The sequence below is a fragment of the Legionella sp. 39-23 genome (genome assembly GCF_001897665.1).
Lineage (GTDB): Bacteria > Pseudomonadota > Gammaproteobacteria > Legionellales > Legionellaceae > Legionella > Legionella steelei.
The window spans coordinates 1-57,671 of the sequence record NZ_MKTO01000002.1 but is presented as its reverse complement, the minus strand read 5'-3'; the positions used below and the strand labels follow the sequence as shown (position 1 = coordinate 57,671).

The window sequence follows — 57,671 nt, the reverse complement described above, 5'->3', positions numbered from 1 at the left end:
CAGCACCGCCTGCAGCAGTACCCACTTCCGTATTAGTACAACCCCCCAGCATAAAAGCTGATAAACCGACAAGAACTAAGGGAGTAATAATTTTTTTCATAGCGAACTCCTTTTTATAATTTTAGGATTCTTGCAGTGATAGAGCAGATATTCATGACAAGAAGATCCTGTTTCTTCATCTTCACTATGATTTTAGTACAAAAAAAATATTTAATGTCAAATAAATGATCATAATTTGTTTTTTGCAGATTCTTTTTAGAGATCAGATTTTGCTCCAACTCTCATTTTCCAGTAGTATTAGGAATATGAATAATAAGAACAGAGGATCGTATGTTTAAAGGAAGCATTGTCGCTTTATTAACACCTATGAAGAATGGTGAGGTTGATGTACCGCGCTTACGAGAACTGGTTGAATTTCATATTGAAATGGGTAGCCATGGCCTTGTTGCCGCCGGTACTACTGGGGAATCAGGTACTTTATCTCACGAAGAAAAATTATTGGTTATTAAAACCGTAATAGATCAAGCAAAAGAGCGGATTCCTGTTATTGCAGGTACGAGTATGAATGCAACACGAGATTGTATTCAACTGACTCAAGAGGCAATGGAATACGGCGCTCATGCCGCATTAATTATGACTCCTGCCTATATCAGACCTACTCAAGAGGGTTTATATTTGCATTACAGTCAAATAGCTCAGGCAGTTGCTATCCCTATTATTCTTTATAATGTGCCCACAAGAACTGCATGTGATATGTTGCCAGAAACAGTAGCTCGACTTGCTAAGATTTCTAATATTGTGGGAATAAAGGATGCTACAGGGCAGATGACGCGGTTGCAGCAAATTTTACGTCTTTCAGAAGGCAGTATTGATGTATTTAGCGGCGACGATTTTACCGCAGCATCTTGGATGTTGGCTGGAGCTAAGGGAAATATTTCAGCAGCAGCAAATGTGGTTGCTAGATTAATGGCTAAATTGTGTGACTCAGCTTTAGACGGTGACCATGCTGCGAGTTTACGTTTAAATGAACAGCTTGCACCCTTATATGATTTATTGTTTATTGAAACGAATCCAATTGCTATCAAATGGGCAGCAAGCAGATTGGGTTTAATGGATAATGAATTAAGAATGCCATTGACTCGTTTGTCTGAAGAGCATCATGAGCCATTGGAAAAGGTTTTGAAGACGTTGGAGTTAATTTAAGTGAAAAAGTTTTGTTTTATTATTTGTGTTGCGCTCGTATTATCAGGATGTAGTCGTTATGCCAGTAATGGTGAGAATCTTTACTTGAGCAGTCGTAATGGTCCTTCATTAGAAGTTCCATCTCCATTAACGAGAGCAAATATTAGTAGTTTTTATGACTTGCCTCAACAGAACCAAGATGCACGTGTGAGTATTTCACCGCCTGTATCATAGGGGATTTATTATGACGCCATCAGAATCAGCTGAGTTGCTCATTGTACAGGAATTATCGCAGCGTATTGTGGAAGCGCAACGCAAGATCAGGATTCTTGATAGTATCAAATGGGATGAATCCATAAAAAGGGAGTTTTTTAAACATAAGGGTAAAAAACTTCCAACGGTTGATAAAGAATATTACGAAAAGAAACCTTTGCCTTTTGATGTTCATGAAAAACAAGAAGAATTTCGTATTATTTTGCGCGATACCCAGAATCAACTAGGGCAATATTCTACCTTAACTCGTTTAATACGTCGCCAGTGTGAAGAATACAGCCGAGCTACACAAATGCTTGCTGTGCGGGGTACTCCTGCATTTTCTGAGTTGGCGATGGAGTTATATGGCAGCCCCAATGATGTGTTTTATGCTGGTGGGCCGCGTATGTCCGAGATGGGGACATTGCTTTTTGATGTGTTAACTGGTCTTAGTGTTCAATTGCAGTCTGAAGCAGATGTAAAACGTCATACCCCGCAACAGGCTCAGGAAATTTTGCAAACACGTTTAGGACATTTTTTTGATAAGCATCCTGGCAAAGTAACGGTGATGGTCAGTGATGAAATGATTGCAGATGCTTCGGCGGGTGCGGACAGCATTAAATTGAGTCAGCAAGCCATGTTTAGTGACCGCGACCTTCGCTATTTGGAAGTACATGAAGGTTGGGTTCATGTCGGTACAACCTTGAACGGTTCGATGCAGCCCAATTGCTTTTTTCTTTCTAAGGGTTCTCCTTCGAGTAGTGTGATTCAAGAAGGTTTGGCCGTGATTACGGAAGTAGTTACTTTTTCTTCATATCCCAGTCGGATGTTAAAGATTACCAATCGTGTCATTGCGTTGGATATGGTGACACAAGGAGCTGACTTTCTGGATATTTATAATTATTTTATGGATTGTGGTTTAAGCGAAGAGGACAGTTATAATCAAACTGTGCGCGTTTTTCGGGGAAGTACGCCAACGGGTGGTCCGTTTACCAAAGATTTATCTTATGCGAAAGGTTTCGTATTGATTTATAATTACATCCGTTTTGCGATCAGTAAAAAGCATGTTGATTCTATCCCTTTATTATTTACTGGGAAATTGGTTTTGGATGATTTGCCTTTACTCACTGAATTAAAAGAACGTGGAATTTTAAGCAACCCGATCTATCTGCCCCCTCCATTCCAAGATTTGGCAGCTTTAAGTGCGTGGATGAGTTTTTCTTTATACTTGAATCAGTTTGATTTGAACGAAATTCAAAAGAATTTTCGTTTTTTGATTGTTTAAAAGATGGCGTGGTTTCCAGGGCTATGACATGTACCTTTAGCCGGGCTGCGTCACAAAACACCGTTCATAAAATCCATTGCACATATCATTTTTGTAGCCTGGGTGTAGCGAAGCGTAACCCGGGTTTTCTATTGCAGGTTACGGCATTCACCTTTACCCAGGCTATGTCCTAGGCTTTACATTCTACAGTGTGCATAGGAACCATTGAGTCTTCTTTTGCCCGTGGTGGTGCAAAGAAACGATGAGCAAGTCCATGACTTGAATGAGATTTTGCTTGTTCTTGTACCACTTTAGCTAATTGAGGGTATTCATCCAATAATGATTTAGCTTGTTCTTTAATGTACGAATCATTGGATTTATTTATCATCGTTAAATAATGGGCTGCTTTTTTTAGCTCGCTCACCTCATTAGAGTTCCCCAATACTTGCATCATAACCAGCATTGCATTAGTACATCCTGAATTAGCAGCTTGGCGCATGGTTTGTTTGTACTGAGAAGAAGTCGGTGGATAAATATGAGCTAAATGGTATAACGCCATAGGGTTATCCTGAGCTAAGGCCATCACTTTAGGTAAGTGTTGGATCACGGCTTGTTTTAAACCAGGATGATTTGGTGATCTATGTAATTTATTTACCAGCTCAGCAAATTCATTACTTGAAGTGGCCATATCCTACCCCCTAACTTTGAATACATTCACCTGTAGGATAAAAGATCTAGGTTAAGACAAGATTAAGGGGGGAGTGCTTTACGCTTTTTTTACATTTTCAAATGCTGCCCATCCAATATGGAATAGCATATGTGACAATATCGCAGCCATAAGTCCATACTGCCAAAATAAGTAACCAAATAGTAATGATTGGTACAAACTAAGCATGATAACGGAGTAAATGAAACGACGACTTGAGGTACATCCGGCAGCAAGATAAGCTGGGATTTGGCTTATTGCAAATATTAGGCCACTGATAAAAATTGAAATCCAGATAATCAAGTTGGGATACTGTTTGGTAAAGAGAAATGCAAAAAAAGTAGCAAGATTTAGTAAGCCCCAGCGCGCAATGATCTCCTCAACTACACCTCCATAAAGAACACAGCCATCAACTCCAAGAACAATGCGAATATTAGCTAAGATGTCCATATTTTTTTGATCGATGATGCGTGCAATAAAGCCATAATAGAGCACTAAAAACACCACTAATCCAACAAAAGCATACAGAACTGTAGGTAATAAAATTGGTATCAATGCCTTTATCCCAGTGGTGCCTTGTAACAGTCCCTCAAGTATTGCGTCATCTAAACCAGTCATTGGTGACAATATCGCACCTGCCAGACTTAGGACAAAGACCATGAGTAACGTTTGCAAAATGGCAAAGCGACTTATGCGTTTTTTTAATGCGTCAGAATTATCAGGTAATAAAAAAAAGATTAAACGTTTTATTGCGATTACTACCCCAGGGATGGATAAGCAGAACAAAAGGGTAATTAAAGGCCAGTTGATTGTCATTTTTCATCCTTAAATAATACTGCGTAGAAAAATCCGTCCATACCTTGTTCACCCGGCAAAATTTGTTGGCCATGACCTGTTGCATGTCCCCAAGTCCAAGGTTCTTTTATTATGGTACAGTCTGGATGAGTCGCAACAAAGTTTGCAATTTGTTGTTCATTTTCCACTGACATTACTGAACATGTGGCATAAACCAGTAAGCCACCTTTTGCCAACAAAGGCCATAAGCAATTCAGCATATCATGTTGTATGTTAGTTATAGTAACAATTTCTTCATTGTTCCGTAATAACTTAATGTCTGAATGACGGCGGATAACTCCTGTTGCTGAACAAGGAGCATCTAACAAAATACGATCAAAGAGTTGGCCATCCCACCATGTGGAAGGAGTTAAAGCATCTCCTTGCACTAAAGTTGCCTGTAAGTTAAGGCGATTCAAGTTTTCTTGAACGCGTTTCAACCGTCTAGCATCAACATCTAAGGCAACGCATGCAGCAAGATTGGGCTCTTGTTCTAAAATATGGCAGGTTTTACCTCCAGGAGCACAACAGGCGTCAAGAAGGCGTAAACCGGGTTTTAAAGACAATAATGAAGCGGCCAATTGTGCGGCACCATCTTGAACAGAGACACTTCCTTCTGCAAAACCAGGTAGCTGGCGTACGTCACAGGGTGTGTTTAAAGTAATTCCTGCAGGTGCCACGGGATGGGTTTCGGCAGCAATTCCTTCACGATTTAAAATCTGTACATATTCCGCAAGCGAATTTTTTTGGATATTTACTCTTAGCGTCATAGGCGGATGCGCATCGTTTGCTTGCGCGATTGACTGCCAATCATTCGGCCAGTCAGCTTGCAGGCGCTCCACCAGCCATTGTGGTTGACCATGAAGAAATAAAGGATTTTTGTGCAAACGTGCCAGAATTTCTTTTTGTTGGCGACAGAAATTGCGTAAAACAGCATTAACTAAGCCTTTGGCCCAAGGTTTTTTGATTTTTTCAAGCAATGCAACCGTTTCTTTGACTACTGCATAATCAGGTTGTTGCATGTAATGTAATTGATAAAGGCCTATAAGTAATGCAACCCAAACCTCGAGTTCTTTCGGTTTTTTTTGCAGCAAACACTCGGCAATGGCTTGCAGGCGAAAATAATGTCGGCAAAAGCCAAAGCATATTTCTTTGGTCATTGGCGATACTTCCGCTGCGGCCGATATCTGTTGGGATAAGGATGATTTTTCGGTCAGTAAATTCGTTAAAATTTTTAAGGCATGCAGTCGTTCGTTTTTGTTCATTAAAACACATACCCTACATGCGCTCGTGATTTGGAAGAATTTAACCAATCGGCGATAGAAATCACTTTGCCACCAGGGAACTGGATTTTTTCTATAAGCAAGCCCTGCTTGCCAGTAGCAATGAGCATGCCATTCTTATCAATGTGTACCAGTGTGCCTGGAGCATGTTGCGCGGGCAATGCAACAATTTGCGCTTGGTGAATACGTACAATTTCTTCTTCAAAGGTCGTATAAGCGATTGGCCAAGGATTGAAGGCGCGAATTTTACAGTCAATTTCTATTGCTGGTTGGTGCCAATTGATGCAGGCATCTTCTTTGTTGATTTTGCGAGCATAGGTTGCTAATTCATCATTTTGAATTTCAGGATGAATGGTATGATTGGCTAATTCCTCTAGCGTTTGCAGTAAGGGCTGCGCGGAGATCTGTGCTAACTTGTCATGTAAACTTTGGGCGGTATCTGATGCAGTAATGGAGCAATTAGCTTTACGCAGCATCGCTCCGGTATCCATACCTACATCCATTTGCATTATAGTTACCCCAGACTCTGTATCACCATGAAGAATTGCCGATTGAATTGGCGAGGCACCGCGCCATCGAGGTAAGAGAGAAGCATGTACATTAATACAGCCTAAGCGTGGAATGTCGAGAACTGCTTTAGGGAGAATTAGACCATAAGCAATAACAATCATGACATCGGGTTTTAATGCAGCAAGTTCAGAAATTGCTTCAGGATTTTTAAAATTTAAGGGCTGATAGACTGGAATTTGATGTGTTAACGCCCATTCCTTTACTGCCGAAGCCTGTAATTTTCGACCACGTCCGGCGGGTCGATCGGGTTGAGTGTAAATAGCTTGAATACGATGTGTTGAATGCAGTAATGCATCAAGACAAGGCAAACCAAATTCTGGGGTTCCAGCAAAAACGATGTTTAATTGATTCATGGTAAGTACTCGAATTCAACCGTTCACTAAGATTTTTTATATCCTATGTGACATTATGACCAAAGAACGTCTGCAAAAGGCATATCTTGAATGAAAACCTATGAAAAATGCAGCAAATTATTTTCGTGCCTGTTGGCGCTTTTTGAATTTTTCTAGTTTTTTACGGGCCATGGCTTTCTTCAACGGAGAAAGTAGATCAACAAACAACTTACCATTCATATGATCAATTTCATGTTGCAAACATTCAGCGAGTAAGCCATCGGCTTGAATTTCAAAGGGGTTTCCATTTCTATCTAAAGCCTTTACGGTTACTTTTTCTGCGCGGATCACAGTATCATAAGCTCCAGGAACAGAAAGGCAGCCTTCTTCAAACTTTTTTTGACCCTCTGAAGCAATAATTTCAGGATTGATAATCACGATTTGATTCTGTTTATCACCCATAATATCAATCACAGACAAACGTAAGCCCACACCTATTTGTGGTGCAGCAAGCCCAACACCATGCGCGTCGTACATGGTCTCAAACATGTCTTCAATTAGAGTTTGCAATTTATCATCAAAATGAACAACAGGTTTTGCAACATCTCTTAGTCGGGCGTCGGGTAAATATAGAATCGTATGAATAGCCATCGTTTATCTGGTTCTCTGCGTAAAAATCATGTTATATTATCCTTTATATATTGTATGGCTGCAAGATAGTATAGGTCACGTGGGATGTAAAAATCTTGATAAACGGTCGAATTTGCGCTGAATACGGCTGTTTTTTGATACGAGGTGACCCTTTAGGCAAGATATTCCAACAAAGGATTGGCTCTAATGAGATTTATTCTCTTTTTAATCTTTTTTTTCTTTTCTACATTGAATTATGCTCTCAGTTTACGATCAGACGCTCCTGCGCGCTATGTTGTGCAACCAGGGGATTCTTTATGGAGCATAGCCAGCCGTTACCTGCATAATCCTTGGGAGTGGAAAGAGCTTTGGCATGTTAATCCCAATATAAAAGATCCCAACCGTTTGTACCCTGGAGCGGTTCTTGTTTTAGCCTATTATGAGAAGAAACCCTACATTAAAGTACTTTCGAATGGCACTATCAAATTATCACCTAATATCCGTCCTATTCCCTTAGAGGAAGCGGTTCCTCCAATTCCTTTAAGTGAAATCAAACCTTTTTTGAATGAGTCGCTTATTTTGGATCAGGATGTTCTTGGTCGAGCACCTTATATAGTGGCGTTAGTAGGAGAGCACATGATGGGCGGCCAAGGAGATGAGGCGTACGTTCAAGGATTGCACCCATCAAGAGAGTTACCTACTGGAGGTGTCCCTGCTTATTCGATTTTTAGAGGGGGAAAAAATTATGAGCATCCCAAAACTAAAGAACTTCTAGGGTATCGAGCCGATTTGGTCGGATATGCTGAGTTGGTTGCGGGAGGAGAGCCTGCCACCATTTTATTAACCAGTATTAATGAAGGCATTAAAGTTCAAGATAGTGTTTTAATTAATAATAGTCCTGAATTTAATTTGTATTTTGAGCCTAAAGCCCCAAGATTTATTGTAAGGGGATTTATTATTGATATGCCTGATGGTATGCCCAATGGAAATGTCCAGGAGGCTGTGGGCGGGGTAGTCGTCATTAGTTTGGGGGCTCGTGATGGATTGGAAGCAGGGGATGTACTGGGCATTTATAGAGCGTCACATACAGTCAGCGACCCTAGAAATAAATTGCACCCTATTAAATTACCTCCCGAGCGTATTGGCGAAATCATGGTGTTCCGTGTATTTAGTAAAACCAGTTTTGCTTTAATCGTTCGCTCAACTCGCGCTGTTTATTTATCAAATCGTGTGGCTAACCCATGAATAATTTATCCTATTATCTCGCACTAAATCGAATGGAACGGGTTGGTCCACGCACCGTTGCAAAATTGCAAAAACGCTGGCCCGATTTACAACAAATGTTCCAACTCTCAGAAATTGAGCTTGAACAAGCAGGTTTATCAAGCGCGTTGGCACAAACCATAGCTGGTTTTGATTTGAATTTGATTCAAGAAGATCTCAATTGGTTGGCGGCAGCTGATGAGCATCATATCCTGACATGGGATTCGCCTGAGTATCCTGCCTTATTGAAGGAAATTACCGATCCTCCAGTTGTGTTGTATGCAAAAGGACAGCTCGCCTGTTTAAAGCAACCGACATTAGCTGTAGTAGGTAGTCGTAATCCGACGATAACTGGCAGTGAAAATGCGCGACAATTTGCGAAGGCCATCGCATCTCATGGAATTACCATAGTGAGTGGTTTGGCTTTAGGTATTGATGCGGAGGCTCATCAAGGATGTTTGGACGCTAGAGGGCAAACAATCGCGGTTTTAGGTACAGGAATTGATCAAATTTATCCGTATCGACATCGTGGGATTTCGCTACAAATTGCACAAAATGGTCTGTTAATTAGCGAATTCCCACTAAAAAGTCCACCAAGCGCTGGACATTTCCCACGAAGAAATCGTATAATAAGTGGTTTATCATTGTGCACTTTGGTTGTTGAGTCGGCAATAAAGAGTGGTTCTTTAATCACAGCACGAATGGCCCTGGAACAAAACCGAGATGTTTTGGCAATCCCAGGCTCCATTCATAATCCCCTGGCTCGAGGTTGTCATTACTTGTTGCAGCAAGGAGCCAAATTAGTCACTTCAGTTGCTGATGTTCTTGAAGAGTTACGGATTGATTCAGAACAGCAAACAGCTGATAAAGCTATTTTACCTCTTGCCAGCGAGAATAAAAACCTAGTAAAGTTCATTGGCTTTGAAATGACAACTGTTGATCAGATCATTTTACGTAGTGGATGCACCGTTGAGCAAGTCACTAGTGAGCTTGCGAAATTAGAATTAAATGGGGCTGTTGTATCTGTGCCCGGTGGCTATATGAGGTGTTAGTATATGAAAGATAACTTATTTGAAATGTTATTGAGTTTATTTGAAAAAAGTCTTACCCAGCTGCAAAAAAGCCATAAAACCGCTGATCAGGATGCAACGGAACTAAACGAAGAAGAGCAGTCGGCTTCAGAAGAACAAGTTTTGTATTTGAAGTTACAACAACAAACATCAACACGAGTATTTACTTATGATGAACAAATGAAACTGACTAAGGCCAGTTATCAATTTATCATACGCATGAAGTTATGGAAAATTCTTAATGAAGAATCGTTTGAAATGGTGATGAATCAATTACAATTTTCTGAATCTCGTATCGTCACTCTTCAAGAGACTAAATGGACAATCAGAAATACTTTAGCCAGTACTTTAAATGAAGAACAATTGGCTTTTCTTGATTTAGTTCTTTATCAATCAGAAGATCAATTGACATTACATTAAAAGATCATCTATTCCTATACTACTAGAAGTTGTCGATATTTCATTTTCAGCACCAAGCCCCCGTATTTTTCTCAATACGGGTATTTTGGTGACTTAAGGATGAAGTGAAAAGGATAAGGTTAACGTTACTATGAGTAAACATTTGGTGATTGTTGAGTCACCCGCCAAAGCGAAGACAATTCAAAAATATTTGGGCAATGATTACGAGGTTGTTGCATCATATGGGCATGTTCGTGATTTGCCAGCACGCAAAGGTTCGGTCAATCCCGATAAACATTTTGCGATGACTTATGCGCCGATTGAAAAAAACTCAAGGCATATCGAAACGATTGCAAAAATGCTCAAAAAGGCAGACTCGTTATTACTGGCTACCGACCCTGATCGCGAAGGTGAGGCTATTTCTTGGCATATTTATGAATTAATGAAAGAAAAAAATCTAACCAAGGATAAAACCATTCATCGGATTTTTTTCAATGAAATTACCAAATCAGCAATTCAGGATGCAATCAATCATCCACGCACGATTTCTATGGATTTGGTGAATGCCCAACAAGCACGACGTGCATTGGATTATTTGGTGGGTTTTAATTTATCGCCTTTATTATGGAAAAAAGTAAGAAGGGGGCTTTCTGCTGGACGAGTACAAAGCCCTGCATTGCGTCTTATTGTGGAGCGCGAAGAAGAAATCGAACGTTTTGTCGCCCAGGAATATTGGAAGATTTTGGCTCAATGTCTGCATACTAACGTGTCCTTTGAAGCACGTTTAACTTATTTCAAAAATGAGAAATTACAACAATTTACAGTAACTAAGGATGAGCAGGCGCAGCAAATCAAAGAACATTTGATTCGTGAGGCGCAAGGTCATTTAGTCGTTACCCAAATTGAGAAAAAACAACGCAAACGTAAGCCTTCCCCCCCGTTTATTACGTCAACTTTGCAACAAGAAGCGGCACGAAAATTAGGTTTTACCGCGCGAAAATCAATGATGGTTGCCCAACAATTGTATGAAGGGATAGATATTGGGACGGGAACAGTTGGTCTTATTTCCTATATGCGTACCGATTCGGTTAATTTATCGACAGAAGCAATAGAAGAAACCCGACAATTTATTACCGAGCGTTATGGTGCAGACAATTGTCCTGCAAGCCCAAGACTTTATAAAACCAAATCCAAAAATGCTCAAGAAGCACATGAGGCGATTCGCCCCACATCGATTAAACGCACGCCAGAAATGGTGCAATCGGCATTAACTGCAGATCAATATAAACTTTACAGCCTCATCTGGAAACGTACGGTAGCCTGTCAAATGGCTGATGCCATACTCGATACGGTTGCTGTTGACTTAAGTTGTGGTGAAGGGAATATATTCCGTGCGAATGGTTCTACAGTGACTTTCCCCGGGTTCCTTTCTGTGTATGAAGAAGGCCGTGATGATACCAAAGATGATGACAGCGAAGGTTCATTACTGCCGATATTGGCTGTAGGTGAAAAGATTAAAGTGCAAGACATCTTAGCCAATCAACACTTTACTGAGCCACCGCCACGATATTCTGAAGCAACTTTGGTGAAGGCGTTGGAAGAATATGATATCGGCCGTCCTTCAACCTATGCATCTATTATTCATACGCTGCAACAACGTGAATACGTGATCGTGGACAAGAAAAGATTCTTTCCCACAGATGTCGGCCGGATCGTGAATCGCTTTTTGACGGGTTATTTTACACGTTATGTAGACTATAAATTCACTGCTGAGCTTGAAGATACACTGGATGCGGTTGCACGCGGCGAAAAAGAATGGATTCCTGTGTTAGAAGAATTTTGGCAGCCTTTTGTGCAGCAAATTCAAACGACAGATCAACAAGTCCAGCGTAAAGATGTAACCACCGAAATTTTGGATGAACAATGTCCAAAATGCGGAAAACCGCTGTCAATAAGACTAGGTAAGCGTGGACGCTTTATTGGATGTACTGGGTATCCTGAATGTGACTATACGCAAGATATGGCTGGTCAGGATAATGAAAAAAATGAGCCTGAAGTGGTTGAGGGAAGAGTTTGTCCGGCATGTTCTAGTGCATTGCATATAAAAACGGGACGTTATGGTCGTTTTATTGGCTGCAGCAATTATCCTCAATGCAAACACATGGAACCCATAGAAAAACCAGCGGATACGGGAGTAGAGTGTCCTAAGTGTCATGAAGCAAAAATTTTGCAGCGTAAGTCAAGAAAAGGAAAAATTTTCTATTCTTGCGGGAATTATCCTAAATGCGATTATGCATTATGGAATGAACCCATTGACCAACCATGCCCAAAATGTAGCTGGCCTATTTTAACGGTGAAAGAAAGCAAAAAATTTGGCCGACAAATTCTTTGTCCTCAAGATGGATGTGGTTATTCTTCCAAGGAAGAAACTGATTAATTCAGTGGCGCAAGATAATCGTCTGTGCACGTTTACGTAAACTCTGGGTGAGGGCTTTGCCTTCACCCAGGCTATAGTTTTTCAGATTAATAAAAATCAATAGTAGTTGTTGTTACGTCTAGCGGTCCTACAGGATAAGAAAAAACAGTGACAGGTTGCACAACAGGGGTCACCACACGTCGAACTACTGGTTGCATGGTAACAACTGGTCTGTAGGTCACTGTGCGTGCGTAGGTAACTGGTGTGAATGCTGGTGATGTGTAGTATACCGTGTTACAACAGCATCCAGCTGTCAATGCAATACTTCCTAACAGAATAATCCATTTCATTATGAAGTCCCCTTAGTGGATTCTTTTACAAAAAGTGTAGATTATTTGAGCAATAATATCCAGAATTGAACAGAATGACAAAAGGCAATTTGGTAATTATCCTATTCTTCCAAACTATTTATTCAACAAAGCCTATTCAGGGGATGAAGTGAAATATTAAGTGATACAAAAATCCCCTCTCCTGTTTCGGGATAGGGGGCAGGAGAGAGGGTAAACTCATTCTTCCTGTTCATTTTGAATCAGTATATACTCATCATCTTATTAGAAAATAACTCAAACAGGATGTAGTGATGTTAGACAGGACCATTGTAGTTGATGAGCAGTTTATAAATCGAATACAACAAGCAGACTTTCCTAAACCCAACAGTACTATGAGTCCGGAAACGGCGGAATTGGATAAGAAAACTGCCATTGAGCTTTTTGACTCGCAAATCAAATCACGTCTTCTTGATTTGATCGCCAGACAGCTTAAGGAAAAAGGGTTGTCTTTTTATACCATAGGCAGTAGTGGACACGAAGGAAATGCTGTTTGGGGACAGGTTTTTCGCCCGGATGATATGGCCTTTTTGCATTATCGTAGTGGCGCCTTTTATTTACAACGGGCTAAGAAAATACAGGGATCCGATGGAGTGAGGGATATTTTGCTGTCTTTGGTTGCCGCAGCAACCGATCCTATTTCAGGAGGACGCCACAAAGTTTTTGGCAGCGTTCCTTTAAATATTCCCCCGCAAACCTCAACCATTGCATCCCATTTACCTAAAGCTCTAGGCGCTGCTTTATCGATTACACGCGCAAAAGAACTCAATACTCATAGCAATTTAAATCCCGATTCGGTGATCATTTGCTCGTTTGGTGATGCATCAACTAACCATGCATCAGCACAAACCACTTTGAATTCTTGCTCATGGATTTCGCAACAAAATTATCCCTTACCACTAGTGTTTATTTGTGAAGACAATGGCATAGGAATTTCTGTGCCTACACCAGCAGGCTGGATAGAGCGTTCAGTCAGTGCGCGTCCGGGTTTGCATTATATTGCGTGTGATGGTTTGAATATCGCTGATACCTATGCCGCAGCACAGGAAGCAGAATATTTGGCGCGTGTAAAAAAACAACCCGTTTTCTTGCATATGCGCTGCGTGCGTTTATTAGGACATGCAGGTTCTGATATTGAAGCACAATATAATACACAAGCTGAAATAGAAGCGAGAGAGGCTCAAGATCCTTTACTGCATACGGCAGGTATTCTTTATCGTGAAGGCTGGATGACTGTCCAAGACATGCTAAGTCTTTATCGAAATAATAAAGATTTAATCGAAGCCAAAGCAGTGGAAGCGATAAGACAACCCAAACTTACAAGTGCTGAAGCAGTGATGTCGTCGTTAATCCCTTCTGTACCCAAAAAACCAGCACTTCCACTGCCTAGTGAGGAGCAACGGGCAAAAGTTTTTGCCAATGCGTTCTCGCAACTAGCGCAAAAACGTAATTTATGCCAGCAAATTAATTTTGCTTTGACTGATTTAATGATGCAATACCCTAATATGTTGGTATTTGGTGAAGATGTGGGTAAAAAAGGAGGCGTTTACCGAGTTACCGCTGACTTACAGGTGCGCTTTGGACAACGCCGAGTATTTGATACCCTCTTGGATGAGACGACCATTTTAGGCACTGCAATTGGCATGGCACATAATGGCTTTATTCCGGTTCCAGAAATTCAGTTTTTGGCTTATTTGCATAATGCAGAAGACCAACTGCGTGGAGAGGCATCGACCTTATCCTTTTTTTCCAGTGGCCAATATCAAAATCCTATGGTGCTACGTATCGCGTCATTGGCTTATCAGAAAGGATTTGGCGGGCATTTCCATAATGACAACTCCATTGCCGTACTGCGTGATTTACCTGGAGTAATTGTCGTATGCCCTTCAAATGGTCCTGATGCTGCAAAAATGTTACGTACGTGCATGCGCATAGCTTATGAGGAAGGACGGGTTGTTGTCTTTTTAGAACCGATTGCTTTGTATATGACTAAAGACTTGCACGAACCTGGGGATAATGGCTGGCTTTTTAATTATCCTGTGCCAGACGCTGTAATTGCACCAGGAGAGGTAGGTGTTTTTGGCGAGGGTGCAACGGTCATCTTAACCTATGCCAATGGTTATTATTTATCACGGCAAGCCGCAAAGGTATTGCAGGAAGAACATAATATTCCTGTCAAAATAGTGGACATACGCTGGCTTAGTCCCTTACCTGTTGATGGGATCTTAAAAGAAATCGCCAAAGCGAAAAACGTGTTAATTGTGGATGAAGGCAGACAAAGTGGTTCGGTCAGTGAAGGTTTGATGACTTTGTTGCTAGAAACCGCATCATCGAGTTTAAAAATCAAACGAATTACCGGTAAAGATTGCTTTATTCCCTTGGGTAATGCTTGGCAGTATTTGTTACCCAGTAAAGAAAGTATTATTGAAGCCGTGATTGCGTTACAGTCAGATAAAAGGGAGAAGGAAAGTGGACGACTTGTTGTTTCTTGATGAGCAGTTGAATGGTGATGAACGCATGATACGCGATAGTGTCGCGCGCTTCGTCAGCAATGATGTAATGCCTTTGATGGCTGAATCTTTTGAACATGCTCAATTTCCACGAGAGCTTATTAAAAAATCCGCAGAAATGGGTTTATTAGGTTTGACCTTACCGGCGGAATACGGTGGTTCTGAAGCATCTTATGTCGCTTACGGTTTAGTGTGCCAGGAGTTAGAACGCGGGGATAGCGGCTTACGCAGTTTTGTTTCCGTACAAAGCTCTTTATGCATGTATCCTATTTTTCGTTATGGTTCTGAAGAGCAGCGCGTGCGCTTTTTACCGGGAATGGCTACAGGTGAGATTATCGGCTGTTTTGGTTTGACTGAGCCTGATTTTGGATCAGATCCCGCAGGGATGAGAACTACGGCGAAGAAAGTGAAGGGTGGTTGGAGTTTGAATGGGGCGAAAATGTGGATCACCAACTCGCCAATCGCAGATATCGCCATTGTTTGGGCAAAAACAGAAGAAGGGGTTCGTGGTTTTATTGTCGATACTAAGTCGGAGGGATTACGTCGCCCCGAAATTAAATTAAAGATGTCATTACGCGCTTCGAACACTGGGGAATTGGTGTTTGATGATGTTTTTGTTCCTGATGAGAATTATCTTCCAGGAAGTGATAAAGGGTTGGGGGCTCCTTTAAGCTGCCTAAGTCAGGCGAGATATGGCATTGCTTGGGGTGCTATGGGTGCGGCGATGGCGTGTTTTGATATTACTCGTGATTATCTGTTAGAGCGTAAGCAATTTAATAAGCCATTGGCTGCGTTTCAGCTTATTCAAAAAGACTTGGCAGATATGTATACTGAAATTATTAAAGCACAATGCCTTAATTTACAGGTAGGACGCATAAAAGATAATCATCGTGAGAATCCCGTGATGATTTCTCTTGCTAAGGGTAACGCATGTCGTGAGGCATTGAATATTGCGCGAAAATGCAGGAATCTATTAGGAGCAAATGGAATCAGTCTTGAGTATCATGTGATTCGCCACATGCTTAATTTAGAATCAGTCTTTACATACGAGGGTACGGACAATGTCCATACGCTGGTACTAGGAAAACATATTACAGGAATTAATGCTTTTGCTTAAACCAAGCACTTAACGGTTAAGCACCCAAATCAATGACTTATTGTAACCTGGAAATGGGATCCAGGTTACTTTGTCCCACAATGTCATTGACATCGGTAGAGTTTAACAGGAGTTCTTTTCTCAGATTGGAACTCATTCTTCATGCATCAGGATTGTGTGAAGAGAAGCCGGTTTATTCAGCAACTTACAGGAGTATCCTATGTTTAAAATGACTTTAAAACGAGCGTTAATATTAAGTTTACCTGTATTCAGTATGAATGTGCACTCAGGGCCAAGCAAAGAATTTTTAGCAAATCAGTGCTATGAACTGTCGCGAGTGCTTATTTCGTTATCTGACTATCAAGAAAAAAAGGTCTGTATTAATAAGCTCCATATGGCTTCCGTGCAAATGAGCACCGCATCCTTTTTAATTATGGAAGACTCTTCTGATTTAGCAAAAGAGATCTTGAATAATGCAGTAGCTGCTTTGCAATACGCAGAATTATTGAGCTGCAAGCAATACATTCAAATTTCACACTCTAAATTTGAAGCGCAAAAGATTAAAACATTATTATAAAAACAGGCCCTCTCCTTGGGTATTGTTGGGGACTTGAGGAGTTCGTGCCAGGAGTTTGCATTGTGCACAAATATTTAAAAAATAGTTTACTCATCCTAATCATTTTTATAATCGGTATTGCCTTAGGCAGCCATTACAACCTTTTTATTCAGAATTTAATGGAGCACATAGAGGGAGAAATAGATCATGGAGCGGGCAAAGAAAAACTCTACTTTTGTCCTACATCCGCAGAAGTTGTAGCGCATCAATACAGCTCAGAAGCTTTCCAAGTCGGTACCTTATATTGGCAAATGGATTATCAAAAATGGAAGGCGCCGGACAATATAGGTTTTATGCAAGCGCTGATTAACCAAAACAATAATCTGGTTTGCTATTATCACTGGTCCAATCCAGAAGACAAAGGCAATTATCTATGGATGACCATACACCTATCACCCTCAGTGAATCAAATAGCAAAACCGTATGGAACGTACTGGGCAAAAGAAGAAAAGCAAGTTTTATGCACTGCAGGAATTAACGCCTGCGCTTTCATTCTCTCAGAAAGTTCCAAGAGAATCATTCCGCAAAATTAAATGAGGTATAGAGAATTGTAGCCTGGGTGCAGAGAAACCCGGGATTTTGATTTTACCCATGTTCCTATCCCCGGGCTCCGCTACGCTGCACCCAGGCTACAAACGATAAAGACAAGTTCATAACCCCTTGTTATTTCTCCCAGACTTCGCTATCATTCCCCACCTAATCGGGGCGTAGCGCAGCCTGGTAGCGTACTAGCATGGGGTGCTAGTGGTCGAAGGTTCAAATCCTTCCGTCCCGACCAGTCTCAGCAAGGGTTATACGGATTAACCTCTCTTCAAAAAATAATTCAATGGGTACTTTAGTGGGTACTTAAGAAATCACAATTGACGCTTAAGCTTTTCCAGATCGCCTTTCACGCGCTGAGTCGCTTCATTGCCTTCTTGTATTGTTTCTTTCGCACGGTCGAATTCCATAAGCCCAATATAGCCAAGCTTCGGCTCGATGAGAATGTCGGGCGGATCCTCGGCCATTCGCGAGTGAGTGATGCGATCCTGCATGATATTAATGGAGCCAGCGATCACATCGAAGAGACCAGGTTCGGGGATTTTTTTATTACGTAGTGAGGAAATAAAAGAATCCACCCTAATATCGAAGTCAGCCTTCAGCTTAGATGCCCACCTAGAAATAGTTGGATCATTCTTTTCGACATATTCCCGTTTCTTGTTGTTGTCTTGATTATCAGTTAACGATTTTTCACAGTGGTGTTGGGAGAAATGTCTGCCAACGAGATCCCCATTTAGGTTTACAGCGATGATATAATCTGCACCCATTGCGCGTGCTATTGAAATAGGTACCGGATTGACTAGGCCGCCATCTAACATAAAATCGTGTTTTAGAACAACAGGTGCAAAGATACCAGGCAAAGAGATGGAGGCTCGTACTGCTTCGAGCAAGGAGCCTTCGCGCAACCAATGCTCTTTACCATTCAATAGAGATGTAGCAACACAAGCAAAAGGCAGATCCAAATCCTCGATATTAAGATTTCCAATGCGTTTCTCTATGGCAACCATCAAGGGTTGTCCCTGAATAAAGCCACCACCAGTCATGCGGACATCTAATAATTTTAGGATGTCCATACGCCTTAGGGTATGAAGAAAGTAATTTATATTGGGCTTGATAGTTTGACTAACCCTAATATAGCGCAAGCAGTGGGTAAGGCATTCTTATCTGATTTAGTGTCTACAGCAGGAAAAATCTATAAAGAAAGCAATGCCAATTATCGCTTAAACCTGCATTGTGATGAATTGTCGGAGATCATTCAGGATTCTTTTGTAAAGATTCTTAATAAGGCGGGTGGTGCAGGGTTTCAAGTAACTGCTTATGCTCAGACTATACAGGATATGGAGGTATCACTTGGATCGAAGGCTAAAGCAGAAGTGACAGAGGGTAACTTTAATACTCTGATTATGCTTAGGGTGAAAAATGAGGAAACGGCTAATTTACTAGTTAAAGTGCTGCCTCATGTGGGTGTGGTTGATCATACTCAGGTATCTATGGTGAATGATACCCCTCATGGTGAAGATGGCGTTTACTTTAATACTACGAATGAAGACAGGGCTCAAACTACCTCTATACCAATGATTGATGTTCATGACATTATTTCTTTGCCTAAGGGCCAGGCTTTTGTTTTGGTGAATGGTGGAGAATTGTATAAATTAAGAGTTCCTTTACCAATAAACAATCAACTGACACTCTGTAATATGAGAAGCATAATGTATGAAGCAAATCAGTTGAAAAAATAATTTATCTAAACAAAAAACACAATATATTGTGTTTTAATTAATAACATAGTACTATATATATTATTTCATTGTTAAGGAAAACATCATGGCTACAAAAAAAATAAATTATTCCATTTCTGAAATTAAATCATTACCCAACAACAAACCTATTATGTACACAATTCAAACCGCAAGTGGGAAAGAAAACTATATAGGCATTGCCAAAAAAGGTCGCGGGCAGGACAGATTAATTGAACATTATGGAAATATTCCAGGAGCGAAAATAAAAATTGAGCAATTTGGATCAATTAAAGATGCTCAGGCCAAAGAAGGTCGAATGATTAAAAAAAATCAACCCAAATATAATAAACAAGGAAAATAGGCTTCTAACCCGAAGGAAACCAATTTTTAACGCAGCTAAACATAACAAAATAGATGAGCATAAAGTTGGTTTCCTGGTTACATTTTATATAAAAATACGGTTTAAACAGCTTTTTGTTTTGTTATGACAGTAAACAATAAATATGGACGCATAGCGGCCTCTAATTCCTTGACTTTCCTATCTAAATCCAATCGATTATTCTCTATTTTTTCACGATTTTTAGAAGAGGACTCTTCTTTTCTCTCCTGAAATGACTTTATATTTGCTGTGATTTGTAAAATTTCACCTATTTTATTATAAACAGTTGATTCGAGAGAAAATAAAAATTGGGATTCGCGATATGCGCGAATAAAATTTTTAAAAATAGTATCCTTGATGGATTGATTTTCTTTGAAATGGATAAAAATAATGCAATAATCGAAGACATCTAAATAAATTTTAAATCTTTTGTCATACAGGTCTAAACGGACTTTTTCTTTTAAGAGTCTGGTATTCCATATGGAAATGCTTAAGGCAACAACAGCAGCAACAACAGCAGGAATAAGAGAGCTATTAAGTATTTTAGTCATCCACATACAACACCTATATACAAATAATTATTTATTTTTATCATTCTACACGTTTTAATCAGTTAATAACGACAATTGCTTATCCAATATTGTTATTAATTTTTTAATTACTAAAAGCGCTATCTTTTTTTGCCTTCCAGTCTTTTTCAATAAGTTTAAATTCCTCTATTTCGTTTTTTAATCTATCTGGTGTTGGAGATTGGCTTTGATACTGATCAGCAGCAAGATGTGCATCAACAAATCCAGAGCAAATTTCAAGTTTGTCACTTACTTTTTTGCCAATATCGATAGGGCAGAAAATCCTACTTACACTCTTATGTTTGATTTGTCGATCAAATCGAACAACTGTTTCATCGAGTAAAGAATGCAAAATAAAAGCTTCATAAGTAGACCTTAGACAATTGAAGCCTTGCCTCACTAAATCCTCTTGAGTTTGGATATCATGTTCTTTTTGTGATTTTTGCAAATATTCCTCTGCTCTAGTTGGTTTCTTGTAATCCAATTCCATTCTTCTTTTATGGTTTAAATCAATCACCCCAATAGTATTCCCGGATCTTTTAACCCAATGGCAATATAAATCTTCTTTCTCTTTTAGCCCTAATCTTTCTGCCTCACTTATTAGATCATACAAAAAAGAAATATCATGAGTAAGAATAATCACTTGCCTATCAATGCTTTCTTTAACTAATCTTTTTGCAATATACGCTTTTCTTTCATGATCCAATGAATTAACAGGATCGTCGAAGATTAGACCGCCAGAAATTTTACAGATTTGAATTTCAGTAAGAAAATCAGCTAAAGCAATTGCTCTTTGTTCACCTTCACTTAATATTTTAGAAGGGAGGTAATTTAAAATATCCTGAGTTTTCGGCAAGCGTGCGTGACTAAAGACAGAGCTGTTGTTTAGCCTATAGCCTCAATGATTTTAGGAGGCAACTTAATGATAAATGGTACAAATAAATTAGACACGGTCAAACAAGCCTTTAGACACTGGCGAGCCACACGAACTAAGCGGGGACAAATTCCTGACAAGTTATGGGAGCAAGTCAAGGGATTATTGGGTGATTATACTCCTTCGAAAATCGGCAGTCATTTAGGGATTAGTCCAATCCAAATCAGGAAAAAATTATTCCCTGTCCAGAATACTGGCTTGCAGTTTGTTGAGGTAAAAGGAAAATCTACGAGGCTTGATTCAGAGTTTCTATCGAATAGTGATGCGCTTTGTAGTGTTGAACTTCATCGTCCCTGTGGCAGTATACTGAAAATCAATGCAGTACCGATGAGTAAGGTATCAAAGCTCATGCTCGATTTTCTGGGGTAATGATGCTTCAAATTACCCCACAACATCGATTGTTATTGGCAGTAGAGCCCGTTGATTTTAGAAAAGGTATCGATGGCTTGAAAGCCCTATGCCGACAAAAGCTACTTGATGACCCATTCAGCGGTACCGTATTTGTTTTTACCAATCGTATGCGAACCTCAGTAAAACTGTTGGTGTATGATGCGAGTGGTTTTTGGCTCTGCCAGAAACGGTTCAGCCGAGGCAAACTGGCTTGGTGGCCCACTAGGGTGAGCCCCTCAGTTCAATTACGTTCCAGTGAATTATTGATTTTGCTTGCTCAAGGCCATCCAATAAAAGCAAGCCTTCCAGACGATTGGCGTTCTATGGTTTATGCGGCCAGTGATGATTCGAACACAGCCTTGGTGGCCTCATAATTCCAGGGAAGCCATGCTTTGGGCTCTTTAACAATTTGGTCTTTGTAAATTTGTAGTGCAACCAAGTATTCAAAGGGGGTGGTTCCTGCTAACTCACAGGTATAAATAATACTCGTGAGTACACCTCCTACCATAGCGCCGTATTCGGTTTTATAAAACAACCAGGTGTTACGTCCTCGGATAGGGATTTTTAACCCTCGTTCCATATCGTTGTTATGGATGGGCGCACCAGGAATTTGTAGAAAACGGGTGAGCTTCTCCCAATGCTTCAGCATGTATTTTATGGCTTTACCCAGGGAATCATTAGGCTCGACTTGTTTGGATGACAGCAGTTTCTCCATGTATGCTCGGGCTTCAAACATCGCAGGTCTGCTGTGCTTTTGATGATAGATTAGACGCTGTTGTTTATCATGCCCAAGTTGTTTTGATTCCTCGTCCTTCTTAAATGGAATTGAAAGCCACTTCATGATGGGCAGGCAATGTTCTGGGTAGAATGCCTGCAACTCATCAAACTTACGAAAGCCATGAGACAAGCAGTTGCACACAATGGTGTCATGGGCCTCAGGGATGTTATGACTTAGTGCATCACACATTTGGATGACCTTGCCATTATTCTTATGGCGCTTATAAAGAAGGCGCTCCATGTTTTCGCCAGAGTGACGTTGGCTGTTATAAAAGAGTGCTATTCTATGGGCGCCGTTTTGTGCCAATATTCCTGTGGTGTACATGCCAGTTCGTTTTTTATCAGGGTTTAGTCTGTTGTGACGAATCGTATCTACAATTCGAAGAACAGTATCATCATTGTGAATTAAAGAGCCATTAGCGGCGAGTATCTCTAATACTGGGAATACTAATAGCGCACAACCAGCTAATTCTTCCATGAGTTGCCATTGGGTAGAGGAAGGAATGGGAAAGCCAATGAGCGATTGAAAGTATTCTTGTCGATGAAAAGGCATGGCCATGTAGTATTTTTGTAAGGCTAACATGGCTTTAAAACTTGGATGATATTTTTCCTGGTGGATATGAGCTGGAATATTGGCTGAAAAGATCTCATTGCATAAAGCACATCGCAGCTTCTCAATCCAATATTTATTAACGGAAGCTAAATTCTGTCCTTTTATATTAATAAGGATGCCGGGATTGATGGAATAAAGCCTGCCACCACAGTGATGTGGGCATAGTTGTCCGGTACTTAGGGACTCTAAGGCAATGGTGTGTTCCTGTGCATTGATGTAGGCGGTATGCGGAAGGCGTCCATGTCCTGTAGGTTCTTTGGGCTCATAGCTCTCATCATTTGAAGGGCTGGTTTCGGATTCTTCTGCATCGGCATTACTCTCTTCTTCCTTTGGGGATTTGTCTTGTTGTTTCGTAGACTTATTTCCTTTGCCAAAGATAAGTCGCTTTAAATTGGATACAGTTATTTTATGCTCGACCAATGCGCGCGGGATCCAAGAGGCCAGGTGAATACACCCAATGACAAAAGGTTTTGTTCCCTCTGGTAAGTTTGATGAGTGCACCAATGCAATGATCTGATCAACGTCTTCTTGTGATTTTTCAATGACAATCGGTAGTTCTTTTGCTGGTGTCATTTAGCAACCCTGCTCCTCTTAAGGGCAGCAAGGGTAGCTAGCAGGCGTAATAAAATCAATAGGTTGGGGCAAAAATAATGACTCAATGCTTTTTTGCCGCAAATCTACGATTATCTAGACTAACAAATTAACCTCGCATCAATATTTTAACATGCTCAAAATAATGAAACGGGTGATCAAAATTGAATCTAATGGTATAATATGTAAAAACACGCACTTAGCCCATACAATGAAAAAATATAAAATATCTAAAACTTTCCACTTTGATGGTTGGAGTACAGTGATACTTGAGAATCAAGATGAGCAGCCCATTATCAAATGGGTTGGATTTGATATAATGATAAAGGATGAAAAAAAACATCCTTTGGTATAACTTTAGACTTTGCTGATGGGAAAGAAGACGAAGCCATGAGGCAGCTTTTTCCGAGAAAAGGCGAGCAAATGTCACGAAGGTTAGGCTATGAATCAGTCATTCTCCAAGAAAACTTATCATCAATATATAGTTACTTAGACGTAGCCCAAACGATAGACCCTCTTCCCCTTAGTGCATTTTTAGAAATAATGGAATTAGAACCTCTTTTCGATTTAAGCAGATTTGTTAGTTTAGATACAATTAAAAAATTATATGAAAATAACGAACATGACAATGCTCTTAGAACAGCCCTTGATGCAGATGCCAAAGGTGATGATAGGGCATTATTATATCTTGCTAATTTATATTATGAGAATGATACCCCAAATTATATTTTGGTGTTACAGCATGTTCCTCATAGCCATCCCGATTTTATAGAAATCAATAAGATAATATATGAATATTTTATGTGCACTCAAAAAACTATCAATACTTTAGAAGAAAGAATGAGCAATGTGGAACACACCTTTCGTGCTGCTGTAAACGCCCAGCTCGAGCAGGTACCATATCTGTTTGATGAGTTATGTGGAAACTCCGGACTTACACCTGAAATAAAAGAAATCAAAGGAAACGTTGATACCTTAATTCAAGTAGCACGTGTTCAAAGACGAATGAAACTGGAAATGGACAATTTAAAATTTCAATTACAAGCCATGGCTCCTAAAGAAATACGAGTTAGCCATGCAGCAGCAGCCTTATTTTCTACGGGTAACATAATGCAGGAAGACTCTAATAAAAAGGCGATAATATCTGCTGCCATGCCACCGTAATCCCTACATTTATAATAAAGATGATTTTTCTGGATAGTTAAAGTTAAAAAAACATAATGTTTGTGCTAAATATGATTTTCATTCTTTGGCTGTTGGATCCATATTAGCCCGAATCAACGATCACTTATTTCGTATCCACCTTTGTTGGCGGGAGAAATACTACTGAATTGATTCAAGAAGAGGGTAAGAATTCGCAGTCTCTGTATTTCACTTTGAAAATTTGGCTGAACTACAATCAAGTGGAAGGTGTGCTCTAGGGAATTCTATGACTAAAATCGAAAAAATAACGGGTGAGTTGGCCAAATCATTGTGTCGAACAATTACAAAGGATCTACCCGAATACTTTGGCTTACCAGAGGCTAATGTGCACTACGAAATCGGTTTGAAAACACGAACGAATTTCGCAGCAAAGGATGGAGATGGCTATATAGGTCTCATTTCTATTGATTTTCCTTATTAATAATGCCAATGTTTACTGGATGGCTGTAAGACCTAAATATATCCTGAGATAACATTCTTCAGAAACATCGCGTTCAACACTACAAAGCGCATCGTTATTCGATAGAAACTCTGAATAAATCCTCGTAGGTTTTCCTTTTACCTCAACAAACTGCAGGCCTGTTGTATTCTGGACAGGAAATAATTTTTTCCTGATTTGGATTGGACTAATCCCTAAATGACTGCCGATTTTCGAAGGAGTATAATCACCCAATAGCCCCTTGACCTGCTCCCATAACTCATCAGGAATTTGCCCCCGCTTTGTTCGTGTGGCTCGCCAGTGTCTAAAGGCTTGTTTGACAGTATCTAGTTTATTGGTGCCATTTATCATTAAGTCGCCTCCTAAAATCATTGAGGCTATAGGCTAAACAACAGCACTGTCTTTAGTTACGCACGCTTGCCGAAAACTCAGGCTTTGTTTTAATTCAGCAAGCATATCCAAGAATGTTGGGATTACTTTACGATATGCACGTTGTGTTAAAGCTCTTTTCATTAAAAGGGAATGAAGTTTATTATCCAAGTGGTGGAGAGTCGGGCAATGTACACTTAGAGCCGAATCATTTAGGTACGTGTATAATTATTAATGAACTCTCAGTTTGTTGCAGCAACGCATATGGGATATGATTTTTATTGGTATCAAATCGTTTTTGGAGATTCATGGATGGAATAATAATTAAATCATTCTCTTTAGCCATCTCCGAAACAGCTTCAATAATATCACCATTAATTTTAATAAACTGGAAGTCCAAGTCTTTTATTTTTTCAAACTTTGAATTGAGTTTATTATGATAATAGTTTGTAGTCATGATAGTTAATGGTAATCCTAAGGCTTTGCTGATATCTACGACAACATCCAAATATTGCTCATTAAATTTAACGCCAATTGCATGAGCACCAATAACAGTGATAACTCGATTGATTCCTTTGATAGGCATTTTTAATAAAGCTGCGGCAACCGGCACAGTGGAAGTCCACATGACATGATCTATATTTGAACTGAAGATACGTCCTCGTTTGTGCTCCTCTAGAGACCAATTCATAATAATAAAAGATGTTTCACTTTCTATCACTTCATTCAAAATAATTTTAGAGATATTCTTTTCTATTTGATTAATTAACTCAATATCTGTATCTGGATCTTTCATTGGACCTGCTCGTAATCTCTCGCGTTTCTCCTGTATTTCACGTTCATTTTCAGCAATATTCAAAATGAATAATTTTCCATTTCCGTAACGTGCAAGTCTTGCAGAAAAGCTAATTACGTTATCTGGAAAATCATTGCGCTCTACTGGGGTGATAATTCTTTTGAAAAGTGGAATGTCAATTTTGGCCGTTGGCTTTATTTTCGAACCATAAAATTTAACAAGCAGTGGCGAAGTAAATAAAGTAAAAAGAACCATAATAATAATTCCATTAAGGAAGTATTCAGGAAATATGTGTGCATTAATACCAATTAAAATAATCACTAGTGTTGCTGCAGCTTGAGCTTGAGATAATCCCCAAATCACCATCATTTGCGGGCGCGAATACCTAAATAGATAAGAGGTTATCCAGGCAGCAACAAATTTTGTAACATAGACCGCTATGGTTAGAGATAACCCCAAAACTAATGATTTCCAGCTTAAAAAAATAGCCATTGGATTAAGTCTTACGCCAATGGAAACTAAGAAGAGAGGAACAAAAATACTTTCACCCAGAAAAAGAGCTTGTTTTACGGCTCCACTTTCTTTCGAAACAACCCGGTTAATTGCCAGGCCTGCCAGAAATGCACCTATAATCATATTGATACCAATCGCTTTACCAAGAATAACAGCAATTGCCAAGCTTGCTAACATAAATGCAAAATCAGATTGTTTACTATTGGAATAGCGAAAGAATAATTTGGCTATATAGGGAAATGTTAACAAAATAAAAGCAGCATAAAGAATGAGACCCAGCGCTAATAAAGATAAACTTACAAAGGATGTATTGCCTGAGTGTATATGTAATGAAACAATTAACGTTATGAGTGCTGTAATGTCTGTTAACACTACAGCACTTACAGAAATCGCAACTGCCTCATTTTTTAAAACTCCTAGTTCAGTGATAATGGGATAAGCAACCAAAGTATAGGATGCATAAATAGCTCCGAGTAAAATAGAGCCATTGATACCTAATTCAAAAATCCAGCCAATGAGAAGAGCAGACGTTAATGGCAAGAGATAGGTTAATAAATAAAAGATAAAAGTACGTACTCGATTTGATATTAATTGATCCAGATTAATTTCTAGTCCAACGGTAAACATCAAGTAAATAACACCAATGGATGCAAATAATTCAATAGTGGGAGTTAGGGGAAGGAGATTTAATACATGTGGCCCAAAAATGATTCCCCCTATGATTAATCCTATAATGCTGGGAATATAGATTAGGCGTGAAAGCAGCGGCATACAAAAAACAATAAAGAGCATCATTAAAAAAAGAATCGCTGGCTCATGTAAGAAAGTTAATTTCATAACAATTCCTTATAATTGAGCATCTCGGTAGAGGTGGTATCATTTGAGTATTTTTTTGTATCCTCTCTACATCATTCTCAGTTGCTCGACTTTTACTTTCCTCAAGGATTTAATCTGTCGCCTCTTTTCAAGAAATAAATAAACTCAAAAGTAATAACTATGAGATAAGTTAACTATAGCATTCATTTTTCAGAAGGTAATTTTATGGAGATTTAAAAATTCAAACTGAATCTGCTATTGAATCATCCAATGCTATTATCAGTAAAAATCTAATGTCTGAGCTATCTTTTTAGAAAACAGAAAATAATACCTATACTATAGTAACAAATGGTCTAAAATTTAAAGGGAATTTTATGTGCCGTTTTATAGCGTATACAGGGTGTGAGTTATTATTAGCTAATGTCCTTATAAAGCCAGAAGACTCTTTGCTAAGACAAAGTAGACTTGCTAAAGAGTCCACTACATTAACCAATGGTGATGGGTTTGGTGTAGGATGGTATGTTCCCAAAATTAGTCCAAATCCTGCTGTGTTTTTATCCATTTTCCCAGCATGGAATGATGAAAATTTATTACATTTGACTAACAAAATTGAGTCGCATCTCTTTTTTGCTCATGTACGAGCGGCAAGCACAGGTGGTGTTAGTCATCTTAATTGTCATCCTTTCATCCATAAAAATTGGATGTTTATGCACAATGGACAAATACATGATTTTTCATCCATTAAAAGGCACCTAAGAAATTTATTGGGTGATGAAATTTATAACTGGATTAGAGGTGAAACAGATTCAGAGCATATTTTTGCTTTATTTTTAGAGTTGTCAAAAGCGAAAGACCTTAATAAATTGTCTGACGTTGCTCAGATATTATTAGATACTTTTAAGACCATTCAGAACTTAATTAATCAATTTGGCACTCAAGGACCGTCTTATTATAATATTTGCCTTACTGATGGAAAGCGAATCGTGGCAAGTCGTTATTGTACTGAAAAAGTCACAGAGCCAGAATCACTACATTATTTGGAAGGAAAGTATTTTTGGTCTGAACAAGAGTATTTGGAGAAGTTTAAATCAAAACAGAGGCCGAGTGTACTTATTGCTTCTGAGCGGTTAACTCATTTTTCGCATCAATGGCAAACTGTACCCGCGAATCATATGATTTTAGTAGACTCCGATTATTCAGTTCAAATTCAGCCCATTAAATCAATTTAAATAAGGAAATTTACCATATGTGGCAAAAACACTTTTATTTTATTTCAATAGCTCTGCTTCTTATAGTATTTGTTTCCTCTATTTTTTGGGCTTCCAGCCTTTATTTTCTTATACTTGTTATTCCCCTCATTATAATAGGAGTTGCAGATTCATTTTCTAAAAATAATGTTCTTTATAATTATCCATTAATTGGCCATATTCGGTATGTGATGGAATTTATTAGTCCTGAAATCCGCCAATATTTTCTTGAAGATGATAAGAGTGGACGTCCTTATAATCGTCAACAGCGAGAGTTGATCAAAATGAGAGCACATGGAATGCCCGGAACTCACCCTTTTGGTACTGAACAAGATATCAAAAAAGAGGGCTTTGATTTCATACTACATTCGATGGCCGAGAAAAAGGTACCACCCGAGGCCAGTCGAATTATGATTGGTGGGCCTCAGTGCAAACAACCTTATAGCAGTTCTCGCTTAAATATATCGGCGATGAGTTTTGGTGCATTAAGCTCTCAGGCTGTCCTTGCCATGAATAAAGGAGCGAAATTAGGCGGGTTTTTACAAGATACTGGAGAGGGAGGACTCACAGATTATCATCTCCGCTATGAAGCAGACATAGTATGGGAAATTGCCTCAGGCTATTTTGGTTGTCGTACGAAAGAAGGGCGTTTTGATGATGAGGAATTTCGTAAAAAAGCCAATCAAAAGTCCATTAAAATGATTGCTATAAAGTTATCCCAAGGTGCAAAACCAGGAGATGGAGGTCTTCTCCCTGGAAAAAAGGTAACTAAAGAAATTGCCAAGTATCGAGATATTCCTGAAGGAAAAGACTGCCAGTCCCCGGCAATTCATCCTGAGTTTAGTACACCTCGTGGGCTGTTGGAATTTATTGTTCGGTTAAGAACATTATGCGAAGGCAAGCCGGTAGGTTTTAAATTATGCATAGGTCGACGGAGTGATTTTTTAGGCATCTGTAAAGCCATGCTGGAAACAGGCATTCTTCCAGATTTTATTACTATTGATGGAGCTGAAGGTGGTACAGGAGCTGCCCCTAATGAGTTTTCAGACTATGTAGGACTTGCATTAGATGAGGCAATACCATTTGTTCATTCAAGTTTGGTGGGATGTAATCTCCGTCAACATATTAAAATTCTGGTAAGTGGGAAAATAGTGGATGGATTTGATATGGTAAAAAAAATAGCACTGGGTGCTGATTTTTGTAATGTAGCTCGTCCGATGATGTTTGCTGTAGGTTGTATTCAAGCGCTACGTTGTGATACTGGACATTGCCCTACTGGGGTGACAACCCAAGATCCAAAACGTGCCAAAGCAATTGATATTGACACTAAAGCCGTTCATGTTAAAAACTATCATCATGAAACCATTAAAAGTTTTCTCCAAATAGTTGGAACTTTAGGGGTTGACCACCCTGATAAACTTCATCCCAGCATGATTTGGCATCGATTAGGAAATCAGAGGGCAAAAAACTATACTCAACTCTATGATTACTTACAGCCAGGAGCACTATTAAGTGATTCAATCCCAGATGATTTTGCAAGAGATTGGCACCAGGCCAATGCTAATCATTATTTCAATCCTATACCCGAAAATTCTAAGGCTTAATTGAATATAAAATTATTTTAAAGAAATGAATCCTCCAGAACTCTGGATGAAGCACGCTGAAAAATGAGAGGCATGAATAGTGATTCCTCCCCATTTCCTGGGGGGCTAATCAAGAAATTAAGTAGATTGATCTAACATGGTCTAAAATTCAAAAAGGGATACTTCCTATGGAATACATTAAAACTGAAAGATTTGTTATTTGATTATATTACAATCAAATTATCGGGTCTTCTTCATTTTGGGTTTGAACGTAATTGCCGTAGGATAATGATATATTCCTGTTTGTATTTTAACCAAATAATCAATATGGGATCAGTATGGATAATACAGATATATCAGATGATATGAGGCGGTTCATATTGAATAGTGTCCCCTCCATTCCATATCTTGAAGTGATACTATTAATGCGTCATGAACCTCACCGTGAGTGGAGTTTACATGATGTGGCTCAACGTATTTTTATCAGTGATTCCTCTGCTGAAGAGATCCTAAAACAATTAGTGAATGCAGGTATAATAATTGTTTCCACACAATGGCCACCTTTATACCAATTTTATCCCAAAGATGATTTCTTAAAAAACATGCTTGATCAGTTGGCGGCGACCTATTCACTACATTTGATAGAAGTAACTAATTTAATTCATTCTAATATTGATCAAAAAGCACAGCGATTTGCTAATGCATTCACTTGGAAAAAGGATACCTGACTATGGCAGCCATCATCTACATTCTATGTACCATCACCGCTGGGATTTGTGCTTGGTTGCTTTTAAGCAACTATGCCAAACAAAAATCTACTATCCTGCTTTGGGGGGGGCTGTGCTTTTTAGGCTTAACGATTAACAATCTTCTCCTTGTATTGGATGCCTTTGTTTTTATTGAGACAGATTTATCAACCATAAGATTGCTAACAGGTGTAGTCTCGCTGCTACTCTTACTATTTGGGCTAATATGGGAGGAGAAGTCATGATGATAAATGCAATGCTTGTTGGAGCATTTGTAATGGCTTCTATAATTGTTAGCCTATTTTTTCTTCGTTTCTGGAAAAGTACCCATGATCGTTTTTTTCTCTATTTTGCAATGTCCTTTTTACTGGAAGCTTTAAGTAGAGTCATCATTGGAACAACTAATATACAAAATGAAAATCCACTCATTTATTTAATTAGATTGGTTGCTTATTTTTTGATTATTATTGCCATTTACGAGAAAAATAAAAAACGTAGGTAAAGCGAACAGTATAAATTAAACAAGAACTACTTCTGAAGGTTGTAATGAACCTTCACACTGAGTTGCCTAATTATTGTTTTAGAGCATATACAAAATAAGGCAACAAGATATGATTATAAAAGATAAAGAGCTTATATATTTGGACGGAAGAGAAACAGTGTTAACAAAAATAATCAGTCTATTACAACTACAACTAATAGACTAAATATAAAGTAATAAGATTCGCAAGTTTGAAAGGTAATAAATAAGGATATTAAAATTGCGCATAATTTCAAAAGGTCAATACTTGTATAGGTCAATATTAATATTGATTCTTATTTTGCAAAAGGCACTTGCTAGTGAAATTGATAATGTTAATTTACAAGTTACTCGATATATCGATAAAAGCTGGAGTTTATTAACACGCGACAATTGGGTTCAATCCAGTGAGGATCCAAAATTATTAACTGATGAATTGATAGTATATTTACCCAAAGATGAAAATATAAAGGCGGTTAGGCAAAAAAATATAAAATGCTCTCAAATCAAGTTTAAATATTTACCTAGAGATTACACTCAAATAAAAAAACATGGCCTACTTTTTTTACCATATCCATATATAGTCCCTGGAGGTCGGTTTAATGAAATGTATGCTTGGGACAGCTTTTTTATTGAATTGGGCCTTCTCAATAATAATCGATTTACCCTTGCAAAGGGTATGGTGGATAATTTAATTTATGAAGTATTAAATTATGGGACTATTTTAAATGCTAACCGCACCTATTATTTAGGAAGAACACAGCCACCAGTACTAACTGAAATGATATTGGCTTATTATCAAAAAGATTCTAATAAACTTTGGTTAAAATCTACTTTACCTGCAATTAAAAAATTATATCATTTTTGGACATCTCCGCCTCATGCAATACCAAACATTGGCTTATCTCGATATTACTCAGATGGAGAAGGGCCCACACCTGAAGAGTCACCATTGTATTATGAAAAAGTATTAAATTATTTTAAAACCCATTCTATAACTGATTATGATAAAAAACTGTTTTATGACAACCAACATAATAAATTAACTCGTTTTTTTTATATTGCCGATCGCACAATACGCGAATCTGGTTTTGATATTACCGCAAAATATGGGCCTTTTGGCATTGGAATATTAGATTATGCTCCTGTAGATTTGAATGTTTTGTTGTATAAAATGGAGCGCGATACACAGAAAATCTATGACATATTAGGAGATTCTAAAGAAGCTATGCTATGGAAAGAGCGAGCTAATATTCGAGTTAATAATATAAATCGCTATTTATGGGATGAGTCTACAGGTTATTATTTGGATTATGACTTTAAAAAGAAACAACGAAAATTTTATCCATTTGTAACTACCTTTTATCCTTTGTGGGCAGGAATCGCCTCAAAAGAACAGGCTGCAGCGGTAGTTAGACATTTACCCGATTTATTAAAGAAAGGGGGAATTGTAACAAGCCTTAATAACTCTGGATTACAATGGGATGCTCCATTTGGATGGGCTCCAATGCAATATTTTGCTGTGCTTGGTCTTGAAAAATATGGCTACAAAAAGTTTGCAATAGAAATAGCTAGCAAATTCATTAATACCGTAAACAGCGGGTTTCAAAAGAATCACGCGATTTTTGAAAAATATGATGTAAATACATTAAGCACTCGTACAGATAACAAAATTAAATACAGTTATGCTACTAATGAAATTGGATTTGGTTGGACGAATGGAGTTTATTTAGTTTTTTCAAAATTCCTTGAACAGTCCACATCTGTGAAGGATTAGCATTAATAATCGGTGTAGAGTCGCTATGTTTAGGCCAAGTAACTTTATTATTAAACTTCAGGATGATGACCTATGCGAGAGAAAACCTTAATACTTTATGTGCTTTCAATTTTATTAGGCATATTAACAGGAACTGTGGGTTCATTATTGCAACTGTCAATCCATTGGTTAAATAATGCTTTAATCAGCTGGTTTAATTTTGCAGAGTCAAAAGGTTTAGATATAGATATCGTTTCTGCGCTCACGACGATGGTCATGGTTTTTATCGCATGGATGTTGGTCAAATGGGTAGCAACTGAGGCCTCAGGAAGTGGTGTTCAGGAAATTGAGGGTACTTTACTTCATGAGCGTCATATTTTTTGGCGCAGATTGCTGCCTGTAAAATTTATCGGTGGTGTTTTGTCAATCGGTTCTAAAATGGTGCTCGGGCGCGAAGGGCCTACGATTCAAATTGGTGGTAACCTTGGTGAGATGTTAGGTGAGTGTTTCTCTTTAACTAGAAAAAGACGTGACTCACTTATAGCAGCCGGAGCAGCAGCCGGGCTTGCAACGGCTTTTAATGCACCTCTTGCTGGAGTCCTTTTTGTACTTGAAGAAATGCGCAGTGAGTTTAATTTCTCCTTTACAAATTTTAAAACGGTTGCCATTTGTTGTGTGTTCGCAACGATCATGTTGCATATCATAATTGGACCGCAACCTGATATTAAAATGGCTGTATTTACCCCGCCCAATCTTCAATCTCTTTGGTTGTTCTTTGCTTTTGGTATAGTTGTAGGTATTGTTGGTCTTGGCTTTAATATGTTTTTGATGAAATTGCTGAACATCCTGGATAAGCTAAAGCCTTGGGTAAAAGATATTTACGTATTAATTATTGGTCTCACAGTAGGGTATTTGGCTTATAAACAGCCTGGTGTTGTTGGAGGCGGGTATCACATAATCGAACAAGCTTTAATAGCTTATCCTGATTTCTTAGTCTTGGTGGTGTTACTTATAATCCGATTTATTATGACCTTATTGTGTTACGGTACAGGTGTTCCTGGTGGGATTTTTGCGCCAATGTTAGCTTTAGGAACCATTTTAGGATTAGCTGCATCACATATTCTTCAGGCAATTTCAAGTGATATAAATATTCATCCGGGTATGTTTGCAGTTGCTGGCATGGGGGCTCTGTTTTCTGCTTCCGTAAGAGCGCCGATTACGGGGATCATTTTGGTTGTTGAAATGACGCAAAATTATTTATTGATATTGCCGTTAATGGTTACCTGTTTGACATCTACTACAGTAGTGCAATTAGCAAGAAACGCCCCTATCTATACCCAATTGTTGCGTAGAACGTTAAAAAAGGAGCAGCTTCATAAATGACAATAGAAATTTAAAAAATTTATGAGCATTATTTTGGAATGTTCAAAAGAACATTAAGCGTATTGCTAACTCATAGATTCTAAGACATCCAGTCCTCAAAATTGTTCTTGATATGTTATATTTGTCTGCTTAAGAGAAACTTTATCGCAACAATTTAGGCTGACAAACTCTTCAGAGCTATTAGTTATTCCTAGGCTAGATTCAGGCTCTAATTCAAATGAAAAACCATCCTTAAAATTATCGGCGGTAAATAAAACCATTACAGTGCCTTCTGGCATAGTTAAGTTATTAATAATGCTTTTATTTTTTATTGCAATAAAACTTAATAAATTCTCAGCATTCTGTTCTTTGGATTCCAAATTACATACAAATTTTCTTGTAAATTTAAAATTTCCCTGCATAAGAAATTGCTCACCAGGAGGGAGATCAAATAAACAATTTGAGGTACCAGATATGCTATTAGAATAGATCGACCATAATAAGAAATTAACCCCCAAAAATTTGTTACTTATTTCTCTAATTTTCATATTCTACCTTTAAAAACTTTATGATAAAAATTGTACTTATTTATAACTTATGCTGTTGCAACCAATACTCAAGCAAACCAACTTGCCACAGCTTAGAAATACCTGAACGCGTAAAATTCTTTTCTGATTTTGTAAATAAGCTTTGAACTGCTTGTAAATTAAAAATACCTCTTTGCTTTATGTTTTCAGGAGAAAGTACTTCACGCATTAACTCCAAAGTACTTCCCTCTAAATACTTCAACGCTGGAACAGGAAAATATCCTTTGGGGCGATCTACAATTTGTTTAGGAAGCATTTTCCTTCCAAGCTGTTTTAAAATATATTTACCTCCTTGGGGCAATTTATATTTAAGGGGCATAGAAGTTGCAAGTTTGAGCATCTTTTCATCCAAAAAAGGGACTCTTGCTTCTAAACTTGCTGCCATGGTCATATTATCAACTCGGCATAAGGGACCATTTGCTAATGCGAAGGTGCTTTCATATTTAAGTAGATTATCGACTGGGTTTCTAGAGTTATTTTTTTCACAAAGCTTCATTAAAAAATCCGAAGCATGAAATGGTGTTTGGAGGTCTGGCATTACAAGTTGCTGGTATTCTTTAAAAGAACGATCAGCGACTTTGTTAAAAATGATTTGTGCTGATTGTGATGGTAAAGCTGGATTTACATGTATATTTTGAAACCAATGATAACCTGCAAAAATCTCATCTGCGCCTTGACCTGAAAGAACTACTTTAACATGTTTGGATACCTCGTGAGAAAGAAGATAAAAACCGATATTGTCATGACTCAACATAGGTTCTGACATTGCAGAAATACAATTTCCTAATGAATAGGCTAACTGCTTATTTGAAATAAACATTTGCTGATGCTGTGTATTAAATTTTGAAGCAATAAGATTCGAATATAAGAATTCATCACCTTGCTCTCCATGTGTACTATCAAACCCAATAGAGAATGTTTGAATTTCTTGTTGTCCAAGTTTGGAAGCCATGGCCACAAGTAATGAAGAATCTAATCCTCCAGAAAGTAAGATGCCCACAGGAACGTCTGCAGCTAATTGGCGATGAGTTGCAGATTTTAATACTTCGTAAGTTTCTTTTATCCAATAATTTTCATCACGATAATGCTCTGCTTTTGTATTCTCGAATTTTAAATTCCAGTAGCTCTCCTCTTCAATTTTACCATCAGGGTGAACGGTCATTAGGCAACCTGGAGAGAGTTTTTTTACACCAGATAAAATCGTACGCGGTTCAGGAACCGCATGAAAGGTTAGGTAATAATGAAGTGCGATTCTATCAATTGATGTATCGACATCACCAAATTCAATTAAAGCAGGTAACGTGGATGCAAATTTGAATCCATAATTTGCATCAGCAGAATAATAAAGTGGTTTAATGCCTAATCGATCGCGGGCAAGTATCAATTTACCTGTATTTTGTTCCCAGATAGCAAAAGCAAACATACCATCGATACGATGTACACAATCTTTTCCCCAAGCATGGTATGCCTTAAGAAGTACCTCCGTATCACTATTGGAATTAAAAGAGTATCCTTTAGATTTTAGGATTTCGCGTAACTCAGTAAAATTATAAATTGCTCCATTAAAAACTAATGCCAAACCTAAATCTGAATCAACCATAGGTTGCATCCCCAGATTTGATAAATCAAAAATTTTCAGTCTTCTGTGTCCAAGCGCCAAACTTTTCGTGAGGTATATATGACCATCATCAGGTCCTCGGTTAAACTGCCTGAGTAAAACCTTTTGTAGATTAAGAAGAGGAACATTTTTTTTATTGAATTGAAATTCACCGGCGATACCACACATAGTCTATCTTCCTTTTATAATTTAGAAGTTAAATCCATAGGTACATTCACTAATGCATCAGTTGTTTTCAAAGGTTTAAAAAATAATAGGCGTGGTTTGTCGCCGAACTTAGTAAACTCTTCTTGCTCTTGATGTTTCAATGTTTTCTGTAAGATCCTTTTTGAACCTTCATTTGAGGGGTGAACCGTGGCAACGATTTCTTTAATGTTCTTTTCTAAGGTTCCACTTTCACTTTCAGAAATAATGTGCTTTATAAATTTTTTCCCTAAGATTGCAATTTCAGTTCCATAACCTTTTCCCCAAAAAGCTTGATCAATAATATAAGCAATTTCACCGACATTTTGATGGCCGACTCCTACATGAGAGAAATCATCTAAAGAATGTTTTATGTGGAGATAACCAACAAATTCTTGAGTAGTTGAATGGTAAATTGAAAGCACCGAGAATTTGTTACCAGAATTCCAACGTTTCGTTTCATCCTGTATGAACTCTTTTACGGCAGAGGGTTCCCAGGTCTTTCCTTCACCAAACATCTTTATATTTTCAGAGCTCTCTAAAAGAGTAGTATATTTATCAATTAAAAAGCTCTCTTCATCTTGATTGAGAGATCTGGCCACCAACCTATTCGAATAAATTGTGTAATGATTTAATTCGCTTTTAATCGTTACATTACCCAATTTTTTTGATGTATAAGTTACTTGTTTCATTATTATATTCCTCGATTGCTTTTAAAACAGCAGTTCCCATCAAGGGGTTGTAATGACAGATTCGCGTCTGTATAAAGGGGTTTGAAGTAAGAACTCACTGACGTTGTGCTTCACAATATCTTTAAGGCAATGATTGTGAGTAAATACTTTGCGTTGTCGTTCAGAACTTGTCCCTGAATCCATAATCACTTTAAGAGTAGAAAAATAAGTTTGATAGTCCAATTTTTTGATATAGGGCTTTAATTTTTCAAACCATTCATGGAGGTCTTCGCGCATCAATTTGGTTTTACCTTCAGTATTCATTACTAGCTCAGCATCCAAACCGTAACGAATGGCTCTCCATTTGTTTTCTCGAGAAAGCCAATAAGGGGGATAGGCGACTGATTCAAGCCAACTTCCATTATCAGCAAACCAATGGGCAAGTGTATGAATCAAGGCAACTAAAGCAAGCGTCTCTGATAAAGTGGCAGCACCATCACAAACACGAATTTCTAATGTTCCAAATCCAGGACTTGGTCTTAAATCCCACCATAAATCTTTAAGAGATTTAATCGAACCGCATAATTTTAATGACTTATATAAATGCTCAAAATCTTGCCATGTTCGGACATGATAGGGTTGTCCTGCAGTTGGTAACGCTTCATAAGTAGTTGGTCTACAAGAGGCAAGCCCTGTATCTATTCCTTGCCAGAACGGAGAGCTTGAAGAAAGCGCTAATAAATGAGGTAAAAAATACATGAAAAAGTTGTTAAATCGAATACAATCTTCACCACTGGACATGCCAATGTGAACATGTAAGCCATAGACACTCATACGTCGGGTAAGCCATTGATTACGATCAATTAGCTCTTGATAACGAGTCGTAGGAGAGACTACCCAATCGGAGTATTTAGAGAAAGGGTGAGATCCGGTTGTGGAAAATAAAACCCCTAAATCCTTTGTTGCTAGTTGTAAAGAAGCGAGTGTTTTATAAAGATCATCTTCAACTTCCTGAGCAGTGATGCATTTATCTGTATTCACTTCTATAGTACTTAAATAAAACTCTTGTTTAATTTTTTCGAGATGGGCTGTAGCATTAAGTACATCAGTTGCTCTTGAGCATAAATTAAAGTTTTTAGAGTCAATGAGCTGGAGCTCAATTTCTACTCCTAACGTTAATACTCCATTACTATTAAAATAAATTTCTTCCTCTGTAGGAGTGCAGGTCAATTGCGATGCATCCCTGGTTGATCTTAAGAGTTGGTTAATTTGATTATCCATTCGATAATCCTCCCTTTGTTGATGATACTTGAGAATTACTAAAGTGACTGGTGTATTGAAAATTAATTTCAATATTATTTTTGAGGATACTTCTATAGTTATATTGAATACTTGGATACAATAGCTAATGCCCTTAAAAATCTATATCTGTTGATATTATTTGTACACAAAGTATTTATCATGGTACTGGGTAAATTAGTTCATTGCAACCGTTAATAGGTAAAGAATCATCCATGAGTGATATCGAGAAAAAATCGCTAGACGACAAAATAACCGCTGCTCAACAGTCAGAACAGCGTTCCAAAAGCATCATTCTTGCCTTACGAAAAATTATGCAGCAGATGGATTATCATTCCAGAAGATTAAACAAATGCTATGGCTTGACTGTCCCTCAAATAGTCTGTTTGTATGAAATTTATGAAAATGGAAGAATGACCATATCTGCTCTTTCAAAAAAAATATATTTATCAATGAGCACTATTGTAGGGGTAATTGACCGACTAGAAGAAAAACAATTTGTTAATCGAACACGTGATATTCAGGACCGCCGTATTATTTATATTGATATTACAGAAAAAGGAAAAGAGTTTGTTTCTGCTGCCCCTTATCTTCTACATAATAGATTGAACGATAACCTTCAGGTTTTAACTGTAGAGGAGCAAATAGCGCTTGCTAATTCAATCAATTTATTAGTTGATCTTTTAAGAGATATATAAAGTTATTTTCTTAAATAAGAAAAATGGCTGCAATATTATCTATGAAAATCTTTCTTTCAATGATTGCGTGCATACAGTTTTTTCACTAAGGGACCGATAGTCAGTCCTTGAATCAAGATTGAAAAAACAACCACGATATAGGTCATCATTAAGATAGCTTCAAAGATAAATTCACTTTCTTTTCCAACTATATTGCGCAGGGAAAGAGCCAATGCCACCGAAATCCCTCCACGTAAGCCGCCCCAGGTGAGAATCTTGATACTATGCGGAGTGAATTTTAGTTGACGACGCATTAAAGTTAATGGCACAGCCACTGAGATCCAGCGAGCTAGTAGTACCACTGGAATCGCAATTATCCCAATCAACAGATATTGATTATTGATAGTTAGTACGAGCACTTCTAGGCCGATTAAAACGAAGAGTACGGCATTTAATATTTCATCGAGCAATTCCCAGAAGGTATCCAGATGTTTGCGGGTTTTATCGGACATTGCAAACTGTCGTCCGTGATTACCAATAAGCAATCCAGCCACTACCATGGCAATGGGGGCTGAGATATGAATCCGCTCTCCTAGCGCATATCCACCCATCACAAGGGCAAGCGAGATAAGAATTTCAACCTGATAATTGTCGATGGATTTTAACATTTGGTAGGCGATATAGCCGATTACCAATCCAAACAAGGCACCTCCAATAGCCTCTGTAATAAACAATATTAATAAATGTGAGATACTGAGTTCATGTGGGCTTGAGACAACTTCAAGAATACCCAGAAAAAGTACAACACCTATTCCATCATTAAAGAGCGATTCTCCAGCGATTTTCATTTCTAAATTCTTAGGAGTGCCTAGAGTTTTTAAAATGCCCATCACCGCAATCGGATCAGTAGGTGAAATAAGAGCGCCAAAGAGTAAACAATAAATAAAAGAAATTTGAATATTGATTAAAATGAGTAGCCAATATATTAGCAGACCTACAATTGCAGTGGAGATTAGTGTGCCAATGAGGGCCAGCACCGTGATAACGATTTTTTGTTCAGCAAGTTGACTAATATTAATATGAAGCGCACCAGCAAACAGCAGAAAAGAAAGCATTCCATGGAGTAAAGTATCATTAAAATTGATCTGCTCCAAAAAAATTCTGGAACCTGAAATAATTTCAGGCCAGATGGTTCCAGATACATTCAAGCACAAAGAAAGTGCTAGAGCGATGGCCATCAATCCGATTGTTGGAGGAAGCTTGAACAATTTAAAATTAACGTAACTAAATAGAGCTGAGAGAGTGATTAGAGTTGCAATAATTTCAAAAAACGACATATACACTCCTGTTATAAACTACAAATATAGATTAAGAGATATGTTTACTTATTATGTCGGACCCCAAAAAAAGGAATGCTCAAAAAATCTAACTTATTTCATTTTTTTGAGCATTTCTATGCCATTAGTTTTCCAGAATCGATATAATAAAATGGCTCCAACTCCTGCAAATATTATATTGAGAATAGTTGTATAGTTAAGCCTTAATCGATTCAATTGCATGATAAATGGATATAAACATTATTTTCTTCCTGATTAGCATACATCAATTGTAGTAGTATCAGAAAATTTACTCTTCTTGCTGTGAGGCTTAAATTCTTTTTCCGCTTAATGTTGCTGTATCAAGATCACAATACATAGCAGTTATTATGTACTCTCCGGATAGTCAAAATAGAAACCTAGGATCAATTATATACAACTACTGTCCAACTTAGCCGAGATGTTGATTTACCCAGCGAACGATATCTTGTGCTCCCATGACCCCAGAGCTTCTTGCGACCTCCTTTCCATGAAGAAAAAGCATCAGGGTTGGAATGCTTTGAATGGTATAATGGGTGGCTAAAGTTCGTTCGACTTCCGTATTAACTTTTGCTAATCGAACTTTAGGCTCAAGTAGGCTTGCAGCAGACTCGAAATGGGGAGCCATCATTTTGCATGGCCCACACCACTGCGCCCAGAAATCGACCAATACAGGGATATCATTTCGGTTGATATGTTGTTCAAAAAAACTCTGGTTCAATTGGACTGGTTTTCCATCAAAGAGCGCCTTTTGGCATTTTCCACAATTGGGATGTTCATTCAATCGTGTTTCAGGTAGTCGATTGATGGTATGGCAGTGGGGACAAACAATATGCATTGCATCGCTCATAATCTCAACTCTCACTTGCTTGTTCATTTTTTTATAAGTACTCTTCTTTATCTATAAAATGAGTACTAATCTATTTCACTTCCCGATTCAAGATTACGAACATTATGTCAAATCAAATCGATCTGAGTTCATCACCTTCACCCAAGCGTCAACAAAGTCCTGTATGAATTTTTCTTTATTATCATCCTGAGCATACACTTCCGAGTAGGAACGAAGAATCGAATTCGAACCGAACACAAGATCTACTCGGGTAGCTGTCCACTTAAGAGCGCCAGTTTGGCGATCACGAATTTCATACAAATTATTGTCTATTGGATTCCATGTGTTTGCCATGTCAGTAAGATTGACAAAAAAGTCATTGGTTAAAGCACATTCTTGTTTGGTAAAAACACCATGTTTCGTACCGCCGTAATTTGTGCCTAACATTCGCATGCCTCCAACGAGGACGGTCATCTCAGGAGCTGTGAGTCCCATGAGTTGCGTGCGATCGAGCATGAGTTCTTCTGCACTGACAGCGTAGTCTTCCTTAAGCCAGTTACGATAACCATCATAAAGAGGTTCTAGCACAGCAAAGGAAGCAGCATCAGTCATCTCATCAGTTGCATCACCACGTCCAGGAACGAAGGGAACCTTAATATCAAAGCCAGCTGCTTTGGCAGCTTTTTCGATACCCACATTTCCGGCAAGTACAATCACATCAGCGACACTTACGCCTGACTCCGCGGCGATTTCCTCAAGAACTTTCAAGACTTTTGCAAGTCGTTTTGGCTCATTACCTGCCCAGTCTTTTTGCGGCATGAGTCGTATACGTGCTCCATTTGCACCGCCTCGCATATCTGAACCACGGAAGGTTCGCGCACTGTCCCATGCAGTTGAAACCATTTCATTGATACTGAGAGCACTAGCAGCTATCTTCTTTTTGACCGCAGTGACATCATAATCTTTGTTACCTACAGGTACTGGATCTTGCCAAATCAAATCTTCTTTCGGGACATCAGGCCCAATGTAACGTGATTTTGGTCCCATATCACGATGCGTGAGTTTGAACCAGGCTCGAGCAAACACTTCAGCAAAATAATCAGGATCTTTGTAAAAGCGCTCGGCGATCTTACAATATATTGGATCCATTTTCATGGCCATGTCCGCATCAGTCATAATGGGATTGTATCGAATGGATGGGTCTTCAACATCAACAGGCTTATCCTCTTCCTTGATATTAATCGGTTCCCATTGGTTGGCACCGGCCGGACTTTTCTTCTGTTCCCAAGCGTAATTAAGAAGCATATGGAAATATCCGTTATCCCACTTTGTGGGGTGTGTAGTCCAAGCACCCTCAATACCACTTGAAACCGTATTACGGCCAATGCCTCTAGTGGTTTTGTTAATCCATCCAAGGCCTTGATCTTCAAGATTTGCCGCTTCAGGGGCCGGCCCCAAAAGTTTTGCATCACCATTACCATGACATTTGCCAACAGTATGGCCACCTGCAGTCAGAGCGACAGTTTCCTCATCATTCATTGCCATGCGCGCAAAGGTTATGCGGACATCTTGAGCAGTTCGTAGCGGGTCAGGCTGACCATTGACACCCTCAGGGTTCACATAGATTAAACCCATCTGCACAGCTGCCAGAGGATTTTCCAGTGATTCACGACTTTGGTTATCATAACGGCTAGCGCCTAACCATTCCTTTTCTGAACCCCAGTAAGTGTCTTTTTCTGGATGCCAAATATCCTCGCGGCCGAAACCAAAACCAAAAGTTTTAAGCCCCATTGATTCATAAGCGATGGTACCAGCTAAAGCGATCAAATCAGCCCAACTAATCTTGTTGCCATATTTTTTCTTGATAGGCCATAACAACCTACGAGCTTTATCTAAGTTCACATTGTCAGGCCAAGAATTTAAAGGTGCAAACCTTTGGTTACCGGTTCCCGCACCTCCACGACCATCTGCCACACGATATGACCCAGCAGCATGCCAGGACATACGAATCATCAAACCACCATAGTGTCCCCAATCAGCAGGCCACCATTCTTGACTATCAGTCATCAAAGTATGTAAATCGTTCTTAAGCGCTTTAAAATCCAGTTTCTTGACTTCTTCACGGTAACTGAAGTCCTTTCCCATTGGATTAGTCTTGGTATCATGCTGATGCAATATATCGAGGTTCAAGGCATTGGGCCACCAGTCCATATTCGATATGCTTGTGGAAGTAACTCCACCGTGCATTACCGGACATTTACTAGTTGTATTTATATTGTTCCCATCCATAACCCTCTCCATCAATAGTTTGTCAAATAAAATTTTAACTATAATTCAAGAGGATAGTCTAAGCAATCAACGCCATTCATATTCACTAAGATTAAGAGTAAGCTCCAAGAAAAAACATGAGTTTTCCACCAAACTCCACTGAAAAATAATCATTGATAAAAAGGTCACGAGCAAAAGCATCATAATCTAAATAACAGATGATATTATCTGGTAATTGATGAGCGTAACACTCATCAAATAACTGCTCGGCAAAATCAACCTCTGAATCATAATAACTTTGGTAATTATCCTCCAACATGGTTTTTGCATCATCATAGAATAGTTACAGCGAATGGCTAAGCCCAGCTCTCCATGTTCTTGGATAAATGAGGCGTATTCTTCAGCATCCTGTTCAGTACTGTTATCCAGCATTTCCCAGATTTCTTCCATGATGTCATCTTCGCTTTGTGTCGCATCTATCCAAACACCATGTAGGATGGCATTACTGTATGAAGCTAAACAAGCGACATAAATTGAAGGGGGGGCATGGGATTATCTCCTTTTGTGAAGGGAACAATCCCAAACGGGAGCTTGCTCCCGTTGTCGGGGGGGATTAAAACGGTGCTTATGAATCGGGTTGCAACAGCTCTCGTATTTGCGCCATATGGTGCTCTGCGGTGTTGTCGCTGGATTCATCAGCTAATTTGGGTGAGTTGAGTAACTGACAAAGATGCTTAAGGTTTGATGTGTTTTACCTTCATTGGTCAGTCCATTGATTGGAACGTAGTTTACCTTCAAGGTATACCTTTGAACCGTTCTTTAAATATTCAGTGACTTTAGTCAGTTTTCCAAATAGAACTAGCTGATGCCATTCCACTATGGTATGCCATTCATTATTTCGTTTGAATGATTCATTGGTAGCTAAGGTGGCTGTGACAAAAGATTGACCGTCCTTTCCGCTGATGCTTTTAGGCGATTCAATATATGGCGTGTGTCAGCTTTACTGGCATGGGAATATATCTTTAGATCTTTGATGCATTTATTGATGGAAAATAATGCACTTTTCAGCTTTGATTTACTTATGAAGATATGTCCATAATGTGTTGCAGGATTTTATACCCAATTCATCCTGTAAAACCAAACAGGTTTGGTAGTTGCCCAGCATCGGCAGTAAGTATTGATACATCTGCCTTGCGTATAGATAACGCCAAGACTTTTTTAGTGGCATACCTTGTTCGATTAATGCATGATTCCAGTCAAGCTTAACTCTTTTATAGCTAAAAAATTGGACCAAGCTTTGTCTATTAGTTAGTTTTCCACGTCAGACAAAATATTTTTTTTGATTTCATTTCTGATAGGAATCATTCTATCTATTGAATTAAAAGTAATTTCGCGCGTGAGCGAGAGTTTATGTTTCTTAATATGGATACCTGTTTTAATATGTATTGCCTCACTAAAAGTTAACCCAAATTGTGTACGCCAGGCTGGCGTCAGGACAAAATGCAATAATTTAATCAGTGATCTAGTAGAGGGCTGATCTACTGTGCCGCATTGTTCCACTTCCAGTTTCGGATTTCTGGCATATCCTGACCGTATCTGTCTATGTATTGCTTATGCTCAATGAGCTTGTCTTGAATCATTTGTTTCAGATAGTCCCCTTTGGAGCCCAAATGAGGTAATCTATCAATTACGTCTTGCACTAAGTTGAAACGATCTAACTTGTTCTGAACTCTTAAGTCAAAAGGTGTGGTGATTGTTCCTTCCTCTGTATAACCTCGGACATGAATATTGCGGTTGAAACGCCTGTAGGTTAATCGATGTATAAGCCATGGATATCCATGGAATGCAAAGATAATGTGCTTATTCTTTGTGAATAGCGAATCATAGTCTTTGTCACTTAATCCATGTGGATGTTCGGTGTTGGGCACTAGCTTCATCAGATCGACAACATTGATTAATCGAATCTTTAAATTGGGAAGATTTTGCCGCAAAATGGAAACTGCAGCTAGAGCTTCAAGAGTAGGTGTGTCGCCACAGCAGGCCATCACTATATCGGGTTCACTGTCCTGATCATTACTAGCCCATTGCCATATCCCAACACCTTCAGTGCAATGAATTATGGCTGCATCTATAGTTAACCATTGCGGTAGGGGATGTTTACCAGCTACCACAACGTTGACATAATTTCGGCTACGCAAACAGTGATCCACCACCGAAAGCAGACAATTGGCATCCGGTGGAAGATACAGGCGCACTATGTCAGCCTTCTTATTGATAACATGATCTAGAAAGCCAGGATCTTGGTGGGTGAAGCCATTGTGATCTTGCTGCCAGACGTGTGAGGCTAGAAGAATATTCAGTGATGAAATCTTCAGACGCCAGGGTAGTTCCAAACATACTTTTAGCCATTTGGCATGTTGGCTGAACATCGAGTCGACTATGCGAATGAATGCCTCATAACTGTTGAATAACCCATGTCGACCAGTCAAAAGATATCCCTCTAGCCAACCTTCGCACTGGTGTTCACTAAGCATCGAGTCTAGTACACGTCCAGATGGTGCAAGAAATTGATCCTCTTTTACTTCTATAGCGTCCCACTGGCGATTGGTTGCTTCAAAGACAGTACCTAAAAGATTTGAAAGGGTCTCATCAGGACCAAAGATACGAAAGTTTCGTTGATCCTGATTGAGCTTGGTGACATCACGCAAAAAACCACCCAAAACAAGGGTATCTTGTGCAGCCACGGCACCTGGTGAAGGTACTTGCACGGCATGGGCATGGAAGTCTGGCATGCGCAAGTCACGCAACAGAATGCCGCCATTAGCGTGAGGATTAGCACCCATCCGTCTATTACCTTTAGGGGCTAGTTCGGCTAAATCTGGAAGAAGTTGGCCATGTTCATCAAACAGCTCTTCTGGTTTGTAGCTTTTCATCCATTTTTCAAGCAGTTTAAGATGACTAGGATTCTGAGCATCAACCAAAAGAGGGACCTGGTGTGAACGAAATGTTCCCTCAATTTGCAGACCATCAACTATTTTCGGCCCAGTCCAACCTTTAGGTGTTTTAAGGACTATCATGGGCCAGCGTGGGCGAGTGGAGTCATTTGTGCTCCGCGCTTTCTTTTGTTTTTTCTGGATGTCTTTGATGATCTTGTCAAGGGTAGTGGCCATTAGTTCATGTACTGTTTCTGGCTCATCACCTTCCACAAAGTGAGGTATCCAGCCGCATCCACGTAGAAACTGCTCCAGTTCCTCATGAGTGATGCGAGCCAATACAGTTGGGTTACTTATCTTATAACCATTGAGGTGCAGAATAGGCAGTACTGTGCCATCGGTAATAGGGTTGAGAAATTTATTGGATTGCCAAGCGGTTGCTAAGGGCCCTGTTTCTGCTTCACCATCACCGATGACGCAGGCAACGATAAGACAGGGGTTATCGAAAACAGCTCCAAAGGCATGACTCAGCGAATATCCCAATTCTCCACCTTCGTGAATTGAGCCAGGTGTTGTTGGCGCAACATGGCTTGAAATCCCACCAGGAAAAGAGAATTGTGTAAACAGCTTTTGCATCCCGGCTTCATCCTGGCTGATGTCTGGATAGATTTCACTGTAGGTTCCTTCAAGGTAGGTATTACTTACTAAAGCAGCACCGCCATGACCAGGACCTGCGATATAGAACATATTTAAATCGTATTTTTTTATGACTCTATTTAAATGTACATAGATGAAATTCAAGCCAGGTAACGTGCCCCAGTGCCCAACAATAAATGGTTTTACATGTGATAGCTTGAGTGGTTCTCGAAGGAGTGGATTATCGTAGAGATAAATCTGGCCAACTGATAGATAGTTGGCAGCGCGCCAATAGGCATCCATCTTATGAAGCAATTCTTGAGAAAGAGTGTTTGTCATCATCATTCTACTCTATTTTTTTAGATATATGGGATCAATCGCACAAAATTCCATCTCTCAGGCTCCTTGTAGATTGCAGGATAATTTGCTTCAAACGGTTGTTGGCACTTACTTATAGCACTTCCTTACAACAGGACATAGTACAATAGATATGTTTAATAATAACCAAAGTATTATTGAACTTATCCATAAATTGCCATCAACTTTCAGTAAATACTGGGTATAGAATAAAAAGGCAAAGAAAGAAAGTTCAGATATTATCCCAAGAACCCATTCTTTTATGTTATTCATAATAAACTCACCTCCTATATATTAAGTTTAGTAAACTTTTAAGATGAAGGCTTATCAAATCAAGAGGTTAATCTTAGGTCCAGGCACACAGTGGGATAAGTTGTTACCAAAACCAAGTTACAGTTAATGGTTTTATCGCTAAAATAGCAATGACAACAACATATACCCACCAATGGGCGTTTATAAGAAATGGTAATAGAGTTCCAAGCATTAGAGCTAAGAAAAACATTGCCAAAGCTAACAATACCTGGTTTGAAGGATTATTTGTTTTTAGATAATTGTGCATTTTCTCAAATAAATTACCTTTTTGTGAAAAAAGATGAATCCATAAAGGCATAGAGCAAAGGAGAGTTAAAGCAAGATAAAACCACCAATTTAAAGCGGATAGCTTAGGGTATAATGAATAGATTAATAATCCAACAACCAAATAGACGCATTTAACCAGCCCTAAATCTAAAATTGAAAATTGTTGTAACTTCTTTGATAAAAAACTGTCCATTGTCATAATATGAACCTCCTTTTCAGCATCAAGATTATTGGTAGTGATCTCTAGTAATAACGGTCTTATAAAGTAACAATTTCACAGTACTTCCTATGAACATCCAAACCAGTGCATAACCCCAAATGAGTAAAGCATAACTCCAGCCTATTGGAGTAACAAACCATCCGTAGACTGCTGCCAATGTTCCAAGTATTTGGGTCAGCTCAATGGTACAAAAGAGCCGCCAATTAGGCCATGGACGTTGCCAAATGGATCCCGTATTTCGAGTCACATAGATTGTAAAATGACCTGCTACTAATAGTTTTAGGAAAATAAAGGTTTGAATCACTGAAAAGGACAAATAGAAATAATCTTTGGCAACGTAAAACAATATAAAAGTACTAATAACACCCGTTATGCCTAATGCTGTGCTGATAATTAAGACACGGTGCATGTTCCACCGAACAGGATATCGAGCAACGGGCACGTTATCGTAGGCTATCATCATGATAGGAAAATCATTCAAAATAGCAAGTAGCACGATCATCACGGCCGTCACAGGATAAAAATTAAAAACAACGATACTGGCAGAGATAAATAGTAATACTCGAATTGTTTCAGCAATTCTGAATGTTGCATAACTATTCATCCGTTCAAAAATTTTTCTGGCTTCTTCAACTGCACGCGTAATAACGGAGAGTCCACGCTCGGTTAAAACTAAATCTGCGGCTGCTCGCGCCGCATCAACTGCACCGCCAACAGCGATCCCGATATCCGCTTGTTTCAAGGCTGGGGCATCATTTACGCCATCCCCTGTCATTCCAACGATATGATCATCTGATTGTAAAATGGTTACAATTTTAAATTTATGCTCTGGAAATACTTCAGCAAAGCCATCAACTCGTTCAAGTTGACTGATTGCTGGATCACCCTCATTGAACAGTTCCGCAGCAGAAACGATATTTTCTCCCAAGCCAATCTTATGTGAAATTTCTTTCGCAATAGAGCCATGGTCCCCAGTAAGCATTTTAATTTCCAGGCCCATATTCTTAGCAGATTGAATGGTTTGTAACGTATCATCTCTTGGGGGATCAAATAATGCGATTAATCCAAGGTAGTGCCATTTGTCATCATTATCTCTTCTTGCGATGCCTAATGCCCTATATCCTTCATTTGCCAATTGATCTACTGCATTCTCCACTTGTTTTTTTAACTCGGGCTGTTGGACCAATTCAAGGATTACTTGGGGTGCACCTTTGGCGACTTGAAACGAAATATTATCCTGTTTGATAGTGGCTTCTGTCCGTTTTTGTTTTGAGTCAAAGGGAGTAAATTTGAGTGTTTCAAAATTCTTCAAATTGATAATAGGAGGAAGTGCGTTCAATATTGCCTGATCAATGACATCCTCAACATTTTGTTCGGATGCCAATGCTGCTGCCAGTATCAGTTCCTCTTTACTTTTAGCCTCTATTAGAACAGGTTCGCCCATGGTGAGTTGATTTTTCGTAAGTGTTCCTGTTTTATCTGAGCACAGTATATCCATACCAGCCATTTCTTCAATTGAAGAAAGCTTTGAAACAATTGCTTTCATCCTGGCAAGGTTTAATGCACCAACTGCCATGGTTACTGTTAAGACAGCGGGTAATGCTACTGGAATAGCAGCGATTGTCAAAATTAATGCAAATAAAAGGGTATGCAGAAAAGGATCGTGTCTAAGCTGTGCAACAATCAAAATGATAACGACCAAGATTAAGGTGAGTTTAATGAGAAAATTGCCTATTTTTAACACTGCTTTCTGGAAATGCGATGTTGTTTTAGCTGTCTCAACCAATTTGGCGGTACGACCAAAATAGGTGTTCATACCTGTTCCAGTCACGATTCCCATCATTTCACCTAGTCTGACAATGGAGCCAGAATAGACCTCATCTCCGATTATTTTTTCGACGGGAAGCGATTCACCAGTTAAGGTTGATTGATCGACCGTCAAATATTCACCACTAAGTAATTTCATATCAGCTGGAATAATGTTGCCCAATTTAATTAAAACAATATCACCAGGAACCAATTCGCTTGCCGAAATATTTTTCCACTCACGGTCGCGCAATACCCTCGCTGTTAAAGCAAGTTTATTTTTTAAAGCAGTAATGGCATTATCTGCTTTATATTGTTGCCAAAACCCCACTCCTGCATTCAGTCCTAGCATAAGACAGATAATGGTAAAATCTTCCCATCGTTGTAAGATTCCAGACAAAAGAACAGCTGCTTCAATCATCCAGGGGATAGGTCCCCAAAAGAACGAAAGAAACTTAATAAGATTGTTTGTCTGCTTTTCTTCCAAAACATTCTTACCGAAAGAGGTGAGTCGTTTCTTTGCCTCCTGGGATGCCAGTCCAGTCTTTAGATCTGTATTTAGATTCAATGAGTTCATAATAAAAAAAATCCTTTTTCTTTAACCAGTATTAGCCATCTTTGCATCTGTTCTAAGCGCTTATCCTAATGAGAAATGAAAGCTTTTTTATGGTTTTTCCATCACTGTTACTAACATACATTACTCTAAATATAGCTATTAATGGCTATAATTATCTTAAATTACAATTTAAGGACAAAATAATGTATGGTGAAGAGGATGCAATAAAAGAAGACATTAGAAGCGTTTTGAATAGAAATGGGTATTCTGCTAAGGAATTTAAAATATCCATTGAAAATGGCTCAAGTTATGACCCAAACCAAATTGTCGGTGCCCAAGTATGGATAACCATAGAAAAGAATTCTATAAAAAAACAATATGAGTTATACCGCAGTGACTGGCCTAATGATTTTGAAACGGATTTAAAAAATGGTTATTTTAATTTTTAGGTTATCACTACGAGTGAATTGCCGAACTAAATCCATATTGAATTTTTATAGATTATTCGGAACCGAAGTAATTATATAAATTATGATAAGGGAATTATATGGAAATTACCTTCCTTGGTGCGACAGAAACAGTAACCGGTTCCAAATATTTATTATCCTTTGATAATAGAAAAATATTAGTGGATTGCGGATTATATCAAGGCCGCAAGGACTTGAGATTACGCAACTGGAATCGCTTGCCCATTGATCCTGCAACAATCGATACCGTTCTTATAACACATGCCCATATTGATCATACTGGTTATTTACCCCTTTTGATTAAGAATGGATTTAGAGGCACAATTTATAGCACAGAAGGTACAAAGGATTTATGCTCCATTCTTCTACCTGATAGTGGACATCTTCAGGAGGAAGAAGCAGAAATTGCGAACAAATACGGATATTCCAAACATGCTCCTGCATTTCCACTGTACACACAAAAAGAGGCTGAAGAAGCCCTAAATTATTTTGATACCATTGCTTTTAATCAACAGGTTAATTTTACTGATGAGTTTAGTTTTCAGTTTCTTCCAGCAGGGCATATCATCGGTTCATCATTTATCCGTATACAACATAAAGATTATTCTCTTTTGTTTACTGGGGATATGGGAAGACTTCATGATCCTGTGATGAAAGCACCCACAGTGATTCATGATATTGATTACCTGGTTGTTGAGTCGACCTATGGAAATCGACTCCATGAGCCTGGCCATCCCAAAGATTATTTAAAAGACATTATTAACAAAACGGCGCAGCGAGGAGGAACAGTTGTGATTCCATCCTTTGCAGTTGGTCGTGCGCAAGCGATGTTGCATTATATTTATCTTCTAAAAAAAGAAAAATCCATTCCAGATATTCCCGTTTTTCTTGATAGCCCAATGGCAGTTAATGCAACCCATATTTTACTGAAGCATATTGAGAACCTGCGCTTAAATGAGGATGAGTGCCGTCAATTAAATAATATTGCAACCTATGTTAATACTCCTGAAGAATCAAAAGAATTAGATAATAATCCTTTTCCTAAAATTATTATTTCTGCAAGTGGAATGGCCACTGGAGGACGTGTCTTGTTTCATATTAAAGCTTATGGTGGTGATAGCAAGAATACGATTCTTTTCACAGGTTACCAGGCCGAAGGCACACGTGGAGCTCGCATGGTAAAGGGAGAAAAAGAAATAAAAATTCATGGTGCAATGGTTCAAATCCAGGCTCAGGTAGAATCATTATCTAATACATCGGCGCATTCCGATTATGAAGAAACATTAAAGTGGTTAAGCTTTTATAAGAAAGCACCTAAAAAAGTATTTATTACTCATGGTGAGCTTGCTGCAGCAAACTCGCTGAAGGAAAAAATTGAACAACAATTGGGTTGGTCGTGTGTTGTTCCGCATTATTTACAGAAAGAAACATTATCATGAATGTTAATGAAGCAAAATTAAAGCTCAAGTTATTGGGAATTAATACTTATATAGAACCTGTAATTTACATTCGTGAAGACTCACATATTTGTAATGCAGAAGGATTTCAAGCACAGGCACGGGTTAGAGTCTCTCTAAATGGTCATTCCTTGATCGCAACACTGAATACAGTTCAGTCTGAGTTATTACATCATAATGAAGCAAGTCTTTCGACTTACGCATGGAGTTTCTTGAAAGCGAAAAGCGGCGATGTAATTACTATTTCTCATCCAAGACCCTTGGAATCATTGAATTTTATACGCTCAAAAATATATGGGAATGAATTCAGGTTAAATGAAATCAACCAAATTATGGAAGATCTTAGCGCTGGTCGTTTATCGGACATTGATATCACCATGTTTCTTTCTGCATCAGCGGCTATAGGACTTAACCAACAAGAGACACTTGATCTAACCCATGCAATGGTTAAAACGGGTAAAATCTTAACCTGGCCCTCTGATTTAATCGTTGATAAACATTGCGTTGGCGGCTTACCTGGTAACCGTACGACGTTAATTGTCGTACCGATTGTGGCTGCTTTTGGTTTGATGATTCCAAAAACATCTTCTCGTGCCATCACTTCTCCAGCAGGAACAGCCGATACTATGGAAGTATTTGCACCAGTCAATTTGGATATTAAAACCATGCGTAAGGTGGTGGAACAGGAAAATGGGTGTATTGTCTGGGGTGGTTCTGTTTCATTGAGCCCTGCGGATGATTTACTGATTCGCATTGAACGCCCAATGAATTTAGATTCAGAAGGCCAGCTTGTTGCATCTATTCTTTCTAAAAAAATTGCTGCCGGCTCAAATCATCTTCTTATTGATATCCCAATCGGTTCCACTGCAAAAATTCGTAGTTTGCAAGAAGCCAATGCCCTTAAACGCGTTCTAGAAAAAACAGCTCAAGCGTTTTCTATTAAAACAACCATTATTATTACTGATGGAACTCAACCTGTAGGTCGTGGAATAGGCCCATCATTAGAAGCACAAGATGTATTGTCTGTTTTAAGTGGTGATCAAAATGCTCCTTCTGACTTAAGGGAGCGGGCTTTAACTCTTGCCGGGCATATTATTGAATTCTCGCCCAAGGTTCAATCAGGTACAGGTAAAAGTATTGCTACATCAATTTTAGAGAGTGGAAAAGCATTAGAAAAATTTGAAGCCATCTGTAAGGCCCAAGGTGGAATGTTTTCTATACCCCAATCGAACTATAAGCATACTGTGGAAGCAACCAAACCAGGAAAAATTATTAGCATTGATAACAACCATATTGCTCGTCTTGCAAAATTAGCTGGGGCGCCAACTTATAAAACCTCAGGTATCGAACTGTTAACCAAAGTCAATTCAATAGTTAAAAAGAATGAGCCTCTTTTTATTATTCACGCCGAAGCAAAAGGGGAGCTTGATTATGCACTATCTTATCTTCATCAGGGTCATACCATTTTTCAAATTGAGGAACAATCATGAGTAAGAACACAGTTGCATTTAGCCTATTTGGTGCCGATGAATTAAGAAACACACTCTGTGATGCCTTAAATTTTGAAGCTGGAAAAATTATGACTCATCAGTTCCCAGATGAAGAAGTTATGATAACAATTGATACTGATTTACGAAGTAAATCGGTTATTTTCATTTTAAGTACTGATAGACCTAATGCAAAAACATTACCTTTAATTCTCGCAGTAGAAACTGCACGAGAGCTTGGAGCAAATAAAATTGGACTTATAGCACCTTATCTTGCCTACATGCGGCAAGACATACAATTTCATTCAGGTGAAGGCATTTCATCAAAATATTTTGCGAGGTTATTATCCAGTTATTTTGACTGGCTTATTACAATTGATCCTCATCTGCATCGTTGGCATTCTTTAAATGAAGTGTTTACTATAGATACCAAGGTGTTACACGCGACCGATAATATTGCTCATTGGGTAAGGAGCAATGTACAAAACCCTTTATTAATTGGGCCTGATATGGAAAGCACCCAATGGGTGGCGGAAATTGCTAAAATAAGTCAGGCCCCCTATTTAATAGTAGAAAAAACACGATTTGGTGATGCAAATGTATCTGCAACCGTGCCACAGATTGAACAATACCCTAATCATACCCCAGTTTTAATAGATGATATTATTTCTACAGGTAGAACAATGATTGAGACAATAAAACACATCCAAACTTATGGAATACACAATATTATCTGTCTCGCTGTACATGCCGTGTTTGCAAACAATGCTTATGATGAACTAATGAAAACTGGTATTACAGATATTGTGACATGCAATACGATAGTACACCCATCAAATAAGATTGATATAAGTAATCTATTTATTGAGGCTCTAATTGAAAAATAATGTTCACTGGACAATGTATCGGATGAGAAACCGGCAATCCTTCAATAACGGTTACCTTTATTGATTTTTTATCCAAATTAGTGATTACTGCGTCTATTGCATGATTAATATTACCAAAATCCTTTCCTGCCATGGTGCATTTACTGGGATAATATATAGGGTATTTTAATCCATGCTGGCTAAAAAAATCTTTTGTATGATTATAATCCCCGATTACCATATAATCAGCCTCAGAGAAATCCCTAACTCTCAATTGATTTATTTGGTTGAATAGTTCATTGACATAATCGTGATTACCTCCGGGATGATGAATAGAAGCTATAATCACTTTGTGATTCGTGATCACATGTTTAAATTGAGCAAAAATACAGGGCTTTTTATCATCCAGAGCATGATAAATAGGATCTCCTACCAATTTAAATTGAGTATCATCATAGAGTAATACACAATGATCGTTTGTATTTTTGTTAATGCTATAAACAAGCATCTTCGATGATTTACCCTGTGCAATTAATAAGTTGTAGATATCTTCAGGGGTAGTGCACTCTTGTAGACAAATAAAATCGTCTCGAATCATTTGTTGAATAAGAGATTTATTGTGTTTAATTAATTTAAATCTTGACTCCCAACGTAATACTCCATTGGGGTTTTGAATCTGGTGGATAAGTTCGATGCAGTGTTTGATTGCTGATTGAAACTTATGTGCATATGGATGCATTGTGTCTTTCATCAATTCAATAATTAATTTTCTACTTTTTTCAATTTGTTGTCTTCTGTTTTTTGCAATTACTTGGTTTGCTGACCAAGATAGCTTTGACATTTGTTGATCAAGAGAGACGAAATCATCAAGAAGTTGTCTGTTAATTACAATCGTATTTTTAACACATTTTGTATATAAATATTGGCTAAGTTCAGAAAAGAAATAAAATAGATCATTGGCTCGTTCATTGAAATAAATATTATCTGTGGATAATTTTGATATCGTTTCTTCAAAAAAATGACTTTCGCTAATGTCTTTAAAATCATTGTATAAATGAACATCAGCAAGTAAGTTCCAACTGAATACGGAATAACTCTGATTGTTTGAACATTTTGCTGTGATTTGAATGGGGAAATGATCGGAGATCCCATTAAGAACTAGGCCAAATCGAAAAGTATTTGCATCTTCTCTATTCAATGAATGTTTCATATATAATTAGGGATTTGTATTATACTTGATATTATTAATTCTAATTTTGTGCAATGCAATGTATTGATGCTGGATGATTAAGAAGAGGGAGCTAAAATGCAAAATCAAAGCCTATTTTCTGGATTAATATTTTTCATAATTCTATTGATCGGCGCAGCATTAGCATATGCATTGCCCCCAGGTGTTGTTGGAAACATAAGTTATTTTGTTTTGGGCATCGCGGTTGTTATCGCTGTAATTGTTTCTGCCTCAATTAAGGTTGCAAATCAGTGGAATAGAGCCATTGTGTTGCGGTTGGGCCATTTTCAGGCCTTAAGAGGGCCTGGATTATTTTTATTATACCCATTATTGATGTAGTTGCTTACTGGATAGATACTCGGGTTATCACGACAGCATTCAAAGCAGAAAAGACACTTACCAAAGATACAGTACCTGTCGATGTTGATGCAGTCCTCTTTTGGAAAGTAATTGACCCGAAAAAGGCGGCCCTCGAAGTAGCCGATTTCGAAAGCGCCATTGGCTGGGCATGCCAAACTGCCTTGCGCGATGTGATTGGCAAAACAATGCTTTCGGACATGCTTGAAGGACGAGGTAAAATTAGGTAATGAATTGCAAGTCATTATCGATGAGCGGACTGAGCCATGGGGAATTAAGGTGATTTCCGTTGAAGTGAAAGATGTTCTGATTCCACCTGCATTGGAAGATACCATGTCGATGCAGGCACAGGCGGAAAGAGAGCGTCAGGCTCGGGTTATTCTTGGGGATTCAGAGCGACAAGTTGCGGAAAAATTTGCCGAAGCGGCTAAAACCTATACTAACAACCCTGTTGCATTGCATTTAAGAGCGATGAATATGTTTTATGAGGGGCTAAAAGAAAACTCTACCATTGTTATAGTCCCTAGTTCAGCTATTGATACGA

The 57,671-nt window shown here is 38.6% G+C and carries 56 protein-coding genes, 1 tRNA gene and 3 pseudogenes (1 of these 60 running past the window's edge); 33 read left to right on the top strand and 27 right to left on the bottom strand.

Annotated features, from left to right (window positions below; translation table 11 throughout):
- Nucleotides 1-100 carry the 5' portion of a YMGG-like glycine zipper-containing protein gene (locus BGO44_RS00415; protein WP_058511915.1) on the bottom strand. The gene continues 167 nt to the left of window position 1, outside the view, so the window shows 100 of its 267 coding nt (coding positions 1-100); its start codon is at nucleotides 98-100; the stop codon falls past the left edge of the window.
- A 230-nt stretch (nucleotides 101-330) separates the two neighbouring features.
- Here BGO44_RS00415 and dapA point away from each other — a divergent pair, with 230 nt between their 5' ends.
- Genes dapA through BGO44_RS00400 form a run of 3 tightly spaced genes read left to right on the top strand, consistent with a single transcriptional unit; the run spans nucleotide 331 to nucleotide 2,719 of the window.
- The gene (dapA, locus tag BGO44_RS00410; RefSeq protein WP_058511916.1) at nucleotides 331-1,203 is read left to right on the top strand and encodes a 4-hydroxy-tetrahydrodipicolinate synthase; all 873 of its coding nucleotides are present in this window, start codon (nucleotides 331-333) and stop codon (nucleotides 1,201-1,203) included.
- On the top strand, nucleotides 1,204-1,416 hold the full coding sequence (locus BGO44_RS00405) for a hypothetical protein (protein ID WP_058511917.1): 213 nt from the start codon (nucleotides 1,204-1,206) through the stop codon (nucleotides 1,414-1,416).
- Nucleotides 1,417-1,426: 10 nt separating this feature from the next.
- Nucleotides 1,427-2,719: a flavohemoglobin expression-modulating QEGLA motif protein gene (locus BGO44_RS00400; protein ID WP_273197535.1), complete on the top strand. Its 1,293-nt coding sequence runs from the start codon at nucleotides 1,427-1,429 to the stop codon at nucleotides 2,717-2,719.
- A 169-nt stretch (nucleotides 2,720-2,888) separates the two neighbouring features.
- Here BGO44_RS00400 and BGO44_RS00395 read toward each other — a convergent pair whose 3' ends face one another.
- The 5 genes from BGO44_RS00395 to def all read right to left on the bottom strand — a co-directional run bounded on the left by BGO44_RS00395 (nucleotide 2,889) and on the right by def (nucleotide 7,074).
- Entirely contained in the window at nucleotides 2,889-3,386 is a 498-nt protein-coding gene (locus tag BGO44_RS00395) for a hypothetical protein (protein WP_058511919.1), read from the bottom strand.
- Between the two features lie 78 nt (nucleotides 3,387-3,464).
- The gene (locus BGO44_RS00390) at nucleotides 3,465-4,220 is read right to left on the bottom strand and encodes a CPBP family intramembrane metalloprotease (protein WP_058511920.1); all 756 of its coding nucleotides are present in this window, start codon (nucleotides 4,218-4,220) and stop codon (nucleotides 3,465-3,467) included.
- Nucleotides 4,217-5,503, bottom strand: a complete 1,287-nt coding sequence (rsmB, locus tag BGO44_RS00385) for a 16S rRNA (cytosine(967)-C(5))-methyltransferase RsmB (protein WP_273197531.1) — start codon at nucleotides 5,501-5,503, stop codon at nucleotides 4,217-4,219. The genes BGO44_RS00390 and rsmB overlap by 4 nt, the downstream gene beginning before the upstream one ends.
- Nucleotides 5,503-6,444, bottom strand: coding sequence for a methionyl-tRNA formyltransferase (fmt, locus tag BGO44_RS00380; protein ID WP_058511922.1), 942 nt, complete (start codon nucleotides 6,442-6,444; stop codon nucleotides 5,503-5,505). The genes rsmB and fmt overlap by 1 nt, the downstream gene beginning before the upstream one ends.
- Before the next feature lie 117 nt (nucleotides 6,445-6,561).
- Nucleotides 6,562-7,074, bottom strand: coding sequence for a peptide deformylase (gene def / locus BGO44_RS00375; RefSeq protein WP_058511923.1), 513 nt, complete (start codon nucleotides 7,072-7,074; stop codon nucleotides 6,562-6,564).
- A gap of 186 nt (nucleotides 7,075-7,260) precedes the next feature.
- Between def and BGO44_RS00370 the strand changes: the two genes are divergently transcribed.
- From BGO44_RS00370 to topA, 4 genes are all read left to right on the top strand, one after another.
- On the top strand, nucleotides 7,261-8,298 hold the full coding sequence (locus BGO44_RS00370; protein ID WP_273197526.1) for a LysM peptidoglycan-binding domain-containing protein: 1,038 nt from the start codon (nucleotides 7,261-7,263) through the stop codon (nucleotides 8,296-8,298).
- Complete coding sequence (dprA, locus tag BGO44_RS00365; protein ID WP_273197523.1) at nucleotides 8,295-9,368, top strand: DNA-processing protein DprA; 1,074 nt, start codon at nucleotides 8,295-8,297, stop codon at nucleotides 9,366-9,368. Before BGO44_RS00370 ends, dprA begins: the two co-directional genes overlap by 4 nt.
- Before the next feature lie 3 nt (nucleotides 9,369-9,371).
- The gene (locus tag BGO44_RS00360; RefSeq protein ID WP_058511926.1) at nucleotides 9,372-9,806 is read left to right on the top strand and encodes a DUF494 family protein; all 435 of its coding nucleotides are present in this window, start codon (nucleotides 9,372-9,374) and stop codon (nucleotides 9,804-9,806) included.
- A 130-nt stretch (nucleotides 9,807-9,936) separates the two neighbouring features.
- Nucleotides 9,937-12,222, top strand: a complete 2,286-nt coding sequence (gene topA, locus BGO44_RS00355; protein ID WP_058511927.1) for a type I DNA topoisomerase — start codon at nucleotides 9,937-9,939, stop codon at nucleotides 12,220-12,222.
- A gap of 86 nt (nucleotides 12,223-12,308) precedes the next feature.
- On the opposite strand, the gene BGO44_RS00350 is transcribed toward topA, so the two are convergent.
- Nucleotides 12,309-12,551, bottom strand: a complete 243-nt coding sequence (locus BGO44_RS00350; protein ID WP_058511928.1) for a hypothetical protein — start codon at nucleotides 12,549-12,551, stop codon at nucleotides 12,309-12,311.
- A 290-nt stretch (nucleotides 12,552-12,841) separates the two neighbouring features.
- On the opposite strand from BGO44_RS00350, the gene BGO44_RS00345 reads away from it, so the two are divergent.
- From BGO44_RS00345 to BGO44_RS00325, 5 genes are all read left to right on the top strand, one after another.
- A complete protein-coding gene (locus BGO44_RS00345) occupies nucleotides 12,842-15,079 on the top strand; it encodes a dehydrogenase E1 component subunit alpha/beta (RefSeq protein WP_273197519.1) in 2,238 nt (745 codons plus the stop codon).
- Nucleotides 15,057-16,214 carry an acyl-CoA dehydrogenase family protein gene (locus tag BGO44_RS00340; RefSeq protein WP_273197517.1) on the top strand — a complete coding sequence of 386 codons (1,158 nt, stop codon included), beginning with the start codon at nucleotides 15,057-15,059 and terminating at the stop codon, nucleotides 16,212-16,214. The genes BGO44_RS00345 and BGO44_RS00340 overlap by 23 nt, the downstream gene beginning before the upstream one ends.
- A 199-nt stretch (nucleotides 16,215-16,413) precedes the next feature.
- Complete coding sequence (locus BGO44_RS00335) at nucleotides 16,414-16,770, top strand: hypothetical protein (protein WP_058511931.1); 357 nt, start codon at nucleotides 16,414-16,416, stop codon at nucleotides 16,768-16,770.
- Between the two features lie 62 nt (nucleotides 16,771-16,832).
- Nucleotides 16,833-17,342, top strand: a complete 510-nt coding sequence (locus BGO44_RS00330) for a hypothetical protein (protein WP_058511932.1) — start codon at nucleotides 16,833-16,835, stop codon at nucleotides 17,340-17,342.
- A gap of 168 nt (nucleotides 17,343-17,510) precedes the next feature.
- Nucleotides 17,511-17,587, top strand: a tRNA-Pro gene (locus BGO44_RS00325).
- A 76-nt stretch (nucleotides 17,588-17,663) separates the two neighbouring features.
- Here the strand turns inward: BGO44_RS00325 and BGO44_RS00320 are convergent.
- Complete coding sequence (locus tag BGO44_RS00320) at nucleotides 17,664-18,422, bottom strand: patatin-like phospholipase family protein (protein WP_273197510.1); 759 nt, start codon at nucleotides 18,420-18,422, stop codon at nucleotides 17,664-17,666.
- Nucleotides 18,423-18,437: 15 nt separating this feature from the next.
- Here BGO44_RS00320 and BGO44_RS00315 point away from each other — a divergent pair.
- Together BGO44_RS00315 and BGO44_RS00310 are read left to right on the top strand one after the other, a co-directional pair.
- Nucleotides 18,438-19,088: pseudogene (locus tag BGO44_RS00315) on the top strand (TraM recognition domain-containing protein); the annotation flags it as partial.
- Between the two features lie 85 nt (nucleotides 19,089-19,173).
- The gene (locus tag BGO44_RS00310; protein ID WP_273197507.1) at nucleotides 19,174-19,449 is read left to right on the top strand and encodes a hypothetical protein; all 276 of its coding nucleotides are present in this window, start codon (nucleotides 19,174-19,176) and stop codon (nucleotides 19,447-19,449) included.
- Between the two features lie 101 nt (nucleotides 19,450-19,550).
- Here BGO44_RS00310 and BGO44_RS00305 read toward each other — a convergent pair whose 3' ends face one another.
- Nucleotides 19,551-20,018 (bottom strand): hypothetical protein, encoded by a 468-nt coding sequence (locus tag BGO44_RS00305; protein WP_273197504.1) that lies wholly within the window; start codon nucleotides 20,016-20,018, stop codon nucleotides 19,551-19,553.
- 103 nt (nucleotides 20,019-20,121) lie between these two features.
- Nucleotides 20,122-20,892, bottom strand: coding sequence for an AAA family ATPase (locus BGO44_RS00300; protein ID WP_273197502.1), 771 nt, complete (start codon nucleotides 20,890-20,892; stop codon nucleotides 20,122-20,124).
- Nucleotides 20,893-20,958: 66 nt separating this feature from the next.
- Between BGO44_RS00300 and BGO44_RS00295 the strand changes: the two genes are divergently transcribed.
- On the top strand, nucleotides 20,959-21,339 hold the full coding sequence (locus tag BGO44_RS00295) for a hypothetical protein (RefSeq protein ID WP_273197500.1): 381 nt from the start codon (nucleotides 20,959-20,961) through the stop codon (nucleotides 21,337-21,339).
- The gene (tnpB, locus tag BGO44_RS00290; RefSeq protein WP_273197497.1) at nucleotides 21,339-21,734 is read left to right on the top strand and encodes an IS66 family insertion sequence element accessory protein TnpB; all 396 of its coding nucleotides are present in this window, start codon (nucleotides 21,339-21,341) and stop codon (nucleotides 21,732-21,734) included. Before BGO44_RS00295 ends, tnpB begins: the two co-directional genes overlap by 1 nt.
- Here the strand turns inward: tnpB and BGO44_RS00285 are convergent.
- The gene (locus tag BGO44_RS00285; RefSeq protein WP_273197495.1) at nucleotides 21,689-23,323 is read right to left on the bottom strand and encodes an IS66 family transposase; all 1,635 of its coding nucleotides are present in this window, start codon (nucleotides 23,321-23,323) and stop codon (nucleotides 21,689-21,691) included. The two genes, tnpB and BGO44_RS00285, sit on opposite strands and share 46 nt — an antisense overlap.
- Before the next feature lie 408 nt (nucleotides 23,324-23,731).
- On the opposite strand from BGO44_RS00285, the gene BGO44_RS00280 reads away from it, so the two are divergent.
- Nucleotides 23,732-24,505, top strand: a complete 774-nt coding sequence (locus BGO44_RS00280) for a hypothetical protein (protein WP_273197492.1) — start codon at nucleotides 23,732-23,734, stop codon at nucleotides 24,503-24,505.
- 265 nt (nucleotides 24,506-24,770) lie between these two features.
- A complete protein-coding gene (locus tag BGO44_RS00275; protein WP_273197490.1) occupies nucleotides 24,771-24,965 on the top strand; it encodes a hypothetical protein in 195 nt (64 codons plus the stop codon).
- Between the two features lie 12 nt (nucleotides 24,966-24,977).
- Here BGO44_RS00275 and BGO44_RS00270 read toward each other — a convergent pair whose 3' ends face one another.
- Both BGO44_RS00270 and BGO44_RS00265 read right to left on the bottom strand, forming a co-directional pair.
- Nucleotides 24,978-25,334, bottom strand: a complete 357-nt coding sequence (locus BGO44_RS00270; RefSeq protein WP_273197487.1) for a hypothetical protein — start codon at nucleotides 25,332-25,334, stop codon at nucleotides 24,978-24,980.
- 226 nt (nucleotides 25,335-25,560) lie between these two features.
- On the bottom strand, nucleotides 25,561-27,498 hold the full coding sequence (locus tag BGO44_RS00265; RefSeq protein WP_058511933.1) for a cation:proton antiporter: 1,938 nt from the start codon (nucleotides 27,496-27,498) through the stop codon (nucleotides 25,561-25,563).
- A gap of 353 nt (nucleotides 27,499-27,851) precedes the next feature.
- Here BGO44_RS00265 and BGO44_RS00260 point away from each other — a divergent pair, with 353 nt between their 5' ends.
- The 7 genes from BGO44_RS00260 to clcA all read left to right on the top strand — a co-directional run bounded on the left by BGO44_RS00260 (nucleotide 27,852) and on the right by clcA (nucleotide 34,712).
- Complete coding sequence (locus BGO44_RS00260) at nucleotides 27,852-28,706, top strand: class II glutamine amidotransferase (protein ID WP_058511934.1); 855 nt, start codon at nucleotides 27,852-27,854, stop codon at nucleotides 28,704-28,706.
- 17 nt (nucleotides 28,707-28,723) lie between these two features.
- Nucleotides 28,724-30,328, top strand: a complete 1,605-nt coding sequence (locus BGO44_RS00255) for an FMN-binding glutamate synthase family protein (RefSeq protein WP_273199006.1) — start codon at nucleotides 28,724-28,726, stop codon at nucleotides 30,326-30,328.
- Between the two features lie 317 nt (nucleotides 30,329-30,645).
- Nucleotides 30,646-31,035 carry a hypothetical protein gene (locus BGO44_RS00250; protein WP_058511936.1) on the top strand — a complete coding sequence of 130 codons (390 nt, stop codon included), beginning with the start codon at nucleotides 30,646-30,648 and terminating at the stop codon, nucleotides 31,033-31,035.
- Between the two features lie 2 nt (nucleotides 31,036-31,037).
- Nucleotides 31,038-31,298, top strand: coding sequence for a DUF5985 family protein (locus BGO44_RS18535; protein ID WP_058511937.1), 261 nt, complete (start codon nucleotides 31,038-31,040; stop codon nucleotides 31,296-31,298).
- On the top strand, nucleotides 31,295-31,555 hold the full coding sequence (locus tag BGO44_RS00245) for a DUF5985 family protein (protein ID WP_202814175.1): 261 nt from the start codon (nucleotides 31,295-31,297) through the stop codon (nucleotides 31,553-31,555). The genes BGO44_RS18535 and BGO44_RS00245 overlap by 4 nt, the downstream gene beginning before the upstream one ends.
- A 307-nt stretch (nucleotides 31,556-31,862) precedes the next feature.
- Nucleotides 31,863-33,350 (top strand): trehalase family glycosidase, encoded by a 1,488-nt coding sequence (locus tag BGO44_RS00240; protein ID WP_416338558.1) that lies wholly within the window; start codon nucleotides 31,863-31,865, stop codon nucleotides 33,348-33,350.
- Between the two features lie 72 nt (nucleotides 33,351-33,422).
- Nucleotides 33,423-34,712, top strand: coding sequence for a H(+)/Cl(-) exchange transporter ClcA (gene clcA, locus BGO44_RS00235; RefSeq protein WP_273198998.1), 1,290 nt, complete (start codon nucleotides 33,423-33,425; stop codon nucleotides 34,710-34,712).
- 95 nt (nucleotides 34,713-34,807) lie between these two features.
- On the opposite strand, the gene BGO44_RS00230 is transcribed toward clcA, so the two are convergent.
- From BGO44_RS00230 to BGO44_RS00215, 4 genes are read right to left on the bottom strand one after another with little or no spacing between them, the layout of a single operon-like run.
- Entirely contained in the window at nucleotides 34,808-35,239 is a 432-nt protein-coding gene (locus BGO44_RS00230) for a hypothetical protein (RefSeq protein ID WP_058511940.1), read from the bottom strand.
- Nucleotides 35,240-35,279: 40 nt separating this feature from the next.
- Nucleotides 35,280-37,064 carry an N-acetylglutaminylglutamine amidotransferase gene (locus BGO44_RS00225; RefSeq protein WP_273198997.1) on the bottom strand — a complete coding sequence of 595 codons (1,785 nt, stop codon included), beginning with the start codon at nucleotides 37,062-37,064 and terminating at the stop codon, nucleotides 35,280-35,282.
- A 14-nt stretch (nucleotides 37,065-37,078) separates the two neighbouring features.
- Nucleotides 37,079-37,771 (bottom strand): GNAT family N-acetyltransferase, encoded by a 693-nt coding sequence (locus BGO44_RS00220; RefSeq protein ID WP_058511942.1) that lies wholly within the window; start codon nucleotides 37,769-37,771, stop codon nucleotides 37,079-37,081.
- Nucleotides 37,772-37,810: 39 nt separating this feature from the next.
- A complete protein-coding gene (locus tag BGO44_RS00215) occupies nucleotides 37,811-39,031 on the bottom strand; it encodes a carboxylate-amine ligase (RefSeq protein WP_273198992.1) in 1,221 nt (406 codons plus the stop codon).
- A gap of 233 nt (nucleotides 39,032-39,264) precedes the next feature.
- Here BGO44_RS00215 and BGO44_RS00210 point away from each other — a divergent pair, with 233 nt between their 5' ends.
- Complete coding sequence (locus tag BGO44_RS00210; RefSeq protein WP_058511944.1) at nucleotides 39,265-39,747, top strand: MarR family winged helix-turn-helix transcriptional regulator; 483 nt, start codon at nucleotides 39,265-39,267, stop codon at nucleotides 39,745-39,747.
- Between the two features lie 56 nt (nucleotides 39,748-39,803).
- Here BGO44_RS00210 and BGO44_RS00205 read toward each other — a convergent pair whose 3' ends face one another.
- From BGO44_RS00205 to BGO44_RS00165, 9 genes and pseudogenes are all read right to left on the bottom strand, one after another.
- A complete protein-coding gene (locus BGO44_RS00205) occupies nucleotides 39,804-41,063 on the bottom strand; it encodes a cation:proton antiporter (RefSeq protein WP_058511945.1) in 1,260 nt (419 codons plus the stop codon).
- A 430-nt stretch (nucleotides 41,064-41,493) separates the two neighbouring features.
- Nucleotides 41,494-41,946: a thioredoxin TrxC gene (trxC, locus tag BGO44_RS00200; RefSeq protein ID WP_502688212.1), complete on the bottom strand. Its 453-nt coding sequence runs from the start codon at nucleotides 41,944-41,946 to the stop codon at nucleotides 41,494-41,496.
- An 87-nt stretch (nucleotides 41,947-42,033) separates the two neighbouring features.
- Nucleotides 42,034-44,199 (bottom strand): catalase/peroxidase HPI, encoded by a 2,166-nt coding sequence (gene katG / locus BGO44_RS00195; RefSeq protein ID WP_273198988.1) that lies wholly within the window; start codon nucleotides 44,197-44,199, stop codon nucleotides 42,034-42,036.
- Nucleotides 44,200-44,290: 91 nt separating this feature from the next.
- A pseudogene (locus tag BGO44_RS00190) lies at nucleotides 44,291-44,712 on the bottom strand (antirestriction protein ArdA).
- Between the two features lie 223 nt (nucleotides 44,713-44,935).
- Nucleotides 44,936-45,142 (bottom strand): single-stranded DNA-binding protein, encoded by a 207-nt coding sequence (locus BGO44_RS00185; RefSeq protein WP_237760532.1) that lies wholly within the window; start codon nucleotides 45,140-45,142, stop codon nucleotides 44,936-44,938.
- Between the two features lie 8 nt (nucleotides 45,143-45,150).
- A pseudogene (locus BGO44_RS00180) lies at nucleotides 45,151-45,261 on the bottom strand (phage integrase N-terminal domain-containing protein); the annotation flags it as partial.
- Nucleotides 45,262-45,716: 455 nt separating this feature from the next.
- On the bottom strand, nucleotides 45,717-48,092 hold the full coding sequence (locus BGO44_RS00175) for a phosphoketolase family protein (protein ID WP_058511947.1): 2,376 nt from the start codon (nucleotides 48,090-48,092) through the stop codon (nucleotides 45,717-45,719).
- Between the two features lie 388 nt (nucleotides 48,093-48,480).
- A complete protein-coding gene (locus tag BGO44_RS00170; RefSeq protein ID WP_058511948.1) occupies nucleotides 48,481-48,882 on the bottom strand; it encodes a hypothetical protein in 402 nt (133 codons plus the stop codon).
- A 28-nt stretch (nucleotides 48,883-48,910) separates the two neighbouring features.
- Nucleotides 48,911-51,286 (bottom strand): plasma-membrane proton-efflux P-type ATPase, encoded by a 2,376-nt coding sequence (locus BGO44_RS00165; protein WP_273198983.1) that lies wholly within the window; start codon nucleotides 51,284-51,286, stop codon nucleotides 48,911-48,913.
- Nucleotides 51,287-51,468: 182 nt separating this feature from the next.
- On the opposite strand from BGO44_RS00165, the gene BGO44_RS00160 reads away from it, so the two are divergent.
- The 4 genes from BGO44_RS00160 to BGO44_RS00145 all read left to right on the top strand — a co-directional run bounded on the left by BGO44_RS00160 (nucleotide 51,469) and on the right by BGO44_RS00145 (nucleotide 55,563).
- The gene (locus BGO44_RS00160; RefSeq protein WP_058512460.1) at nucleotides 51,469-51,714 is read left to right on the top strand and encodes a hypothetical protein; all 246 of its coding nucleotides are present in this window, start codon (nucleotides 51,469-51,471) and stop codon (nucleotides 51,712-51,714) included.
- A gap of 98 nt (nucleotides 51,715-51,812) precedes the next feature.
- A complete protein-coding gene (locus tag BGO44_RS00155; RefSeq protein ID WP_273198981.1) occupies nucleotides 51,813-53,171 on the top strand; it encodes an MBL fold metallo-hydrolase RNA specificity domain-containing protein in 1,359 nt (452 codons plus the stop codon).
- Nucleotides 53,168-54,679 carry a thymidine phosphorylase family protein gene (locus tag BGO44_RS00150; protein WP_058511951.1) on the top strand — a complete coding sequence of 504 codons (1,512 nt, stop codon included), beginning with the start codon at nucleotides 53,168-53,170 and terminating at the stop codon, nucleotides 54,677-54,679. The genes BGO44_RS00155 and BGO44_RS00150 overlap by 4 nt, the downstream gene beginning before the upstream one ends.
- Complete coding sequence (locus tag BGO44_RS00145; RefSeq protein WP_273198980.1) at nucleotides 54,676-55,563, top strand: ribose-phosphate pyrophosphokinase; 888 nt, start codon at nucleotides 54,676-54,678, stop codon at nucleotides 55,561-55,563. Before BGO44_RS00150 ends, BGO44_RS00145 begins: the two co-directional genes overlap by 4 nt.
- Here the strand turns inward: BGO44_RS00145 and BGO44_RS00140 are convergent.
- Nucleotides 55,538-56,740 (bottom strand): hypothetical protein, encoded by a 1,203-nt coding sequence (locus BGO44_RS00140; RefSeq protein WP_273198979.1) that lies wholly within the window; start codon nucleotides 56,738-56,740, stop codon nucleotides 55,538-55,540. The genes BGO44_RS00145 and BGO44_RS00140 overlap by 26 nt on opposite strands.
- 108 nt (nucleotides 56,741-56,848) lie before the next feature.
- On the opposite strand from BGO44_RS00140, the gene BGO44_RS00135 reads away from it, so the two are divergent.
- From BGO44_RS00135 to BGO44_RS00130, 3 genes are all read left to right on the top strand, one after another.
- Nucleotides 56,849-57,109: a hypothetical protein gene (locus tag BGO44_RS00135; RefSeq protein WP_068310989.1), complete on the top strand. Its 261-nt coding sequence runs from the start codon at nucleotides 56,849-56,851 to the stop codon at nucleotides 57,107-57,109.
- The gene (locus BGO44_RS18530; protein ID WP_353743523.1) at nucleotides 57,079-57,357 is read left to right on the top strand and encodes an SPFH domain-containing protein; all 279 of its coding nucleotides are present in this window, start codon (nucleotides 57,079-57,081) and stop codon (nucleotides 57,355-57,357) included. Before BGO44_RS00135 ends, BGO44_RS18530 begins: the two co-directional genes overlap by 31 nt.
- The coding region (locus BGO44_RS00130) for an SPFH domain-containing protein (RefSeq protein ID WP_286822644.1) at nucleotides 57,332-57,671 on the top strand (340 nt) is incomplete at its 3' end. The genes BGO44_RS18530 and BGO44_RS00130, both read left to right, overlap by 26 nt.

Excerpts from the sequence above, each read along its gene's own strand:
- BGO44_RS00360 (WP_058511926.1), top strand. The coding sequence starts at position 9,372 with ATGAAAGATAACTTATTTGAAATGTTATTGAGTTTATTTGAAAAAAGT.
- BGO44_RS00280 (WP_273197492.1), top strand. The coding sequence starts at position 23,732 with ATGAGGCAGCTTTTTCCGAGAAAAGGCGAGCAAATGTCACGAAGGTTA.
- katG (WP_273198988.1), bottom strand. The coding sequence starts at position 44,199 with ATGGATGGGAACAATATAAATACAACTAGTAAATGTCCGGTAATGCAC.
- BGO44_RS00335 (WP_058511931.1), top strand. The coding sequence starts at position 16,414 with ATGTTTAAAATGACTTTAAAACGAGCGTTAATATTAAGTTTACCTGTA.
- BGO44_RS00255 (WP_273199006.1), top strand. The coding sequence starts at position 28,724 with ATGTGGCAAAAACACTTTTATTTTATTTCAATAGCTCTGCTTCTTATA.
- BGO44_RS00265 (WP_058511933.1), bottom strand. The coding sequence starts at position 27,498 with ATGAAATTAACTTTCTTACATGAGCCAGCGATTCTTTTTTTAATGATG.
- BGO44_RS00205 (WP_058511945.1), bottom strand. The coding sequence starts at position 41,063 with ATGTCGTTTTTTGAAATTATTGCAACTCTAATCACTCTCTCAGCTCTA.
- BGO44_RS00370 (WP_273197526.1), top strand. The coding sequence starts at position 7,261 with ATGAGATTTATTCTCTTTTTAATCTTTTTTTTCTTTTCTACATTGAAT.
- def (WP_058511923.1), bottom strand. The coding sequence starts at position 7,074 with ATGGCTATTCATACGATTCTATATTTACCCGACGCCCGACTAAGAGAT.
- BGO44_RS00150 (WP_058511951.1), top strand. The coding sequence starts at position 53,168 with ATGAATGTTAATGAAGCAAAATTAAAGCTCAAGTTATTGGGAATTAAT.
- tnpB (WP_273197497.1), top strand. The coding sequence starts at position 21,339 with ATGATGCTTCAAATTACCCCACAACATCGATTGTTATTGGCAGTAGAG.
- BGO44_RS00270 (WP_273197487.1), bottom strand. The coding sequence starts at position 25,334 with ATGATAAATGGCACCAATAAACTAGATACTGTCAAACAAGCCTTTAGA.
- BGO44_RS00165 (WP_273198983.1), bottom strand. The coding sequence starts at position 51,286 with ATGAACTCATTGAATCTAAATACAGATCTAAAGACTGGACTGGCATCC.
- BGO44_RS00275 (WP_273197490.1), top strand. The coding sequence starts at position 24,771 with ATGACTAAAATCGAAAAAATAACGGGTGAGTTGGCCAAATCATTGTGT.
- BGO44_RS00260 (WP_058511934.1), top strand. The coding sequence starts at position 27,852 with ATGTGCCGTTTTATAGCGTATACAGGGTGTGAGTTATTATTAGCTAAT.
- BGO44_RS00305 (WP_273197504.1), bottom strand. The coding sequence starts at position 20,018 with ATGACTAAAATACTTAATAGCTCTCTTATTCCTGCTGTTGTTGCTGCT.
- BGO44_RS00220 (WP_058511942.1), bottom strand. The coding sequence starts at position 37,771 with ATGAAACAAGTAACTTATACATCAAAAAAATTGGGTAATGTAACGATT.
- BGO44_RS00400 (WP_273197535.1), top strand. The coding sequence starts at position 1,427 with ATGACGCCATCAGAATCAGCTGAGTTGCTCATTGTACAGGAATTATCG.
- BGO44_RS00215 (WP_273198992.1), bottom strand. The coding sequence starts at position 39,031 with ATGGATAATCAAATTAACCAACTCTTAAGATCAACCAGGGATGCATCG.
- clcA (WP_273198998.1), top strand. The coding sequence starts at position 33,423 with ATGCGAGAGAAAACCTTAATACTTTATGTGCTTTCAATTTTATTAGGC.
- BGO44_RS00395 (WP_058511919.1), bottom strand. The coding sequence starts at position 3,386 with ATGGCCACTTCAAGTAATGAATTTGCTGAGCTGGTAAATAAATTACAT.
- dapA (WP_058511916.1), top strand. The coding sequence starts at position 331 with ATGTTTAAAGGAAGCATTGTCGCTTTATTAACACCTATGAAGAATGGT.
- fmt (WP_058511922.1), bottom strand. The coding sequence starts at position 6,444 with ATGAATCAATTAAACATCGTTTTTGCTGGAACCCCAGAATTTGGTTTG.
- BGO44_RS00245 (WP_202814175.1), top strand. The coding sequence starts at position 31,295 with ATGATGATAAATGCAATGCTTGTTGGAGCATTTGTAATGGCTTCTATA.
- BGO44_RS00135 (WP_068310989.1), top strand. The coding sequence starts at position 56,849 with ATGCAAAATCAAAGCCTATTTTCTGGATTAATATTTTTCATAATTCTA.
- BGO44_RS00310 (WP_273197507.1), top strand. The coding sequence starts at position 19,174 with ATGGCTACAAAAAAAATAAATTATTCCATTTCTGAAATTAAATCATTA.
- BGO44_RS00145 (WP_273198980.1), top strand. The coding sequence starts at position 54,676 with ATGAGTAAGAACACAGTTGCATTTAGCCTATTTGGTGCCGATGAATTA.
- BGO44_RS00155 (WP_273198981.1), top strand. The coding sequence starts at position 51,813 with ATGGAAATTACCTTCCTTGGTGCGACAGAAACAGTAACCGGTTCCAAA.
- BGO44_RS00285 (WP_273197495.1), bottom strand. The coding sequence starts at position 23,323 with ATGACACCAGCAAAAGAACTACCGATTGTCATTGAAAAATCACAAGAA.
- BGO44_RS00350 (WP_058511928.1), bottom strand. The coding sequence starts at position 12,551 with ATGAAATGGATTATTCTGTTAGGAAGTATTGCATTGACAGCTGGATGC.
- topA (WP_058511927.1), top strand. The coding sequence starts at position 9,937 with ATGAGTAAACATTTGGTGATTGTTGAGTCACCCGCCAAAGCGAAGACA.
- BGO44_RS00250 (WP_058511936.1), top strand. The coding sequence starts at position 30,646 with ATGGATAATACAGATATATCAGATGATATGAGGCGGTTCATATTGAAT.
- BGO44_RS00170 (WP_058511948.1), bottom strand. The coding sequence starts at position 48,882 with ATGACAATGGACAGTTTTTTATCAAAGAAGTTACAACAATTTTCAATT.
- BGO44_RS00230 (WP_058511940.1), bottom strand. The coding sequence starts at position 35,239 with ATGAAAATTAGAGAAATAAGTAACAAATTTTTGGGGGTTAATTTCTTA.
- BGO44_RS00210 (WP_058511944.1), top strand. The coding sequence starts at position 39,265 with ATGAGTGATATCGAGAAAAAATCGCTAGACGACAAAATAACCGCTGCT.
- BGO44_RS00175 (WP_058511947.1), bottom strand. The coding sequence starts at position 48,092 with ATGATGATGACAAACACTCTTTCTCAAGAATTGCTTCATAAGATGGAT.
- BGO44_RS00390 (WP_058511920.1), bottom strand. The coding sequence starts at position 4,220 with ATGACAATCAACTGGCCTTTAATTACCCTTTTGTTCTGCTTATCCATC.
- BGO44_RS18535 (WP_058511937.1), top strand. The coding sequence starts at position 31,038 with ATGGCAGCCATCATCTACATTCTATGTACCATCACCGCTGGGATTTGT.
- BGO44_RS00295 (WP_273197500.1), top strand. The coding sequence starts at position 20,959 with ATGATAAATGGTACAAATAAATTAGACACGGTCAAACAAGCCTTTAGA.
- BGO44_RS00160 (WP_058512460.1), top strand. The coding sequence starts at position 51,469 with ATGTATGGTGAAGAGGATGCAATAAAAGAAGACATTAGAAGCGTTTTG.
- BGO44_RS00345 (WP_273197519.1), top strand. The coding sequence starts at position 12,842 with ATGTTAGACAGGACCATTGTAGTTGATGAGCAGTTTATAAATCGAATA.
- BGO44_RS00320 (WP_273197510.1), bottom strand. The coding sequence starts at position 18,422 with ATGGACATCCTAAAATTATTAGATGTCCGCATGACTGGTGGTGGCTTT.
- BGO44_RS00225 (WP_273198997.1), bottom strand. The coding sequence starts at position 37,064 with ATGTGTGGTATCGCCGGTGAATTTCAATTCAATAAAAAAAATGTTCCT.
- dprA (WP_273197523.1), top strand. The coding sequence starts at position 8,295 with ATGAATAATTTATCCTATTATCTCGCACTAAATCGAATGGAACGGGTT.
- rsmB (WP_273197531.1), bottom strand. The coding sequence starts at position 5,503 with ATGAACAAAAACGAACGACTGCATGCCTTAAAAATTTTAACGAATTTA.